Source organism: Maledivibacter halophilus (genome assembly GCF_900167445.1).
Classification (GTDB): Bacteria; Bacillota; Clostridia; order Peptostreptococcales; family Caminicellaceae; genus Maledivibacter; species Maledivibacter halophilus.
Window position 1 is genome coordinate 292,921 of sequence record NZ_FUZT01000005.1, and the last position, 57,671, is coordinate 350,591.

Annotated in this window: 55 protein-coding genes (2 of these 55 only partly in view); 12 read left to right on the forward strand and 43 right to left on the reverse strand. The window is 31.5% G+C overall.

The annotated features are described in order from the left end of the window. From B5X81_RS11655 to B5X81_RS11685, 7 genes are all read right to left on the reverse strand, one after another. Positions 1 to 448, reverse strand: the beginning of a protein-coding gene (locus B5X81_RS11655; RefSeq protein ID WP_079491921.1) for a DUF1177 domain-containing protein. 482 nt of this gene lie to the left of the window's left edge; only the first 448 of its 930 coding nucleotides appear in the window; the start codon lies at positions 446 to 448; its stop codon lies beyond the left edge, outside the window. A 17-nt stretch (positions 449 to 465) separates the two neighbouring features. Next, complete coding sequence (locus B5X81_RS11660; protein ID WP_208985043.1) at positions 466 to 1,557, reverse strand: S-methyl thiohydantoin desulfurase domain-containing protein; 1,092 nt, start codon at positions 1,555 to 1,557, stop codon at positions 466 to 468. After that, positions 1,554 to 2,228 carry an aspartate/glutamate racemase family protein gene (locus B5X81_RS11665; RefSeq protein ID WP_079491923.1) on the reverse strand — a complete coding sequence of 225 codons (675 nt, stop codon included), beginning with the start codon at positions 2,226 to 2,228 and terminating at the stop codon, positions 1,554 to 1,556. Before B5X81_RS11665 ends, B5X81_RS11660 begins: the two co-directional genes overlap by 4 nt. A gap of 577 nt (positions 2,229 to 2,805) precedes the next feature. Continuing rightward, positions 2,806 to 3,870, reverse strand: coding sequence for an aminopeptidase (locus tag B5X81_RS11670; RefSeq protein ID WP_079491924.1), 1,065 nt, complete (start codon positions 3,868 to 3,870; stop codon positions 2,806 to 2,808). Positions 3,871 to 3,896: 26 nt separating this feature from the next. Further along, positions 3,897 to 4,961 carry an aminopeptidase gene (locus tag B5X81_RS11675; RefSeq protein ID WP_079491926.1) on the reverse strand — a complete coding sequence of 355 codons (1,065 nt, stop codon included), beginning with the start codon at positions 4,959 to 4,961 and terminating at the stop codon, positions 3,897 to 3,899. Positions 4,962 to 5,040: 79 nt separating this feature from the next. After that, the gene (gene pepV / locus B5X81_RS11680; RefSeq protein ID WP_170917389.1) at positions 5,041 to 6,450 is read right to left on the reverse strand and encodes a dipeptidase PepV; all 1,410 of its coding nucleotides are present in this window, start codon (positions 6,448 to 6,450) and stop codon (positions 5,041 to 5,043) included. Positions 6,451 to 7,133: 683 nt separating this feature from the next. Further along, a complete protein-coding gene (locus tag B5X81_RS11685; protein ID WP_079491929.1) occupies positions 7,134 to 8,051 on the reverse strand; it encodes a LysR family transcriptional regulator in 918 nt (305 codons plus the stop codon). Between the two features lie 179 nt (positions 8,052 to 8,230). Here B5X81_RS11685 and B5X81_RS11690 point away from each other — a divergent pair, with 179 nt between their 5' ends. After that, positions 8,231 to 9,184: a (4Fe-4S)-binding protein gene (locus B5X81_RS11690; protein WP_079491930.1), complete on the forward strand. Its 954-nt coding sequence runs from the start codon at positions 8,231 to 8,233 to the stop codon at positions 9,182 to 9,184. A gap of 169 nt (positions 9,185 to 9,353) precedes the next feature. Here B5X81_RS11690 and B5X81_RS11695 read toward each other — a convergent pair whose 3' ends face one another. From B5X81_RS11695 to B5X81_RS11705, 3 genes are all read right to left on the reverse strand, one after another. Beyond that, the gene (locus B5X81_RS11695; protein ID WP_330397373.1) at positions 9,354 to 9,719 is read right to left on the reverse strand and encodes a VOC family protein; all 366 of its coding nucleotides are present in this window, start codon (positions 9,717 to 9,719) and stop codon (positions 9,354 to 9,356) included. Positions 9,720 to 10,106: 387 nt separating this feature from the next. Continuing rightward, positions 10,107 to 10,730: a sporulation membrane protein YtaF gene (ytaF, locus tag B5X81_RS11700; protein ID WP_170917390.1), complete on the reverse strand. Its 624-nt coding sequence runs from the start codon at positions 10,728 to 10,730 to the stop codon at positions 10,107 to 10,109. A 207-nt stretch (positions 10,731 to 10,937) separates the two neighbouring features. Then, positions 10,938 to 13,115: a DNA topoisomerase gene (locus B5X81_RS11705; RefSeq protein WP_079491935.1), complete on the reverse strand. Its 2,178-nt coding sequence runs from the start codon at positions 13,113 to 13,115 to the stop codon at positions 10,938 to 10,940. Between the two features lie 241 nt (positions 13,116 to 13,356). On the opposite strand from B5X81_RS11705, the gene B5X81_RS11710 reads away from it, so the two are divergent. Both B5X81_RS11710 and B5X81_RS11715 read left to right on the forward strand, forming a co-directional pair. Beyond that, positions 13,357 to 13,806, forward strand: coding sequence for a staygreen family protein (locus B5X81_RS11710; protein ID WP_079491936.1), 450 nt, complete (start codon positions 13,357 to 13,359; stop codon positions 13,804 to 13,806). A gap of 172 nt (positions 13,807 to 13,978) precedes the next feature. Then, the gene (locus tag B5X81_RS11715) at positions 13,979 to 14,245 is read left to right on the forward strand and encodes a hypothetical protein (protein ID WP_139380312.1); all 267 of its coding nucleotides are present in this window, start codon (positions 13,979 to 13,981) and stop codon (positions 14,243 to 14,245) included. A gap of 135 nt (positions 14,246 to 14,380) precedes the next feature. Here the strand turns inward: B5X81_RS11715 and B5X81_RS11720 are convergent, their stop codons facing one another. Continuing rightward, positions 14,381 to 14,575, reverse strand: coding sequence for a hypothetical protein (locus B5X81_RS11720; RefSeq protein WP_079491939.1), 195 nt, complete (start codon positions 14,573 to 14,575; stop codon positions 14,381 to 14,383). A 318-nt stretch (positions 14,576 to 14,893) separates the two neighbouring features. Between B5X81_RS11720 and B5X81_RS11725 the strand changes: the two genes are divergently transcribed. Next, positions 14,894 to 15,748 (forward strand): DUF4438 domain-containing protein, encoded by an 855-nt coding sequence (locus tag B5X81_RS11725; protein ID WP_079491941.1) that lies wholly within the window; start codon positions 14,894 to 14,896, stop codon positions 15,746 to 15,748. 89 nt (positions 15,749 to 15,837) lie between these two features. On the opposite strand, the gene B5X81_RS11730 is transcribed toward B5X81_RS11725, so the two are convergent. The 5 genes from B5X81_RS11730 to B5X81_RS11750 all read right to left on the reverse strand — a co-directional run bounded on the left by B5X81_RS11730 (position 15,838) and on the right by B5X81_RS11750 (position 22,172). Next, positions 15,838 to 16,392, reverse strand: a complete 555-nt coding sequence (locus B5X81_RS11730; protein ID WP_079491942.1) for a hypothetical protein — start codon at positions 16,390 to 16,392, stop codon at positions 15,838 to 15,840. Between the two features lie 369 nt (positions 16,393 to 16,761). Continuing rightward, the gene (locus tag B5X81_RS11735; RefSeq protein ID WP_079491944.1) at positions 16,762 to 18,138 is read right to left on the reverse strand and encodes a hypothetical protein; all 1,377 of its coding nucleotides are present in this window, start codon (positions 18,136 to 18,138) and stop codon (positions 16,762 to 16,764) included. 86 nt (positions 18,139 to 18,224) lie between these two features. Then, positions 18,225 to 18,932: a M48 family metallopeptidase gene (locus tag B5X81_RS11740; protein ID WP_244282072.1), complete on the reverse strand. Its 708-nt coding sequence runs from the start codon at positions 18,930 to 18,932 to the stop codon at positions 18,225 to 18,227. A 131-nt stretch (positions 18,933 to 19,063) separates the two neighbouring features. Continuing rightward, a complete protein-coding gene (locus B5X81_RS11745) occupies positions 19,064 to 21,733 on the reverse strand; it encodes a leucine-rich repeat domain-containing protein (RefSeq protein ID WP_079491947.1) in 2,670 nt (889 codons plus the stop codon). Between the two features lie 160 nt (positions 21,734 to 21,893). Continuing rightward, on the reverse strand, positions 21,894 to 22,172 hold the full coding sequence (locus tag B5X81_RS11750) for a hypothetical protein (protein ID WP_079491948.1): 279 nt from the start codon (positions 22,170 to 22,172) through the stop codon (positions 21,894 to 21,896). Positions 22,173 to 22,646: 474 nt separating this feature from the next. Here B5X81_RS11750 and B5X81_RS11755 point away from each other — a divergent pair, with 474 nt between their 5' ends. Next, complete coding sequence (locus B5X81_RS11755) at positions 22,647 to 24,146, forward strand: hypothetical protein (protein ID WP_079491950.1); 1,500 nt, start codon at positions 22,647 to 22,649, stop codon at positions 24,144 to 24,146. A gap of 279 nt (positions 24,147 to 24,425) precedes the next feature. On the opposite strand, the gene B5X81_RS11760 is transcribed toward B5X81_RS11755, so the two are convergent. Beyond that, complete coding sequence (locus B5X81_RS11760; protein ID WP_079491951.1) at positions 24,426 to 25,238, reverse strand: AraC family transcriptional regulator; 813 nt, start codon at positions 25,236 to 25,238, stop codon at positions 24,426 to 24,428. Between the two features lie 337 nt (positions 25,239 to 25,575). On the opposite strand from B5X81_RS11760, the gene B5X81_RS11765 reads away from it, so the two are divergent. The 4 genes from B5X81_RS11765 to gltS all read left to right on the forward strand — a co-directional run bounded on the left by B5X81_RS11765 (position 25,576) and on the right by gltS (position 30,641). Beyond that, a complete protein-coding gene (locus B5X81_RS11765; protein WP_079491953.1) occupies positions 25,576 to 27,171 on the forward strand; it encodes an FAD-binding oxidoreductase in 1,596 nt (531 codons plus the stop codon). Continuing rightward, positions 27,162 to 27,941: an electron transfer flavoprotein subunit beta/FixA family protein gene (locus tag B5X81_RS11770; protein WP_079491954.1), complete on the forward strand. Its 780-nt coding sequence runs from the start codon at positions 27,162 to 27,164 to the stop codon at positions 27,939 to 27,941. The genes B5X81_RS11765 and B5X81_RS11770 overlap by 10 nt, the downstream gene beginning before the upstream one ends. 1 nt (position 27,942) lies before the next feature. Then, positions 27,943 to 29,121: an electron transfer flavoprotein subunit alpha gene (locus B5X81_RS11775; RefSeq protein ID WP_079491956.1), complete on the forward strand. Its 1,179-nt coding sequence runs from the start codon at positions 27,943 to 27,945 to the stop codon at positions 29,119 to 29,121. 311 nt (positions 29,122 to 29,432) lie between these two features. Then, positions 29,433 to 30,641 carry a sodium/glutamate symporter gene (gene gltS / locus B5X81_RS11780; protein WP_079491957.1) on the forward strand — a complete coding sequence of 403 codons (1,209 nt, stop codon included), beginning with the start codon at positions 29,433 to 29,435 and terminating at the stop codon, positions 30,639 to 30,641. A gap of 278 nt (positions 30,642 to 30,919) precedes the next feature. On the opposite strand, the gene B5X81_RS11785 is transcribed toward gltS, so the two are convergent. The 12 genes from B5X81_RS11785 to cysK all read right to left on the reverse strand — a co-directional run bounded on the left by B5X81_RS11785 (position 30,920) and on the right by cysK (position 41,955). Continuing rightward, positions 30,920 to 31,645 (reverse strand): YebC/PmpR family DNA-binding transcriptional regulator, encoded by a 726-nt coding sequence (locus tag B5X81_RS11785; RefSeq protein WP_079491959.1) that lies wholly within the window; start codon positions 31,643 to 31,645, stop codon positions 30,920 to 30,922. A gap of 55 nt (positions 31,646 to 31,700) precedes the next feature. Beyond that, positions 31,701 to 32,453 (reverse strand): NAD(+) synthase, encoded by a 753-nt coding sequence (nadE, locus tag B5X81_RS11790; RefSeq protein WP_079491960.1) that lies wholly within the window; start codon positions 32,451 to 32,453, stop codon positions 31,701 to 31,703. A gap of 253 nt (positions 32,454 to 32,706) precedes the next feature. Beyond that, a complete protein-coding gene (locus B5X81_RS11795) occupies positions 32,707 to 33,048 on the reverse strand; it encodes a hypothetical protein (RefSeq protein ID WP_079491962.1) in 342 nt (113 codons plus the stop codon). Then, a complete protein-coding gene (locus B5X81_RS28435; RefSeq protein WP_280175268.1) occupies positions 33,038 to 33,166 on the reverse strand; it encodes a hypothetical protein in 129 nt (42 codons plus the stop codon). The genes B5X81_RS11795 and B5X81_RS28435 overlap by 11 nt, the downstream gene beginning before the upstream one ends. A 1,044-nt stretch (positions 33,167 to 34,210) precedes the next feature. Continuing rightward, positions 34,211 to 34,957, reverse strand: a complete 747-nt coding sequence (gene uppS, locus B5X81_RS11800) for a polyprenyl diphosphate synthase (protein WP_079491963.1) — start codon at positions 34,955 to 34,957, stop codon at positions 34,211 to 34,213. Further along, a complete protein-coding gene (locus B5X81_RS27825; protein WP_208985044.1) occupies positions 34,914 to 35,063 on the reverse strand; it encodes a hypothetical protein in 150 nt (49 codons plus the stop codon). Before B5X81_RS27825 ends, uppS begins: the two co-directional genes overlap by 44 nt. A gap of 716 nt (positions 35,064 to 35,779) precedes the next feature. Continuing rightward, positions 35,780 to 36,058 (reverse strand): hypothetical protein, encoded by a 279-nt coding sequence (locus B5X81_RS11805; protein WP_079491965.1) that lies wholly within the window; start codon positions 36,056 to 36,058, stop codon positions 35,780 to 35,782. 284 nt (positions 36,059 to 36,342) lie between these two features. Next, the gene (locus B5X81_RS11810) at positions 36,343 to 36,663 is read right to left on the reverse strand and encodes a helix-turn-helix domain-containing protein (protein ID WP_079491966.1); all 321 of its coding nucleotides are present in this window, start codon (positions 36,661 to 36,663) and stop codon (positions 36,343 to 36,345) included. A 14-nt stretch (positions 36,664 to 36,677) separates the two neighbouring features. Continuing rightward, positions 36,678 to 37,025, reverse strand: a complete 348-nt coding sequence (locus B5X81_RS11815) for a type II toxin-antitoxin system RelE/ParE family toxin (RefSeq protein WP_079491968.1) — start codon at positions 37,023 to 37,025, stop codon at positions 36,678 to 36,680. Positions 37,026 to 37,190: 165 nt separating this feature from the next. Further along, positions 37,191 to 39,665, reverse strand: coding sequence for an Athe_2463 domain-containing protein (locus tag B5X81_RS11820; RefSeq protein ID WP_079491969.1), 2,475 nt, complete (start codon positions 39,663 to 39,665; stop codon positions 37,191 to 37,193). Then, on the reverse strand, positions 39,658 to 40,572 hold the full coding sequence (locus tag B5X81_RS11825; RefSeq protein ID WP_079491971.1) for a copper amine oxidase N-terminal domain-containing protein: 915 nt from the start codon (positions 40,570 to 40,572) through the stop codon (positions 39,658 to 39,660). Before B5X81_RS11825 ends, B5X81_RS11820 begins: the two co-directional genes overlap by 8 nt. A gap of 459 nt (positions 40,573 to 41,031) precedes the next feature. After that, positions 41,032 to 41,955 carry a cysteine synthase A gene (gene cysK, locus B5X81_RS11830; protein WP_079491972.1) on the reverse strand — a complete coding sequence of 308 codons (924 nt, stop codon included), beginning with the start codon at positions 41,953 to 41,955 and terminating at the stop codon, positions 41,032 to 41,034. A gap of 233 nt (positions 41,956 to 42,188) precedes the next feature. Here cysK and B5X81_RS11835 point away from each other — a divergent pair, with 233 nt between their 5' ends. Then, positions 42,189 to 42,545, forward strand: a complete 357-nt coding sequence (locus tag B5X81_RS11835; protein WP_079491974.1) for a sulfite exporter TauE/SafE family protein — start codon at positions 42,189 to 42,191, stop codon at positions 42,543 to 42,545. Further along, a complete protein-coding gene (locus B5X81_RS11840; protein WP_079491975.1) occupies positions 42,545 to 42,907 on the forward strand; it encodes a sulfite exporter TauE/SafE family protein in 363 nt (120 codons plus the stop codon). The genes B5X81_RS11835 and B5X81_RS11840 overlap by 1 nt, the downstream gene beginning before the upstream one ends. A 14-nt stretch (positions 42,908 to 42,921) precedes the next feature. Here B5X81_RS11840 and B5X81_RS11845 read toward each other — a convergent pair whose 3' ends face one another. Both B5X81_RS11845 and B5X81_RS11850 read right to left on the reverse strand, forming a co-directional pair. Next, entirely contained in the window at positions 42,922 to 43,317 is a 396-nt protein-coding gene (locus B5X81_RS11845; protein WP_079491977.1) for a CoA-binding protein, read from the reverse strand. Positions 43,318 to 43,397: 80 nt separating this feature from the next. Continuing rightward, positions 43,398 to 44,048, reverse strand: coding sequence for a YigZ family protein (locus B5X81_RS11850; RefSeq protein ID WP_079491978.1), 651 nt, complete (start codon positions 44,046 to 44,048; stop codon positions 43,398 to 43,400). Between the two features lie 95 nt (positions 44,049 to 44,143). Here B5X81_RS11850 and B5X81_RS11855 point away from each other — a divergent pair, with 95 nt between their 5' ends. After that, positions 44,144 to 44,599 (forward strand): DUF3189 family protein, encoded by a 456-nt coding sequence (locus tag B5X81_RS11855; protein ID WP_079491980.1) that lies wholly within the window; start codon positions 44,144 to 44,146, stop codon positions 44,597 to 44,599. A 4-nt stretch (positions 44,600 to 44,603) separates the two neighbouring features. On the opposite strand, the gene B5X81_RS11860 is transcribed toward B5X81_RS11855, so the two are convergent. From B5X81_RS11860 to B5X81_RS11915, 12 genes are all read right to left on the reverse strand, one after another. After that, entirely contained in the window at positions 44,604 to 45,272 is a 669-nt protein-coding gene (locus B5X81_RS11860; RefSeq protein ID WP_079491981.1) for a HEAT repeat domain-containing protein, read from the reverse strand. 30 nt (positions 45,273 to 45,302) lie between these two features. Beyond that, complete coding sequence (gene hflX / locus B5X81_RS11865) at positions 45,303 to 46,601, reverse strand: GTPase HflX (protein WP_208985045.1); 1,299 nt, start codon at positions 46,599 to 46,601, stop codon at positions 45,303 to 45,305. Positions 46,602 to 46,959: 358 nt separating this feature from the next. Next, a complete protein-coding gene (locus B5X81_RS27435) occupies positions 46,960 to 47,118 on the reverse strand; it encodes a hypothetical protein (RefSeq protein ID WP_170917391.1) in 159 nt (52 codons plus the stop codon). Between the two features lie 317 nt (positions 47,119 to 47,435). After that, positions 47,436 to 48,836 carry a sigma-54 interaction domain-containing protein gene (locus B5X81_RS11875; RefSeq protein WP_079491984.1) on the reverse strand — a complete coding sequence of 467 codons (1,401 nt, stop codon included), beginning with the start codon at positions 48,834 to 48,836 and terminating at the stop codon, positions 47,436 to 47,438. Between the two features lie 519 nt (positions 48,837 to 49,355). Next, positions 49,356 to 50,930, reverse strand: coding sequence for a BCCT family transporter (locus tag B5X81_RS11880; protein ID WP_208985046.1), 1,575 nt, complete (start codon positions 50,928 to 50,930; stop codon positions 49,356 to 49,358). 62 nt (positions 50,931 to 50,992) lie between these two features. Further along, on the reverse strand, positions 50,993 to 52,420 hold the full coding sequence (locus B5X81_RS11885) for a trimethylamine methyltransferase family protein (RefSeq protein WP_079491987.1): 1,428 nt from the start codon (positions 52,418 to 52,420) through the stop codon (positions 50,993 to 50,995). Between the two features lie 119 nt (positions 52,421 to 52,539). Further along, on the reverse strand, positions 52,540 to 53,925 hold the full coding sequence (locus B5X81_RS11890) for a sigma-54 interaction domain-containing protein (protein ID WP_244282073.1): 1,386 nt from the start codon (positions 53,923 to 53,925) through the stop codon (positions 52,540 to 52,542). Positions 53,926 to 54,045: 120 nt separating this feature from the next. Beyond that, positions 54,046 to 54,429, reverse strand: coding sequence for an iron-sulfur cluster assembly scaffold protein (locus tag B5X81_RS11895; protein WP_079491989.1), 384 nt, complete (start codon positions 54,427 to 54,429; stop codon positions 54,046 to 54,048). 605 nt (positions 54,430 to 55,034) lie between these two features. After that, positions 55,035 to 55,376 carry a cupin domain-containing protein gene (locus B5X81_RS11900; RefSeq protein WP_079491990.1) on the reverse strand — a complete coding sequence of 114 codons (342 nt, stop codon included), beginning with the start codon at positions 55,374 to 55,376 and terminating at the stop codon, positions 55,035 to 55,037. A 32-nt stretch (positions 55,377 to 55,408) separates the two neighbouring features. Then, a complete protein-coding gene (locus tag B5X81_RS11905; protein WP_079491992.1) occupies positions 55,409 to 56,107 on the reverse strand; it encodes a DUF2848 family protein in 699 nt (232 codons plus the stop codon). A 20-nt stretch (positions 56,108 to 56,127) separates the two neighbouring features. Then, a complete protein-coding gene (locus B5X81_RS11910; protein ID WP_079491993.1) occupies positions 56,128 to 56,901 on the reverse strand; it encodes a carbon-nitrogen family hydrolase in 774 nt (257 codons plus the stop codon). 91 nt (positions 56,902 to 56,992) lie between these two features. Next, positions 56,993 to 57,671, reverse strand: partial view of a tRNA-dihydrouridine synthase gene (locus tag B5X81_RS11915; protein WP_079491995.1) — the 3' portion only. 542 nt of this gene lie beyond the right edge of the window; 679 of the gene's 1,221 nt are visible here — the last part of the coding sequence; the start codon falls outside the window, past its right edge; the stop codon is at positions 56,993 to 56,995.

Consider the following 57,671-nt stretch of genomic DNA (forward strand, 5'->3'; position numbering starts at 1 on the left):
GTCTATTCATGGTTTCCATATCCACTGGAGAATCCATAAAAGCCACAGGCCTATGAGGTCTGGTAGGAGCATTAGGACAAATATGGGTTGTTACTATTACATCTCCCTTTAATACATCTGAGTGACTATGCATTTTAACTAATTTTAAAGCAGTGGATAATGCCGTTAAAGCTCCATCTCCATCGGATACAAAGCCAGTCATTTCTGGTCTTGCTCCTAATCCACCTAGTCTTCCTATAATTCCAAGAGTAGGAACATTTCCTCCTTTCCTTTTACCAGCACTACCTTCAATAACTACCTTTATAAAGTCAGTACTTCCCTTTTCACCCTTTACCTGCTCCACTATCACTTCCTTTGCTCCTTCATTTCTTAAAAAGTCAGCAACCTCTTCTCCACTAGCATTTGGTTTATCAAGGAGCTCATACATATCTACCACTTGTTTTAACATATAATATTCCTCCTAAACTAAAAAATATATTTAATCATTGGTTTATTAATAATCTTTTCAACATCTCTAAATAAATCTATGTCATACATACCTTTTCCAAGGATTAGATTGGATCTAGGTACCTTAATTAAAATAATATTGTCACCTTCTTTTATTTGGGCACTTGTCTTAACCTTTCCAGTATCAGCATCCATGGTCGCAATCAAATCGGGAAATGTGGCTAATCTTTGACCAGAGCTTTCAATAGTCATATACTCATTCCAAAAAGTAAGGGAAACCAGTTTTTCATTGGCTCTGATATTTACATTGCCAACATCAAATCCACCCTTTATTTTCAAATGGCAAGAATCAACATATCCTTTAGCAATTACTTCAATTTCTAATACTTCAGACAATTTATTTAATATTTTATCTACTTTTCCTTCATTTTTAACAAATACATTACCTATATCTATAGCCTGCATCAGTCCTCCTATTGCTGCATTTTTCTTTACAAAACCAGCATTTACACAGTTCCTCAATACAGTTACTAATCCACCGGCCTGAGCAGCTGATTCCCTGACTAATTTCGATGTAAATTTAAGTCCACCATATGCAGCTATCTCCAGATTTTTTTCTGTTTCTTTTTTGCCTCCAGCTGCTATCTGCCATGTTTTGTATCCTAGTTTAGTACTAAGTCCCATACTTCCCATGGCTCCAGTAGGATGGGCTCTTCCATTACAAGGAGCATCAATAATCGGTTTTCCAGTAATTGCAGATAAAATCCAACCATTTGTAGTAGAGTGCCCACCATTTTCATTGGTTATAATTCCTTGAATTATTTCTCCAGATACTTTTTCATATAATTCATAAACCCTTTTACAGTGTTCTAGAGATACATATCCTTCTTTAGAAGCTGGAGAGCCTACAGCTGAAGCAGTGATAATCTTCCCATTATCAGGTAATTTATCTATGGATATAATCTTTACCTTTCCTAATTCTAACGCTTCATCTACTGCTTTAAGACCATTTTCCAAGGATCCACCACCACCACCGCCCAAGAAGACTCCACCATATACTGCAGCTCTACCTATCTCTTTAGTAAGCTCTATTGTATATGTTTCTTTCATAGATTATCACCTCCAAAAACTTTTCTGTATCTACACATTCCAATCATCATTAGCCCTTCAGCAAACACAGCGTCTATAACTTGTATACTGATATGTTCCTTTAATAATAATGAGGCCTTAGCAGTCGATAAACCAGTACAAGCAAAAGCTATTACTTGCCCGCCCTTTTCTTCTAATTTTTGGGCTGATCTAATTATTTCTTTCTTTCCTTCTTTTGTTTGAAGATCATTGGTGTTCTTTACATTATGGGGTTTTTCGTATCCAATCAAATTATTTCCCAATACCTCAATATAGCTCTGTGGAGCTTTTTTTCCTATGCCTATAACCCCTACCTTTTTCCCTATATTAAGACTGTAGGCTGCAGTTGGGGTTCCAGCTCCAGTTACTGGTATAGAAAGAATCCCTTTTAATTCCTCTACAGCAGGGTCCCCTGCACAGCTAATAATTAGACCATCTAAACTTTCTTGCCATCTTTTTGCTAAAGATATTATTTTAGGTACTGCAATTTTATGGGATTCATCGTCATATATTCCATTTGGCTGGTCAGGTATACATTTTGTTTCTGTTTTTACTTCGGGGAAGTATTTTTCTAACAATTCCCCATGGATATTCAGTATATTCTCATCATCGGTTGTCAAGACTCTCAATACACCTAGCTTTAATTTATCCATTGATTTCACCTCCTTGGTACAGTTTGATATATTGGGAATATTTTGAATATTCCAGGTATTGTTATAGTTTATATGTTATTGCAAATTGAAGTCTAATTAGATAGTGAAACAATATTGTCATTTAAAATAAATTTGGGAAAACATAATATTCGATATTTATTTTCAAATATCTTTGGTAGGTCAGTAATTTTTAAGGAAAATTATATGCCATATTGGACTCTAAGAATATCAATTATCTCAATCTATAAAATTTACGAATTTAGAAGGGTCATTTTATAAAAATTTCCATTTATATAGATATACGCCAATAAAACTTAAGAAGGGAAGTGGCCTCTGAGGTTTCCTTTTGAGCGATTTTTATAAACCTGTTTATCCTTTTTATTATTTATCTAAAACAGGTTTATTACATGAGCCAAAAGGATTCTCAGTGGCCAAGACCGTAAATTAAACTTTTAAGGGCATACATCTATATAGATTTCCCACAGCAAAACTTAATTTATCCCTATGAAAATATCCAATGGTTCTGAGGATTTTTATATATATAAATTAATTGTTTTACTGGAATATCTATATAATACTAATAACCAAAAACTTTTAATGCCTTGCAATATTTTACAGCTTCTGGATCTACATATACTCCATTTTTCTCTAATAATTTCCCATCTAATTTAATTGTTGGTTTTGATACAACTCCATCAGTATGGGCTGCTGCATCCCAGAAGGCCCCCATAAGACTTTCTCCTTGACTGCCAATTCCAAATTCTATACAGCCAAATATTCTCTCATCTTCTACTATTCTACCAGTGGCCTTTATAACTCCAGGGTTAAATCCTAATGAGTAGTGGGCTAACCTGAACATGTTTGGATCATTGAAACCCTTAAGCCAGCTTTCAAATGTTTTTGCATCGTCTCCTCCCTCTATTTTTGTAACTATTCCTTTTTCAAGGGTTAAGACAATATTATTGTTTAGAATTCCAAGTTCTGAAGGAGGAAATGCTGCAGCATCAAATACTATAGTTCCATTAATAGTTTCTTCTACTGGACACCAGCTTACCTGACCAGCTAACATAATAGGATATCCTTTTTTTGTGGCCAACTGCCCTGAATGCTTGACTTTTCTGCCTTTATTATAGGCATGTAAATTTGTACCATTTTCATCCTCAATTATTACCTCATTTGAATCCTGAACAAGCTGTGTTAAGTATTCTCCAAACTCTACCACAAGGTTGTAATCGATTTTACCTATTGTGTTAACAAGCATAGTAACGTCCATACCTGTTAAACATGTGTATCTTGCACCATTTGCCAAGGCCTTTTGAAAACACGGACTATGCATAACACAATAATAAGCTAATTCAATCCATACATCTGCATATTCCACTGCACTTGCAACAGGCTTTGGTGGTTCTTCGAAGGATTTATAGGTAGTTGGATAATAAACTACTACCGGCTTTCCTCCAAAGGCATTTGCTGCCCTAGCTATTGCTTCAACAACCCTTCTATCTGTGGATGTATCTGCAGTTATTACTACAGTTTCTCCTTCCTTAACCAGCATAACGTCCTTTACAAGTTTTAATGCTGCCTTTGAGACTTCATATGATAAATAGTCCTGAGTCATTTCAATGCCTAAGGGATATTCCATGAAAACACCTCCAGTTAATATAAAATTTAATATCCTTGAACTCCTAATTTTTTACATAACCCTACTACTTCTGGGTGTAAATATACTCCATCCTTTTCTAAAATTTCACCATCTAATATGATAGTAGGAGAGGATACAACACCATCGGTATGGGATGCCGCTGACCAGCACTCACCCATTATCATTGCACCCTGAGAGCCCATTCCAAATTCCATACAGCCGAATATTCTCTCATCCTCAACTATTCTTCCCGTTGCCTTAGTTACCCCTGGATTAAATCCAAGTGAATAGTGGGCCAATCTATACATATTAGTATCATCTAAATCTTCAAGCCATCTCTTAAATTTCTCAGCATCCTTACCACCTTCAATTTTTACTGCTATACCATCTTTAAACTCAATTTTCACATCATCTTGTAATATTCCTAAATCATAGGGAGGCCATAGTGCTGCGTCAAAAACAAGAGTCCCATTAATGGTTGTTTCAATTGGACACCAGCTTATTTGTCCACCAACCATTATTGGATATCCCTTTTGGGTTGCCAATTGTCCAGAATGTCTCACCTTTCTTCCCTCATTTTTAGCTACTAAATGAGTTCCATTGTCAGACTTTATCACTATCTCATTTGCATTTTCTACTATTCTCTTTAAGCATTCTCCAAGTTCAACTAAAATTGGATAGTTTACTTTACCTACTGTATTAACAATCATTTGTACATCCATTCCAGTAGCACATATATACCTGCAGCCATTTTTTAAAGCCTTTTTCCAGGAAGGTGTATGCATTAAATTGGCATATGCGTATTCAATCCAAACCTCTGCATTGGAAACTGCTCCCCCTACAATACCATTGGGTTCCTGACAAGCATTTGGAGCTGTAGGATAATAAACCACCACAGGATTTCCATTTATTGCATATACAGCATTTGCTGTAGCCTCAACTACCCTCATATCAGTAGATGAGTCAGCAGATATGAGTACATTTTCCCCTTCCTTAACAAGCATTACATCCTTTACCAGCTTATAAGCTGCACGATTTGTTTCAAAGGACAAATAATCCTTTGTATTTTCAATACCTAAAGCAAGTTCCATATTAAGACCTCCTAAATGTTTTGTGATTTATTTTTTAGCCCTAAATTAAATATAAATAGAGCTTTAATTATTGATGATACTATTTGATCAATTCATAAATTGCTTGGGCATATATCTTGGAAATCAATATTAAATCTGAAAGTGATATATATTCATCGGGCTCGTGGGCCAATTCCCTTTGCCCGGGAAATACTGGGCCGAAGGCAACGAAATTATCAAGATATCTACAATAGGTTCCACCACCTATTGCAATCAGCTCAGGATTCTGATCCATCATTTCCTTATATACCTTTTGTAAAGTTTTAATGAGCTTGGATTTTGGATCAACATACAATGGTTTTTTATCTTGGATTTCCAAAAGTTTTATACTATCATCATTACATAAGCTGCAAATTTTTTGCCATATTTCATCCTTCTGGGCCATAACCGGATATCTAATATCAAAAACTGCCCTTCCCTTTACATCATCTATTTCAACAACACCTATATTCAAGGTCAAATCTCCTGAAATTTCGTCATTGCAATAAAATCCAGCCTTTTTGCCATTTACATCCTCAGTTAAAGCTCTTAGTACATCGATATATTTTTTAAACTTAATTGAGGCAATATCCAATTTAGAAAGTATTTCTATGATAATACTGATAGCATTAATTCCTAGCTCAGGAGTACTAGCATGGGCAGATTGTCCCTTTACTTCAATAATTACAAAGTCATCTTCTTTATTAATGGTCACTAATTTTCTCTTTGTGTATTCTAAACTGTTTACAGCATTAGAAATATTCTTATCTCCACTTCCCTTAACCTTCATCTCAGCCTTTGCATAATCAGGAACTACATTTGCTCTGGTTCCCCCTGATACCCTCAAGAGCTTTAATTTTTTTCTATCATTCTTCTTCTCATTAAAGGTTCCTTGTATTTCAAATCTAAGAATGCCCTTTTCTGCATAAATAACAGGAAATTCAGCATCGGGAGAAAAACCACATTTAGGTTTCTCACATTTTTTAAGATAATATTTTATTCCCCTGCCAAGGGTTTCTTCATCAGTACCAATAATCAATCGGCATCTTTTGCTTATTGGTATCTTAGATTTTTCTATAGCCTTTAGAGCATACATACAGGCTATAAGTGGCCCTTTATCGTCTAAAGCTCCACGACCATAAAGCTTTCTATCCTCTATCATTCCTTCATATGGCGGATACGTCCATCCATTCCCTTCAGGCACTACATCAATATGAGCCAATACCCCGACCATGTCTTTACCATGACCTATTTCCACAAATCCTGCATATCCATCTATATTTTCACTCTTCATCTCCAATCCTTTTCCTAGATCCAAGGTATAATTTAAAGCCTTATCTATACCTTCACCAAAGGGTTTAGTTTTATCATTTCCTTCTTCAAGAACACTTTTTATTCTTACAGTTTCTATAGTTGAGTTAATTATATTTTCTGCCATACTATCGATTATGTCATTCAATACTTTTTCCATAAAAAATCTCATCTCCTTCTAAACATCATCTAAACCATATCACTTCCTATATAACTAAATTCATTTCTGATTGAGCAAATTCCATAATTCTAACTTGGTTAGATTGCATAATATATAGTAGTACTTTAAAAATTTTTAAACTTACATTTTTAACTTATTTATAATTTCTCGAAATTTGTCTTTTTTACCTTTATGCATTTATCCAATTATAATCCTGCTATTTTATACACAATGTACAATAGGTTTTTATATACGGTTAAGCTCTTAAAATAAAACTTTTTGCGATCCACCCACAATCCTCATCCCAGTTATACCCTTACATACATCATCAAGTGTTTTCTAATCAAATACTAAACATCGTAAAATATGATAATTTTATATTTTAAAAACTATTCGCAATATTAATTTATATTATGAATAAACATGCAATCATCATATTATTCATAATAATATCTAAAATTTTTCATCAATAAAAAAACTCCTTTACAACATATTCTTGTAAAGGAGTTTTTTAATCATGTAGTTTTTCCAGTACCATTTGTACCAATTAATCACTTTTTTCTTTATTGGCCTATTCTGTTACTACTTTCCTTAACTATTTATATCTTTTACTATATTAAACCTTAAACTTTACTTCCTGCTAGTTTGGCAATTCCTAAATTTATCTTCTATCTTTCCACCCACTAAATCAAAAAACTTCCATTATCCGACTCTATAAAAACAGGTTCTTTATAAGATTTCAATAACTGAGATAAAGCGGAAATCGATTTAGTAATAAATGTATCCTTGTGATAAACCATTTTAAAGGTTCTATTCCATTCACCACTACTATTACGGATCACATGAATTGTACCCGCCTTAATTTCATTTTCTAAAAGACGAACTGAAATAACCGCTAGACAATCATTAAATAAGATTGCATTTTTCATTGCCTCAGGAAAGGGAGCTTCCAATTTAATTTGTATAGATATTCCTCTTTGTTTAAGGAAATTTATAAATAACTCCCTGGTTCCACTTCCCTTCTCCCTCATGACAAAGGGAAAGGCTTCTAAATTCTTTGATGAAACTTCTTTTTTCAATGAAATAGGATGACCCGCTGGACAAGCAAGTACTAAATAATCGTCTACCATAGGTATGGTAACTAAATGGCTATTCTTTATCTCTCCTTCAACAATTCCCACGTCAAGTTCATTTTTAAGTATCTTTTTCTCAATGGTTGCAGTATTTGCTGTAAGGGAAAAGCATTCTGTCTGAGGACATTTTGCTTCCAACTCATTAAGCAGTCGAGGAAGTATACAAGAAGCTACGGTAATAGTTGTTCCAAGACGCAAATGCTCTATCTGACTGTCTTTTTTCATGAAAAATTCCAGTTCATCAAACTTAGCCACAACAGAACGTGCATATGCAAGAAGATGCTTACCAGCTACTGTAATATGAAGGCGTTTCGAAAGTCTTGAAAATAGCAGAACATCATAATGCTCTTCTAGCTCTCGAATTGCTTGACTAACAGTAGACTGGGCCAGATAAAGCTGTGAAGCTGCCAAGGTCATATTCTCTGTCTCTGCTACTTTTATAAATATTTTTAAATGTCTAATAGTCATAAATTACCCTCTCTTTCAATCGAATTAACCGATTATATATATCAAATATTATCGCTTTTAATAGCAATAATCAAGCTATATAATGTTAATATATCATCATTATTAAGTGAAAATTTTTTTGTATTATAAAGGTCCTAGTTCTAGGCGAGATTACTATAACGGTTAAAGGAGAGATATTTATGGCTACATTAACAATTAGTTCTGAAGATGAAAAACGAGTTAAAGCTCTAGGCTTTTTAAGTAATAAAGGAACAGATAATTTTTCAGGTCGTGTTATCACAGTAAATGGAATGATTACTGCAGCTCAACAAAAATGTATCGCAGAAGCATCTGAACTTTTTGGAAACGGAAATGTATGCTTTACTACACGCCTAACCATTGAGGTACCAGGGATTCCCTTTGATAAGATTGAGGATTTTAGGGCATACATTGCAAAGGAAGGCTTGGTTACTGGGGGAACAGGGTCTAAGGTAAGACCAGTTGTTTCCTGCAAGGGAACCACTTGTCAATATGGATTAATTGATACCTTTGACCTAGCTAAAAAAATTCACAAGCGTTTTTATAATGGTTACAATGAGGTAAAGCTGCCCCATAAATTTAAAATTGCAGTAGGGGGATGTCCTAATAATTGTGTGAAACCAGATTTAAACGATATTGGCATTATTGGCCAAAGAATTCCTAATTTTGATGAAAATAGATGCAAAGGATGTAAAAAATGTTCTATAGAAACCCTATGTCCAATGTCTGCCGCCAAAATGACCGATGGTATACTCTACATTGATCCTCAGATTTGCAACAATTGTGGGCTTTGTATTGGAAAATGTCATTTTAATGCCATTGAAGGAGGATCACAGGGATATCAAATCTATATTGGAGGAAGATGGGGAAAAAAAGTTGCTCGTGGTAAGGCTTTAAGTAAAGTTTTTACATCTGAGGCTGAAGTACTAGATATTATTGAAAAAGCCATTCTTCTATATCGAGAGAAAGGGAAGACCGGAGAGCGATTTGTCCAGATGATCCAACGCTTGGGATTTGAAGATATAGAAAATGAATTATTATCAGATAATATCTTGGATAGAAAGCATGATATTCTAGATACACAGCTTCATATAAAAGGAGGAGCTACGTGCTAAGCTAATCTATTATGAAAACCAGTAGATCTTGTAAAAATATAAAAATAACGCTTTTTAACAAATTGTTAAAAGCGTTATTTTTATTTGTGTAAATACCCATCCTTAAACACATGTATAAAAGCTTGTTTATATGTAATCAAATGATTCTATATTTGCTAATTATAAGTACTTAAATATTTTCTACAAATTGAATTTTCAAGCCATTTGGATCCATTACAAAAAAGAACTTTGTATGTGGATTTGGCTGAAAAGGTCCACTATGTATGTCTATGCCCTTTTCCTTTAGAAATTTCATCATCTTATCAACAGAATCAACCTCAAAACCTAGGGAAATATCTTCCCCAAGATTTACGTTCTTACTATTTTCATCACATATTAATTCAACCTTTGTTTCTCCATCTCCTAAAAATCCAATCTCAACCCCTGGTCCAGCTTCAAATCTTCTACTTATATTAAGTCCAACTATTTCCTGATAAAACTTCAATGACTCCTCCATATCATTAACCCTTATTGTACTCCAACAAAATTTCATCATACCACTCTCCTTATTTTTTAGTTTTATCTATGTCAACTTCTCCATTTAGTTCCTCAATATATCCGATGTTTCTTGAGAGTTTTGATATATATTAATATTATAAACCTGTTTTTTCCTTAAAAATCATATAAAAAAACAGGTTTATAGCATGAACGAAAAGGAAATATTAAAACTCCTAATATAGGAACTAGCACAACGAGTTAATTTTAAATAATTATATACTATCAAATATTTAAAAGCTTATTTAAATTCAGTTATTTGCACTAAATGAAATTACGAAGTCTTATTATTTCAATGATCATTCTAACACTTCTTTTCTATATCATTATTATATGGTATATTGAAAAATTATAAAAGTGTGAAATTGTTAAAATCTCCCTCTGATTTCTATTGGACTAATCTTAAAACACCAAGAATCATCAATATAAGTCCTGGCAGTAGAGAAAATCTTTGTCCTATTTGATTTACCCCACTATGTCTAGCAATAACATTGCCAATACCTATAAGCACGAAGTGGCTCAAACCAAAGAGAAATGGTGTTGTATATGGGTTAATGCCCATTAAGGATACTGTAAATCCTGCAATTGCTGCATCCATAGCTACTGCAAGACCTAAAATAGTCCCCTCCATAGGCTTGATATCATTTTGTTTGTCTACGTCTGATAAGAGAGGGTTATAAAGAACTTTTACTAAATCTCCAAGCTTAAAGTTTATTAAATTTCTGCTATTATTTGAAAGAGCTCTTTCCTTCTTATAACTTTCTCTTAATGTTAGCAGTCCCAGTAAAATAAGAAGCCCTGCTCCAATATATTTTGCTATTTCCAATGGTATAATATCCTTTAAATTATACCCTATTAGCATAGTAATCATAGTACAGATAACAGACATAGACGAAATAATAATTAATGAGAAAAATTTAATCCTAATTTTTCTCAATCCAAAGGCAAATCCTCCCCAAAAACCATCAATACTAACTGCAGTGGCTATTAAAATCAAGCTTATTAAACTCATGTTGTCACCCCTATATTTCATTTGTATTAGATTATTCATCAGGGGCTGTGTTTGACACATCTAATCATTTAATATAAAACGCAGGTCAAATGGCATACAGCCACAGCCTGCATTTTAATCTGTGTAAAAACAATTCTACTTTTTAATTCCCGTTAACTATATACCCTTACGCAGCGTTAATGTCAACAGTTATATTAATATTTCTATTTATTTTTCAAACTCCATTTTCCAACTATAATAATCATTTTCCTTATTCTTTTCATAGGATAAAATAGCATCAAATTTATTACCTTTTTTACTTGTTAATCCCTTTACCTTAACCTTCTTATCTTTTAACAATTTTTTCACCATTGTCTTTGTGGCCTTTTTCTTCATAGAAGCTAGGTATTTATCATTTTTCCACACAACAAACTTACATCCATTTCTCCAATTGCTGCATCCAAAGCCCTTTTTCCCTTCTATAATATCATGTCCACACTGGGGGCATTTTCCAAGAACTTCTATATCCTGTTTTGTACTTCCCCTTGACGATTTCTTCCCACCCTTAATTATTATATCTTTATCATTAGAAATCACCTTTACTCCCTTTATAGTAAAATCAAAAATATGATTTAAAAATTCATCCTTGTTAAATTTCCCCTTTTCTATATCTGATAAGGCTTTTTCAAGTCGTCCAGTATAATCAAGATCAAATAATTCTTTAATAGGAAAGGTCTCTACCAGTTTTACGCCCTTCTCTGTGGCATACAAAGATTTTCCCCTTGCTCCTATATATCCTATTCTCTTCAATCTTTTTATAGTATCAGCCCGTGTGGCAGGAGTGCCAATTGAATATCCACTTAAAATAGCTTGAAGAATTTCTTCACTATCTTCCTTCTCTTCCTTTGAAACGTGCTTTCCACAATTCTCCATAACCTTTAGCAATGTTTTTTCCGTATGTTTTTTAGGGGGTTTTGTTTTCTTTGACTCAACCTTTGTACCATTTACCATCACCAATTGCCCCTTTCCTACATTTGGCAATAGCTCATCTTTAGCATTTGAACCTTCTATTTTCAGCCATCCTTCCTTGACTAATATCTTACCCTTTGACATAAATAACCTATTTCCGCCTTCAGTTTCTACCTTAGTAATAATTTCTGTATGATCAAACTGAGCGGCAGCCATGAATTGAGCTATAAATCTATTTTTAATAGCTTCATAAACCTTTTTTTCATCCTCAGTTAATCTCTTAGGAATAACATAAGTAGGAATAATTGCACTATGGCTCTCTACCTTTTTATTATTAAAAATCCTTGAAGATGTAGTAAACTTTATTTCATTTTCATAGGGTAATCCCTTTTTTAAAATATTTAATACTTTTTTAGCCCTATCCTTAAGGCTTTCTTCTAGTGCAATACTTGCTGTTCTTGGATAAGTTATAAGTTTTTTTTCATATAAGGATTGAGCCACCTTCAATACCTTATCGGAGGTCCAGCCATTATATTTGCTTGTTACAAATCCTTGAAGATTTGAAAGATTGAATAAATAGGGTGGATACTGCTTTTTTCTTTCTACTTTCTTTTTAATAATTTCACCCTGCTTATTTTTAACTTCCTTCGATATTTCCTTTAATTTTTCTTTATCATCAAATTTATCTGTCTTCCCTTCAAAATATATTCCATCATACTGGGCACTGTCATTTATAAACTTTGCCCTTAGCTTAAAATAATCCTGTGGCACAAATTTCTCAATCTCCTTATCCCTATCGTAAATTATTTTAAGAGTAGGAAGTAATACACGACCAATATTTAAAATGTTTCCCTTTCCCTGTGCAAACTTCAATGTGGCAGCAGAAGTGAAATTTATACCAATAACCCAGTCGGCCAATTGTCTACTTACTCCTGCATCCTGAAGCTTTTTCATTTCTTCATTTGTTTTCAGCTCCTTCATTCCTCTATGAATCTCTTCCTTTGTCCATTCATTTATAAGCATTCTGTAGATGGGCTTTTTAACCTTTAAATAATCCCATATTAAAGTACTAATCAGTTCACCTTCTCTGTCATAATCTACCGCTGAAACAATTTCTGTAACATCTTTTCTTTTTACAAGACTGTCTATGACCTTTAATTGCTTATATGCACCTGCATCTCGCTTGTTTTTATTTTTAGGACTTGTTTTCACTTTATATTTGAATTTTTCAGGTATATAGGGAAAATACTCCATTCTCCATGATCTCATTTTAGGGTCATAGTCTTTGCAGTCATAAAGCTCAAGCAAATGTCCAAAGGCCCATGTTATAAAATATCCATTTCCTTCAATATATCCATCTCTTTTAATTTTACTACCTACAGCCGAGGCAATATTTCTAGCCACTGATGGCTTTTCTGCTAATATTAATTTACTCATTTAAATCCCCTTCATATTACAAATATAAATTTTTTATATTAATATTATTCTACTATGTTCGTTTCTATTTTATCATTCACAGTCCATTAGTAAAGTCAATATTTTTATGTAGCAATACTTTTATAGAAGTATAGTAAAACAAATTTAAATTAAACTATTAGTCCTTAGTTAATCTATCACTAATCCCCTTTTTAAATCATATTATAGATAATATCTTTTGTTTTATAAGGGGATGATTTGAATGATAAGGTTAAATCCTGAAAAACTAAGTGTTCAGTTCCATCAAGGGGTTACTAAAACAAGTCCTATTTTAGGCAGACATTATACAATGACCCATTCCGATATTACTGCTGAGCTTTTTTTAACTATAGGATTACAATATGCCTACGATAAAATCAGTTCAATTAGGGATGATGTCTTGGCTAAATGGACTATTCTAAATAACAGCTGTATCCTTTCAGCATATGTTTTAATAGATAATGGACAATTCGATTTATCTAAAATTTTAAAGCGAAATGAAATCTTCATAAGAGAATTACCACTGGCTTTGGAAACTCTTCGTTATGGCGACAGGGTTTTATTCCAGACATATCCCTTTTTAGATAAATGCCCTATATTCATACATTTTCAATCTACCTACCCCTATTTAAATCGTACAGAAAATTGGGGCACCCCTTCTGATTATAAATGAAGGTATTTATATATGATAAACTTTAGAATGATCTCTAAAACCTTTATAATTTTAATGAAATGATTTATAGTTTGAATATAAACCTAATAAAAACTTTGACACTTCTGAAATTTTTTATTAGGTTTATTTTTGATGTGAAACCATATTTTCCAAGATATTAAAATTCATTATAGTGCAAACAATATTAATGGGTGATGATATGACATACGAGCTATCTATTAAGGAAAATAACAATGTTAAAAGTTTTACTATCGAAGAAGATGAACCGGAACTTGCTCTTTATGAGGCTATAGACACTTTACAACTGTGGAAGGGTAAAAAATGGATGCAAAATGCAAGTGAAAGATTAAAAAAATCCTTTAGTAATTTTGAAAACGAATTAGAGACAAAGGGGAAAACTGAATTAGGATATAATATTATTTTGAAAAAAAAGAAATAATCCCATTATTATACTAATATCCTTTCTAAAAGAATATTTCCTGGATAAAGTTTAATTGCATCTCTTCTATATATTTCTAAGGGCTTGGAAATATTAGAATTTTTTTAATATTTTCCAAGCCACTGATAAAAGAAATTATTCTCTCTCTTCTACTATTTTTTTTATAATATCTTTTTGTACAAATTCACTTTTACTTATTCCTTTTTTAAAATTGAAATATCTTATTTGCTTATAGTCTATATTGTCAATTTTAAAATCCAATACATCTATTCTGTCACCTTTATAAATCAAAGGCTCTTTTTTACCCTTAATATACACTTTAACTTCCACAGCTACAACTCCTTTATAAAATTATAATATATGATTTAAACTAAAAAAATATATAGGGATTTAGGTAAAGACTTTAGCTATTAATTCTCTCAATATTATATACTATATATGAAAATATATTAAGAAAGCCTTGAATTGCAAGATCATGAATATTACTAATTCATAATTTTATTAAATTCCAAATTCAGTGAGACCAGAAGATATCAACAGTATTTTTACATAGTCTATAAAACTTCAAATTATAATAATACCCTTAATTATGGTATAATTACTTGTATAGTCTTGAGTTAAAATCAGTATAAAGGGAGGTCTTTTTTTATGATTAAAACAAATAAAGACAAATTAGTTATACAATCGGTACAAGGTAAAATTCACCATCCTCTTGGCAAAAATTATAGAATATCCACCGATGGAGAACCTAGAATATTGCCAGCCACTGGAGGAATAACCTATAATGTTCACGTTGGAGATTCTGCCTTTGGTTTTGAGTGGGATCATGTTGAACCAAGTGTTTCTATCAGAAATGAAACTAAAGCAGAAAACGATGCTATGATGAATCTTGCATGTCCAGGAAATACAGCAAAGGTTGTTTCTGGTGATGCTAAGGGAGCTATAGGCTATGTTCTTGGTGGCCATGGTGGTATAGAACATACTATAATAGAATTTAGTGACGAAGCCATGGATAAAATGGCAATTGAAGATAAAATTCTCATAAAAACCCATGGACAAGGACTTAAGCTAATAGACTATCCTGAAATACATATGACAGGAATTGATCCCAAGGTTTTTTCAAGAATTCAAATTGAAGAAAAAAACGGAAAAATTATATTTCCAGTAGTTTGCAAGGTACCTGCGGTACTTATGGGCTCTGGTATAGGAAGTGCAAATGGTCACTCAGGTGATTATGATATAATGACACAGGATAAGGACACAATTAAAAAACTGGGAATTGATAAACTAAAATTTGGTGATTTCGTTTTACTTGAAGATTGTGATAATACCTTTGGAAGAGGATACCTTAAGGGTGCTGTAACAATCGGTCTTGTTATACATAGTGACTGCATAAAAGCAGGTCATGGACCTGGAGTAGCTACATTTATGTCCTGTAAGAAACCATTGATTGAAGCTAAAATTGATAGTAGTTCTAATATTAAAAATTATGTAAATATATAAAATTAGCTAGTGGAGTCCACCTCAACTCCACTAGTTTACAATTTTCTATGAATAATCTGGATTTAATATATTTATTATTATTTATCTCATTAATAAAGTACCTGTGCCTTAAAGTCCTTATTACTCTCATTATATGTAAAATTGATTTCTAAACTATTAGTATAGGGAATATTTAATTTAGGCTCTATTTTACCAGAATTATCATCACTTGAAAATTCAATATTACATCTAATAGTATTATTATTTACTTTTTTCCAACTACTATAATCAATATTTGCTCCATAGGACTCAATATACATTTTCCCAGTATTTATATTAAATAGAGGCTTTATAAATGCCTTTGTTTCTTCATCATCAATTTTAACATAAACTTTTTTAGATATATCACTACTATAATTCATATAATTTCCTTTATTTAAGTTTAATTCCTTAGGTGATATTTTTCCAATTCTCCTATATCGATTTTTATAATCCATTTCCTCTAAAAACATATCAAGCTCATATATTATTTTATTTGTATCAAAGACCTTTAAATCAATCTGTCTTAGGGGTAAAGTTACTCTGATATTTCTTTCATCTCCAGGCAATAGATCTAAATTATCATATTCTCCTTTAAACATATAATTATCTTTACTATATTCCATAATTAATTCTTCTTTTTCAGTTTTATTCTCACTAAAACCTAAAAAAATACTACTATCTTTTATTGTATATTGACTTTTGTTAGATAACTTTAAATCTAACTCAATATACTCTTTATTGATGTTAGATTCAATTATTTCTAAATCTATTTTTTTAAGTTCCTCATCTATTATTGTTCGTTGTGCTTGATTTTGATTAAAATTATTAGATGCTGGGGAAAGTGTATTAATTAATACACTTCAAGAATATCAACATGTTGATACATATTATTTATATTTAATGATTATTACAGATGTACTTTTTCGAAGCTGCGAAGCACGTGCACGTAAACAAAATGTTAAAATGCTATTTTACCTAAATTCTTATACGGTTTACTTATTTATCTTTTTTATATCTTCTTCTCCTGTTTCGACATTAACATAAATATAATATTCTTCCCCATCATACCTTGTAGCAAATCTCCAATAAAAATCTAATGATTGTTCTCTTGTTCCTTCTCCTACAAGGTTTTCTTCGGTAACAGTTATTTTAGAGCCTAATACTTTTTTTGCTTTATCATAGCCCGTTAGAGCCTGATCATATCTAGAATCATCAAAGGCCAAGCCTTGCCAATAATCTTCTAATGATAGCTCCAACAACCTTCCCTTCCTAGTCAAATCTACTATACACTCAATCTCTGCAGCCATATTAAGATATCTTCCAGTATCTTTTACAAATCTAACCTTTAATTCTGGACCATATTCATCTACTTCAATTACTTCTAAATCTTTAATATTTCTTTCATCAAGAAATTTAATTAATTTATTTATTGATTCTTCCTTTGAAATATTAATTTGAGACTCATCAAAGCTTTTTCCTTGCTCCTCAAGTAAATCATCCCACTCTTTGTCAAAAATTCTATTTATTTTTCCCCCTAAAACACTAATTTCAACCTCATATTCTTTAATTGTATCAAAATCTATATGTTCAAACATTTTATCATCATCATAACGACTTTCTCCACTACCAGTTCTTCTTTTTACTGTATCAAAATCTCCAAGAAACTCTTGTGCTACTTCTCTTGCTTCATTTTCTGAAAAAACCTTCTCACCAAAGATATCTTCGGGTTTAAGGTTTTTAAGCTTTTTTTCCTCCCTATCTTCCCTTTCATACTCTAATTTCTTAAACCAGTTTATATCTATGCATCTATCCATCTCATTAATAGAATTAGCAAAATTCTCACTATAAAATAAGTTTTCATATTCTTGTCTTATGCTAAATTCATACTTATCAACAATTGAATTTAATTCTTTAGTCTTACTATGTAAATTTTTTATATATTGTAGGTTCTTGTCTGTAAGCTTTATATTATTGTCATATATTTCTTCAAAAAAATCATTTGTTTCATGGATAAATCGATTGAGTAAATTGTCACTGATTTTATTCTTTAAGTCTCCATATAAATAATTTTTAGGCTGATAGTATTCCTTATGAATTTTAAGTTCTAAATATCTTTTATTTAAATATTTTATATCATTTAACGTTTTTTTTGAAATTCTATTACTTATAATAATTTCCGCAGCTATTTCTTCAATAGTTTCTAAGCATTGATTCTGATGCCAGTAACGGTTAGCCATATCACCATTTTTTTCTTCAATCATATCTCGTAAAAATTTCCACTGATTATACATAAATATTCCTAATAACAAAAATATTCCAATTAGTAATATTAAAGCCACTCTTTTTTTAACCACTTTTTCAGGTTTCAATCCGATAGCCTCCAGTCAAATATCTTTTATTTAAATATATTTATAACCTTTGCTGTAACTGTAATATCTATCGTATTTTAGTTTTCTCACAAATCCATCCTCACTCCATATTTCCTAAGCCACTGTTTTTTTTCTCTATATTCGGGCATTATTTTTTCAACTAAGCTCCAAAAATCCTTAGAGTGATTCATATATATCATATGGCACATTTCATGTACTACAATATAATCTAATACACCGGCAGGTGCCATTACACAACGCCAGTTAAATAATAAATCCCTATTAGATGTACAGCTTGCCCATCTTTTCTTTTGTTCCTTAACTTTAATTAAATTAGGCCGAACATTAAAATAGAACTGATAATAATTTACCCTTTCTATAACCTTTTCCAAGGTTTTTTCTCTATACCACTTCTCCACTGCCTTTTTAAGTATCTCTTCTTCCTTTGTATTAGTATATATACAAAACTTTCCTTGATAAAGCTTAAGCTTAGGTTTTTTGACCTCTTGATTGATAAGAATATTTAAAGAATAGTTCCTACCTAAGTACATAAAGGATTCACCATTTACATATTCTTTTTTTCTTTTTCTATATTCCATGTCTTTAAGTTCAATGAGTTTTTCAGTTATCCATTTGCCTTTAGACTTTACAACCCTTAATATATCCTCCTCTTTAGCAATTATGGGAGCTCTAACCCTAACATTATTAGGAGGTTCTATTCGTATTTCTAGTGTTTTCCTTTTCCTGTATTCGACTTCAAATTCTATTGTTTTTGTCCCGTATTGAAATTTCAAAGATATTTACCTCCTTATTATGCTATTTATATTATACTAAAATCTATAAAAAGAGGAAATAACCCTCTGCTTTTACAGAGGGTAAGTTCTAATTTATTTTAGCATATCAAAAGATCCAATAGCAGCGTGGTCTACTTCTCTTTCTTTATATTTTCTAATCTAACATCCCCATACAATGTACATCTACCAATATTTTCAACCGATTGATCAAATTCCATTTTTTCTAGCTTTAGCTCTCCATCTACATAAATATCAGCTTGCTGATTTTCAATATCAGCTATAATTGTAACTTTAATAGGCATTTTTTCAGTGCTGTATTCAGTAAATAATTTTAGACCAAATCCATCATCTCCAGGTGTTTTATAGCCTAAAGCACTTCTCCACTTACCACTAGGTAAACCTAAAACAGGTGCAATTAGTAAAGCTGTATTCTCTCCCGTTTCATCCAACAATTCAAAACCACAATAATCTAATAAAAAGCTGTTAAATTCTAATTCTACTGTAATAATATCTGTCTGGGTATTAAAATCTTTCATTCTTGTTTTTACCCCTTCAAAGTGCCTAGAATTCCTTGATTTGTTCATCTCTCCTAAAATGTCTTTCACCATTATTTCATTTAAGTTTAAACTTTTCAAATTAGTAAGACTAAAAATTGGATTTATATCATTTATTTCATTTTCTCCTATATTAAGACACTCTAAATTTGTTAGGTTCGTTAAGGGATAAACATCTTCAATTTTATTATGATTTAGAGAAAGAATCTTTAAATTAACCATGCCTGATAGAAACTCTACATTTGATATATTATTTCCATCCAAATCTAATTCCTGTACATTCCATATATTTTCAATTCCCTTAATGGTTTTTAAACTATTACGCGATAAATTCAATTTTTTCAGCTTAAGCATTTTTTCATTAAAAGCGACATTGTTTATATCATTTCCTTCCCACTCCAACACCTCAAGATTAGGTAGATAAAAACCTGTTGGAATTATTACTCTATCATTATGAGATACATTTAATCTTCTTAATTTTTTATTATTAATTATAGGGGAAATATCTCTTATCCGATTATATTCTAAATTGATTTCTTCAATATTAATTAAATTTGTCATTGATGATATATCCGTTATGTTATTGTTTGCTAAGTTAATTGTTTTTAAGTTTTTTAACTCCCCAATCCACGAAATGTCATCAACTTTACATCCTGTAAGCTCAATATTTTCTAACACATGTAGATTTGCTAAAGAAGAAATATTTAGGGGTTTATTTGCATCTATACCTTCAGCAAAAGACAATTTTAATGTTTTAAGACTTTGAAAGCTTCCTAAAATTTTCAAATCATCTATCTCTTTTCTATTATTTAATATATACAGCTCCCTTAACTGAGACATATCTTTAAAATAATCTAATTTTTCTATAGGCTGATTATTTAAATAAAGTTTTTCTAAATGACTTAATTCTTTTAAAGGTGAAGCATTGTCTCCAATCCACAAACTCCTTGAATCTATCTTTAACTCTTTAAGATTCTTTAAATATCCTACACCCTTTATACTTCTCACTGCTATTCTATTTTCGCCTTCTTTTTTTTCATATATACTTAATTTAGTTACATTAGTAAACTCCTTTAAATTAGTTAGATTACTAACATCTTCATTTAGATCATTATAATTATAGCTATAATTATCTCTAACATTTAAAAGCAGTTCAAAATCATCTAAAAAATCTATTTCTTTAATTCCTAAATATTTATCACTTACTAAATCTAAAGGTGTGACATACAACCTTAGTTTTTTCAGATTATCTAATTCCAATAGAACCTTACCTATATCTGGTCTTTTTTTGCCTAGCTCTGGACTTCCACTACTATATGAATCAAGTGTCAATTCCGTTAGATTTTTTAACTTTGATAATGGACTAATATCATGAGCTTCCGTTCTAAGTGATAGTTTTCTAAGATTCGTTAGTTCTCCTATTGTTCTTACTGTAAATGAAATCTCAACATCTAAATCTTCAAGGAATTTTAATTCTTTTAAAAACTCAAGACCATATCCCGATTCGCTCCCTAATTTAAGTTTTTTCAGATTTGACAACTTTTCTAATATTTCTCTATCTTCTGAGTCAATACCTGATTTTAGTTCTAACTCCTTAAGATTCGTTAGATGTTCAATTCCTTTTAAACTTTCTATTTGTCCTATTTCTTCTTCTGATATACTTTCTATTCCCATTAAAGATCTTTTGAATAGTCTTCCATAAGGCTGATTTAATTTTCGCCTTATTATTTGCTGTAATTGTTTATCCTTAAATTTCACTATCTTCGGATTATTAAGTGTTTCATTATTTATTGTTATATTAATAGCCTCTCCCTTTTCAATTTTGCCAAAATCAGTTAAATCCTTAATTTTTACTAAAGAATACTCACCAGTCGAATATCCTTTTATTCTATCCCCATCTAAATAAATCTTCACATCTGTTGACACTATACTATTTCCATTTATTTTTGGCTTGATTATTTTATTTGAATCATTGCTTTTTTTAATTTCTGTATATTCAAAGGTGCTTTCCCTATGTACCGAATCCCAGTTGCTATTAAAACCACAATATTTTAAGTCTTCAATACAAATAGCCACTTCATTTTCTACAGTATATCCTTGTACCCTCTGTCCATTAATATATATGGGTTCATCGGTTATCTTAAATATACCAATTTCAGTTCCTAATGGCACTTCATCCGCCATAGCACCTGTATATGTGAATATAAAAATAACTAAGGTAAGTAAAATAATTTTTAATGCTTTCATAAATATCCCCCTCTTAATTCCAAATCTATACTACACATTATAATATATTTGTTAATTATTGTGAATAATTAGAGAAAATCATAGAGACAAGCACATTGATTTATGTATACGATGTAATCAATTCACCTGTCCCCATGATTCTATATGGCTTGTAACAGATTTACATGAATATAAATCGAGATATTACTCCAATAATAAATCCAGCAAGTCCTAAATATGCTGCATACTTTTTTGCATCTATATTTAATGTCGGTTTAAAAGCAAATAAATATATTATAATACCCAATGGTATCGGCAGTGCTCCTAAGTTCAAATGGAACCCTCCAAGTAAATAATACCCAACAAGTTTAAGTCCTAACATATCTTCTTCATCTGTTTTATAACTGTTATAGATATAAATTAATCCTAATGCAATAACTACTAACCACAATATCCCCATAATAAACTTCTCCTTCTTTTATTTTTTCTGTATAAATACTAGCTTCATATAATTAAGGAAATTGCATAATTCTAACTTAGCATAATTTTCCCTTAGGCTTCTAGAATTTGCTTATAAATATCTTGTTCAAGCGTTTTTTAGTCTTTTTACATGGAAAAAACTTCTTACTTATAGTACATATATCTCCATAATAAAACATTTGTGATAAAAATTTTGTTATAATAAGTCGAAAATCTGTTATGTATTTTCTTAAATATCTCCTTAATTTAAATCTGCACTCCATATTATGTGAATTTTTAACAAAATATGATAAAGGATTTTTAATAAAATTGTCTAATAGTATTATTATAGTTGAATAATATTATATATATCTTATTTGTTGAATTTTAAAATACTTTTAATGAGTTTATCATTTTAAAAATCAACATTTAAATCTATAGAAATATTATATAATAAATTTTGAGGTGATAAAATATGGAATCTAAGTCAAAAAAATTAACAGCTTTTATTGTAATTGTATGTATAAGCATGACGTTCTCCATTTCATATGCAGAAGAAGGTGAAGATAAAGCACAAATTAATAAAGCATTATGGAATCAAGCAGTTATGAATGTTGAAACAGCTGAAAGAGAAGAAGAACTTGCAAAATGGGATCTTTTATCTCAAGAAGAAAAATATAATAAATTATATAAAGATTATATTGAATTATTAATGACTTATTATAATGAAACCATAATGTTAAAGAAAAGTCTTTCTGATTCCTTAGGAGAAAGCATTTCAAGTAAATCTGGTAGTCTTATGAGTAAAATTAATTCAATGTCAATTAAGGTATCTAGCCTTACTACTGAAAGCAAATATGCATATAGCAAAGAGTACTTAGTAAATAGCTTTAGTGGCCTAGAAAAAGTAGTGCATCATCTTGATATGTATGACTTGTATATTGTTACTAATGATATCGAATCTGCAAATAAAGCAGCTTCAAATATTGATAAAGATTTAAAAGTATTTATTGAAAACTTTACCAAGGCATATAATTATTATGTAATAACTAAAACTGGAGAAGTTATTTCCAATTCCCTTAATCAAACGGAAGATATATTTTATAAGGAATTAAGTACAAATTATAATCTTATTAAAAATTCCTATGATATGCTTGAAAAATCCCATGGACTTATAAAGGAAAAGAAAAATGGATCTGATCTAATTAAAAAAGTTAAAGAAAATAATACTAGTGTAAGCTTTTTGAATGTTAAAACCTTAGAAAATAGGCAAACAATAGTAAAAATCAACAATGTCGTTGAACTGTTAAAAAAAGCAACAGAAGAATTAGAAAATTACTCCTTTGATGTTATGACTGAAGGAAAAGGAAATGATAGCAAATATACTTCCATTTCAAAAAAAATAAAAACTCAAATATCTGATATTAATAAAGATCTTGAAACTATTGGATCTAAGGTAAATACTATAGCAGGTAATGTATCAGAAAAAGTAGCAGAAATAGAAAGTGAAGAATTAAAAAGAGCTCGTGAAAACGGCTATTCTTCAGTTGAAGAATATAAATCTGCATTTAAAAAACAAAAAGAACTTGAGCGTTTAGATAAGATTCTAAAAGAATACGAAAGATTATGTGAGGAAAAAGAACGAGTACAAAGAGAATACCAAGAAATGCTAAAAGCTATTCATGAACAATGGCTTGAGGAAAGGATTGATTTCAGCAAAGGACAATATAACCAAAATCATGATAAAAATTTCTACATGGAAAAAGCTAAAGAAGATTTGTCAAGCACTTATGAAGTTGACGATTACACTGCATCACTTATATATAAATATCAATCTGAAGCATATGATGAAATGTGGAAAATAGCCAATAAACCAAAGGCTAATTTACAATTATTACAGGAGCTATATGACGAATATCCCAATGATTTTATGACTATAGTATTGCTTTATGAAGTGCAAAATTCATTTAAATAATAATGAGTTTAAAATTCCCTCGAACACAAACGAGGGAATTTATTCTACCAATTGTTTAAAGTAATAGATTTATGTCCCGAAAAATTATGTGGAAAATGCTTCTGAAGATACGGGATGAATATAAAATAACTATTTTCCTTACAACCCATTATTCTGAGGAAGTTGACCAGTTAAGTTATACAATTTGTATCATGAAAAAGGGAAAGTTAACATTATATATAAGTGTCAATCCCCCCACATTTTAAAAAAGAAATAGAAATGTGTCTTTTTTGTTGTTTTTTAATTTTTCCTCTCATATTTTTTCTTATAGCGTCCAGGAGAAATACCAGATACATTTCCAAAGGTACGTATGAAATGTGCATAATTACGAAAGCCAGCCATTTCACCTGCTGCTTGTACACTATAGCCTTTTCTGAGCAGCTCTCTAGCCTTAAAAATACGATATTTGATTATATAATCAACTACTGTAAAGCCAGTAGCTTCCTTAAAGATATGACAAAGATGATATTTACTCATGAAAAAATGATTAGCTATGATATCTAGGCTTAGATTTTTATCAATATTGCATTTTATATAATCTAGTATAGGAATTATACGAATAAAATTATTTGTAGTGAAGGTATTAATGTAATCCTTATCCTCAAGAAAAGTGCAAATTTTCAATAGAAGTTCAATAAATAGTATATCTCTTTTTAGGTCATCTCCAAAATTGGAAGATTGAGGTTTATAACATTTTTCAAATAAAGAAGTTAATAATAACAGTTCATTCTCGTCTAACTGAATACAATGATTTGCTTTATTGAATCTTAATAAAAGGTTAGTTTGAGCTGTAGATATGGCTGAAAGTGTTTCTTCAGTAAAGTGTAATACATAGCGTTCATAAACAACTTGGGGGTCTGCAATACTGTGATGAAGAGCTGTATTTTTAATCACTAATAATGTTCCTCGTCTTAAAGGATAAAGATTATTTTCTACAAAGAAACTTCCTGCATTAGATAAAGAAAGAAGAACTTCATAGCCTTCGTGGAAATGATCACTATGCATATGCCACTTACTATCACGATTAAAGTTTATTTCATATTGAAAATTCATCAAATCACCCTTCTGTCGGAAATTATCATAATTATTAGATAATAGCAAGATATGCAATAAAAATCTCAAATTACCGATAGATATTGCTTATAAATTAATATATACTTTTTAATAAGAAAGGTCAATGCTTTAAATTGTAAATCAGTTTAAATTAACATTTTAAAGATATTTCTAAAATAACAACTCAAGAAATCCACAAAATTCATTTGGTTAATTCTTTAAAGCAATATATGAAATTTTAAAGCTTTGAAAAATCTATTTATTGAATATAAATAATATATATTGTGTAAATTCTTAAGCTAAATGAATTTATATAATATGAAAGGAATGTTAATAAATGAAAAAGAATATTATAAAACCTATGAATGAAGAGTTCAATGAGTATTTACGGGATGAGTCTCGAACCATAGGAAATGCTCAAAGTATTTCTTTTCCGAAAAATGAGGAGGAAGTAATTGAGATTTTAACAGATTTATATTCAAAGGGAATTCAAATTACTATACAAGGTGGAAGAACAGGTTTAGCTGCTGGAGCTGTTCCAGACGGTGGTCATATAATGAATCTATCTAAAATGAATAAGGTCTTGGGTATGGATATTGATAAAGATGGATATTTTTATTTAACATTACAGCCAGGAACTATTCTTTCTAAGCTGAGAAAACAGATAGAAAGTAAAAAGTTTGATAGGGCTAATTGGAATGATGAATCAATGAAAACCTTTACAAGATTTTGTGAAGCTCCCGAACAATTTTTTACTCCAGACCCTACCGAAGCTTCAGCTACTATTGGAGGTATGGTTGCTTGTAATGCATCAGGAGCACGAAGCTATTTATATGGCCCTACAAGGAAACATATTACGGCATTAAAGGTTGTCTTATGTAATGGACAAACATTGTCTGTTCGTAGGGGGGAGACCTTTGCAAATAGACGCTTGTTAAAACTTACAACAGATCAAGGAGATGATCTTAGTATAAACTTACCTTCTTTTAACATGCCAAAAACCAAAAATGCATCTGGATATTACATCAAAGATAATATGGATGCAATAGATTTATTTATTGGTTCAGATGGTACTCTTGGAGTTGTGACAGAAATTGAAGTTAAGCTATTACCTCTGCCAGAAGCAATTTGGGGTGTAAGCTGCTTCTTTACTAATGAAAACAATGCTATTGAGTTTGTAATGGCAATACGAGAGCAGCTTAAAAATGTAGCGTCAATTGAATTCTTTGATGGAGATGCCTTGACCATATTACGAAATCAAAAGGAACAAAATCCAGCATTTTCCCGGTTGCCTGTAGTAGATGAAAAAATGAATACAGCAATATACGTTGAGATACATTGTGAAAATGAAGAAAAAGTAATTCAGGAGTTAATTAGTATTGGTGGTTTAATGAAGGAAATAGGTGGAGATGAAACAGACACTTGGGTTGCTCGTAATGATGCAGACCGCAGTTTATTACTTTTCTTTAGACATGCAGTTCCTGAGAGTGTTAACATGCTAATTGATGAACGAAAAAAAACAGAGCCAATTATTACAAAGCTTGGTACAGATATGTCTGTCCCCGATAAGAGCCTAAAGCATATTATGCAAGTTTATCGCCACTCCCTTGATGAATATGAATTACAATCAGCAATTTGGGGGCATATTGGAGATAACCATTTACATGTAAATATTCTCCCAAGAAATGAGGAAGATTTTAAGAAGGGTAAGGAGCTCTATGCTAAGTGGGCTAATGAAGTAACAAAATTAGGAGGAGCTGTTTCAGCTGAGCATGGCGTTGGTAAGCTCAAAGCAAGCTTTTTAACAGTTATGTATGGACAAGAACATATTGATGAAATGGCTAAATTAAAATCAATATTTGATCCAAAGGCATTATTAGGTGCAGGTAATATGTTTGTTCCAAAGAAGGGAGATGAGCTTACATGCGCATAATTGTTTGTATAAAACAAGTTCCATCAACTAATGAGGTACGTCTTCATCCAGTTCACAACACAATAATGAGGGATGGCCGACAGTCAGTAATTAATCCATTTGATACCTATGCAATAGAAGAAGCGCTGCAGATTAAGGAACAGCATGAAGGAGAAGTAATTGCAGTAAGTATGGGTATTCCAGCTACTGAAAGATTATTAAGGGATGCAGAGAGCCGAGGAGTTGATCGTGCAGTCCTTTTATCAGATCGAAGCTTTGCAGGTGCCGATACATTAGCAACAGCATACACTTTATCCCTTGGAATTAAGGAAATAGATAACTTTGATTTAATTTTATGTGGAAAGATGGCAGTGGATGGTGATACCGCTCAGATTGGACCTGAGTTAGCTGAAAATTTGGGGATTCCCCACGTTACTGATGTTTGTGAGCTTATAAAGGTTTCTAAATCCCAAATTGTTTGTAAAAAAATCACAGACTACGGACATCAAATACTTAAAGTAAAGCTGCCTGCTCTTATTACAGTTGTAAAAGATATCAATATGCCTCGTCTTCCATCTATACAAGGTGTAATTTTCGGATTAACAGCTCCCTTTGAAATAAAGGATGCAGCAGCATTAAACGCAGACGAAAATCGCATCGGACTTAAAGGTTCGCCAACACAAGTAGTTAAAACATATATACCCAAAAGACAAAATGAAGCAATTGAACTTAAGGGTGATGCTGAAACTCAGGCAGAATTAATTAAAGATTTACTAAAAGAGGTGTTATAACATGTCAGGATTAAAAATAGACTATGAAAAATGTGTTGGTTGTGGACTTTGTGTTAAAAGCTGTACATCAAATGCATTAGAAATCAAAGATAAAAAAGCTTTAGTTAATGAAAAGTGTGTACTCTGCGGAATTTGTGTTGATACTTGTCCTTTTAATGCTATTTCTATTGAAAAGGAGCAAGCCATAGATAATGACCTATCTGAGTATAGTAATATATGGGTATTCGCTGAGCAACATATGGGTAAGGTTTTACCAGTTGCATATGAATTATTAAGCAAAGGAAAGGAGCTTTCTAGGAAAAAAGACTGTAAGCTTGCAGCAATATTATTTGGAAAAGATATGAAATCAGAGGCTGAGAAACTAATAGCTCAGGGGGCAGATAAGGTTTTTCTTTGTGAAGATGGCCGTCTAAAGCACAATCTTGATGAAATTTATGTAGAGCTGTTTGATATGCTTATTAAAAAGCATAAACCAGAAATTTTTCTATTTGGAGCAACAGGCTTTGGACGTTCTGTTGCACCAAGAATTGCAGCTAGAATACGAACAGGATTAACAGCAGATTGTACAGTTTTAGAGATTGACAAGGACACAGGCTTGTTAAAGCAAACTAGACCAGCATTTGGAGGAAATCTGATGGCCACAATTATTTGTCCAAATCATAGACCACAGATGGCTACAGTTCGTCCAGGTATAATGCCTATTCAAGAGCCTGACCCTTCACGAAGTGGTGAAATTATTAATGTTTCTTTAAATGAGAACAAAAATTCTAATATAGATATAGTTGAAGAAATTTTAGCTGAAAAAGCAGAAACAATTGCAGATGCAAAAATAATTGTATCTGCAGGACGTGGAATTGGTTCACAGAAGAATTTAGCTCTAGTTAATAGATTAGCAGAATCAATTGGTGGGAATGTAGGTGTTAGTCGTCCATTAGTAGATATGGGATGGAGCGAGTATAAACACCAAATAGGACAGACCGGCTTTACAGTAGCCCCCGATTTGCTTATTACTTTTGGCATATCCGGTGCTATTCAGCATCTTGCAGGTATTAGCGGTGCAAAAAAAATCATAGCAGTCAACTCTGACCCAGATGCACCAATATTTTCAATAGCTCATTACAAAATAGTTGGTGATTGTGTAGAAATTATTAAGAAATTAATTACTATTCTAGAAAAATAAGATTATAGTGCTGTTTATCTATATAAATCAGTTCTTTTCTTAAGTTATTTTATTGTAGGTCATTTCCCCAAGAAAAATCTGACCAAAACTTAGGGACTTGATGTCCCTAAGTTTTGATTTAGAGAATCACATTATTACAATATAAAATATGTAATTTCCTTATATTACATTCCATTATTGGTATTAAAATCAATTACTATTTAGCTTTCTAAATTTCTGAATATTTATAAAGATTAACAATTTTAGGTTTAATAAATTTTAGCGTTATATATCTATAACTGAATTAAAAATCTTATTAAGAGGGTGTTTAAATGGAAGCTATAAAGTTTGATATGACTCAAACACTTTTTATTGCAGTGCTATTGTTGATTTTTGGTAATTACATAAGGAGTAAAGTTCCTTTTTTAATAAAATACTGTATTCCTGGTCCTGTAGTTGGAGGATTAATATTTGCAGTATTGGCACTTATATTAAAGCAAACTGGAATTATTACATTTAGTTTTGATACTACCTTGCAAAAATTCTTTATGAATTTATTTTTTACAGCCACTGGATTTGGGGCAAGTATGGCTCTTTTAAAAAAAGGTGGAAAAATGGTTGTGATTTTCTTGATTTTAGCTGCAGCTTTAGCATTTTTACAAAATACCGTTGCAGTATTATTAGCGGGAATTTTACATGTAAACCCAATGATAGCTTTGATGACAGGTTCTATTCCTTTGACAGGGGGACATGGTAATGCAGCTGCCTTTGCACCAATAGCAGAAGAAATGGGTTATCAAGGTGCTGTTACTGTTGCTGTTGCTGCGGCAACATTTGGATTGGTGGCTGGTTCAATTATGGGTGGCCCTATTGCAAACAATCTAATACAAAAAAAAGGACTTTTTAATATCAAATTACAAGAGAGCTATCAAGAAAAAGAATCTAGTGACCAAGGAAAGCTTCAAGGGTATGGTTTTGATTCCAAAAAATTATCCAAAGGGTTCTATTTAATTTTTATTGGTTTAGGTATAGGTTCTATTTTTCATATTATATTTAAAATTCTGTTACCAAGTGTTACGCTGCCTATCCATGTAATGGGAATGCTAGGCGGTGTCATAATGAGGATTGTAATGGATATAAAGAAAATTGAGGTTCCTGATAAAGAAATAGATACAATTGGAGGTGTAAGCTTAGGAGTTTTTGTTTCAATGGCAGTATATACAATGAGATTATGGGAGCTTGCGGAATTGGCATTACCCCTAATTATACTTCTATTTACCCAATTAATTTTAATCTTCTTATTTGTACGTTTTATTACTTTTAACGTTATGGGTAGGGACTATAATGCTGCAGTAATTACAGCTGGCCACGTTGGCTTTGGCTTAGGAGCAGTACCTGTGTCTATGGCAAATATGACAACATTAAGTGAAAAATATGCATATTCAAAAATTGCATTTTTTGTAGTACCAATTATTGGTGGACTATTTAGTAACTTCACCAATGCTGCTATTATTACATTCTTTATGAATTTAGCAGGATAACGTTATCAAAAATTTTTCAATTTATAATTTTTAATGTATCATAGGATTTGATATATATATGAGAAGGTTATATGTAATTGAAGAGAAATAATTGAAGAAAAACTTAAGAATTTAAGAACTGAAAAGAATCATACATATTTAAAAACTACTGAGTACTCAGTAGTTTTTTAAATAATACATAAATTTTACATTTCAATAATACACATAAAAGTGTGTATGTTGTATAAGTTATAAATAGATGTTCATCATATTTTAGGACTTTAATAATTGAACATGCACTATTCCTCAGGCTCATCCCAATTGTGATACACGTTTTGAACATCATCACAGTCCTCAAGAAGGTCTATAAGTCTTCTCATTTTCTTGATTTGATCTTCATCAGTAAGACTGGTCATAGTTTGTGGTAGATATCTAAGCTCTGCCATTGAAAACTCATAGCCGGCCTTACTAAGTTCATTTCTTACAGCTGCAAAGTCAGCTACTTCAGTATAAATCTCAAAATGTGTTTCCTCAGCAGTAAAATCCTCTGCCCCTGCTTCAAGGGCCTCCATCATCATTTCTTCTTCGTCCATTTCATCGGTTCTATCTATTACAAGAACGCCTTTACGATCAAACATAAAGGATACACATCCGTTGGCTCCAAGATTTCCATCACATTTTGAAAAATAACTTCTAACATCGGCTGCTGCTCTATTTTTATTATCAGTTAGTATTTCAACTAATACTGCAATTCCACCTGGACCATAGCCTTCGTAGGTGAACTCTTCAAAGATAACACCTTCAAGCTCTCCTGCACCTTTTTTTATTGCTCTATCAATATTATCATTTGGCATATTTTCAGCCTTTGCCTTTTCTATGGCTGTCTGAAGTGATGCATTATATTCTGGATCGGATCCACCTTCCCTTGCAGCAACCATTATATATCTTCCAAGCTTTGTGAATATTTTTGCCTTCTTGGCATCCTGTTTGTTTTTCCTATTTACTATAGTACCTATTCTACCCATATTTACCTCCTATATTAAATTTACTTGAGTTTTTATAGTATATACAGTAATAAAACTAATCATATTTAGGTGGCGATGGGGGCATCTCCCTTTTATGTTGTGTGTTTTTATGAAGTCTCTCAATTATTTTTCTATGCTCCTGTGGTATTTCCTTACCTTCCAGTAAATCATCAATCATATTATAGGTAGTTCCCATTTCATTTTCATCGGTTTGACCTTCCCAAAGTCCAGCTGAAGGTGGTCTATCTAATACTGCTTGAGGTACACCAAGATGTCTTGCCCACTCATAGACTTCTCTTTTAGATAAATTTGCTATTGGAATAATATCTACTCCACCATCTCCATATTTAGTAAAATATCCAGTGTAAAGCTCCGCAGCATTATCTGTTCCTACAACTAAATAATTCAATGAATTTGCCACAGTATATAATGTACTCATTCTAATTCTTGCTCTTAAATTTGCATCGGCTAATTTTTTGTTTTTATTATTATATTTATATTTTATAAGTTCATTAGATACCTTGTTTAGTAAATTATCTTGCTCATCTGACAAATCTATAACAATATGTTTTAATCCAGCAGCTTTAGCAACTTCAACAGCATCCTTCTTATCATTTTCATTACTTTTACAAGGCATTATAACCCCCATAGAATTTTCAGGAAATGCTTTTTTAATAAGAAAACCAACAACTGATGAATCAATCCCTCCAGAAAGTCCTACGACCAATCCATTTGTTCCAGACTCCTCAACTTTTTTTCTTAACCAATTAATCACATAATTGATTTTTTCATCTTTTGTCCTACCCATTTTACCACCTCATATTTTTAAAAATATTATACAATTTTTAGTAAAACCCAAAGTATCCATGGAGTAAAGTTTCTATTTAAATTGGATGTCTATAATAAATTATTATAACATAATTCATAAACTATTCCATAAAAAAGTATAAATCTCTCTTTATATCATATTATTATCAAATTTGATTTTGTTATTTGCCAAATCATATTCCTACAATTTCCATAATATAAGCTCTGCCATATGGCAGAGCTTATATTACCCTTTACACAAACATAATCATTTTCATAGCTGCCTTAGCTTCAGCACTGGGAGCTACAGGCAAAGCTGCCTCTTTAACAAATCCAAATATAGTTACTAGTACAGTTTCTGTTACATTTGAATATGTTAAATTAACATCCCTGTAAACTACTCCATAAGCACTTGAATCATTTACTTTCTTTCCTTCTTTACTTAAAATAGTTCCAGCCTTGAGTATTCTTTTACCATTTTCTATAGGTACATCTGAGGCTTTCACCTTTACAGTAGTATTTTGAAATAGTTCTTCAGCTAATTCCAATATTGTTTTTTCCTTACCAAATATAGTTGTTGACCTTTCATAACTCATTAATAATTCCCCCTATTTTTAAAAATTTATTTTGGTTTTCTGTAGCTTTTAAAGCTTTTACTCTTTCTTTATCTCCTCTTTCACCTAAACTCATTTCTCCAATAGCTTTTGTCTCCAACAATACCTAAATCACATTCTCTTATGTTTCTAGTACCTCTTGTAGTCTCCTTATCAAGTCAATATCCATCACTTTCTTTTAATTTTTTCTCAAAGCTATTTTACTTTATTTTTAAATATTCTAATAATCCCATATTCATTTACCTCCTATCTTTTATTACATAAAAAAACATCCTAATTAGGACGTTAATCAATCTTGTTCATTTGGAATATACTAAGCTGTTTTAAATTTCATTATATTTTTTTAGCTTCTTCAATAATTAAATTAATTTCATTATCTTTTGTTCCTTCTAGCTCATGGATTATATTATTGTCCTGAATATCTAATAGTATCAACTTTTCTTTATTTATAAACTTATGTTAATCCCTATAAATTTGATTTGGTTTCTTAGAATATTCTTCATCTATATCTAGGTAGTCATTCGACTTTATATTAGACAACTTATCTTTAATATTTGTCTTTATTATACCACTTTTATCCTTTTACATGTCAGATATAACAGTATTTATTGTATTATTTTCTCCTTAAATCCAATTTCTTAATTATATACTTATTTTATCCATAGATTTAGATGTTTGGGAACATAATCATTAAGGTATCAAATTGCATAATTACCTTCTCAAAAAACTACCCACTACATGTTGTTTTGAAATCTTCTAACCATTTTAACTGCTATACAAATGATAAGACTAGGTTCCTTTAAGAAATTTCATATAATAATTATTATATTGATTGCTCTTAATCTAATTTTAATGATATTTCTGCCCTCTATCTTGAGTAATTTATTTCTAAAAATACTACATATGTAAAATAGTCTTAAAGATAGGAAAAATTGGTGATATAATGAAACTAAATAGGACTAATCAATCGGTATTCTTAATCTAGTATTAGAACTGACAGGGGACGGTTCTTTGTCATGCTAAGTCTTAATAGACTAAATTCGGGTGGGACACGGTACCTTTTATTTCTTATCATTTAACATATGCAAAACTTCATTATCCCTTTAGTAAATTTAAAGGTTTTTTTGCTGAAACAAATAGATATTTAGGATTCTCTTGAGAACTCTCTCTTACTCTTATTATCATAATAACCTTGAAAAGATTTCCATAAATGTTTTCGACGAAAATCTGGCCATAAAATTGGTAACGAACATAGTAAAGCATTCGAAGACTGCCAAAGAAGAAAATTACTTATTCTATTCTCATTTCCAGTCCTAATCAGGATATCCAAATCTGGCTGATTTGCCGTAAATAAACTAGAACTAAATACCTGATTATCAATATCATTGATATCCATAGTCCCTTCTTTTAATTGCTTAGCAATATCCCTCGCCGCAGCAATAATTTCAGTTCTACCACTATAATTTAATGCTACATTAAAAACTATATTCGAATTATTAAGTGTTTCAACTTGGGTTAGTTTTATCTCTTTTTTCAGTTCTTCTGATAATCCATCAAGAAGACCAATATGATTGACTCGAATCCCTTTTTTTATAGCTTCTTGACGCCATTCTCTAAAAAACCTAACAAATAATTTCATTAAAAAGTTTACTTCATCTTTAGATCTTTTCCAATTTTCAGTAGAAAATGCAAACATTGTAACAAACTTAACGCCCACTTCCGCACATGCATAAGTAATATCTTTAGCAACTCTCATACCAATCTCATGACCTGCTGTACGTGGTAATCCACGTTTTTTACCCCATCGCCCATTTCCATCACAAATTATTCCAACGTGTTTTGGAGGATTAGATAAAATTTCTTTTGGAATTTTGGTTTCGAAAATGACCATATTTAACCATCTCCTTTGAGTTTGGAAAGTACCGGATACCGTCGGCCATTGTACTTTCTTCTATAATTGTTCCATCTTCAAACTTTGTAGGGTGTTTATCATTCATATTTGATTTGGCCACAAGCTCAAGGGTATCTCTTTTGTATTAAAGACCTAAAGGAAGGACAAACTAACATCAATGTTAAAATATCAACATTAGAAAAAGTCAAGATAACCTTAGTAAAAAAATAACAACTTTAGAAAAAGGTCAACAATCCATCAAAAATCTTGTCTTAAATGTTGAAGCTAAAAACGCTGAAAGACACCAGACGTGCCGAAAGTGAGGACATCAAAAGAATTCTGGCTGTCTACTTTGAAGAATACACCCATAAACTGAAGAATGATTTAGTAGAGCCAAATAAGGCTTACTAAGGTGTTTGCTCATAATGAACAACCCATTAGGGATTTAGCATATTAACCTTTCCGGTCAAAACGTCTATCTTATCTGACAGATAATTACTCACATTTACAAAATCTTTCATAATCCGATTGTTTTGGTTTGCTACATAGATAAGCAAGACAATAATAACAAGTAATAGAATACAAATAATTACAAATTGCTTTTTGTTCATAATAAGTTTTGCCTCCTTCGCAAAATATAAATTCACCCTACAGTGCATTTTTTCCCCTACTACCTTTTCAAAAATATTATCTTCGGCAGATATATAGAATAATTTACCATAAACAGCCTACGAAATCAACCAACACATTAATGAAGGTACCGGGTACCACCCGAATCCAATCTTGTCGAAAAAAGAATAAAAGGTTAAAGTTATGATTTATTTAATAGGTATTATCATCCTCATACATATCTCCCTTTATTTCTATTATTACATCCTCACATATATTCAGTATTCCACCAGGGGTAGATGCTCCACCCAATACTACTGTGATTTTATAATCTCCATCGGGGGTATGTACCGGTATGTAATGAACTCTACTTTTTACTACACTTTCAGGATTTACCGGAAGCTCAAATCTTCCATTGGACCCTTCCATTTCTATTATTTCACTTGGGGTGTATATAAAGGAATGAATACTAAAATATTTAAACTTATTCATCTGCTTCTTTTTCTAAAGCCGTAGTATAGTATAATGCATCTAATTTATATAATAAGTTACGCTTAAAATAAGCAAATTAAAAATATGATTATAAAAAATCGCATTAAAATTAAGTTATATCATAGGTTATATATTTTTAACTCACTGCAACATAATTGTTATTGTGCTGCACTAAGAAAGAGTTGTTTTAAAAAACAATATTTTTGAATGAGACAATATATAGAAATTAATCTAACACTTCCTATAAAAAAAAGAGCCTCTATATTTGGCTCTTGGTTATATGGCTATATGGATACAGATTTTTGGGTATCATTAATGCTTTTTTTTTCTATTTTTATCTCTAGGCCTGCTCCATCTAAATATCTTATGAAGTTTACTAGAGATGGAGAATTGCCCAACTTTTCCATCCTTGAAATCATCTGTTGAGTCATCCCAGATATTTCTGCTATTTCAGGCTGAGTTACACCAAGTTCTTTTCTCAACTTTTTTGCCTGCCTTATTAGTTCAGCCTCTTTTTTTACTGCATCATATGCTTCTGCAAATTTAGGATCAGCTTTCTTCATCTGATTAATTTCCTCTTTAACATTCACTTTAACAAATGGCATTGTATTCAACTCCTCTACACAAATTTTTTACCTAGTTGTTTTCCTAACTCTTTTGCTCTTCTAATTGCTTTATTAAGTTCAAATTGTTCAGCTTTTCCTTTTTGTTTTTTGCAAGCATGTAAAATATAAAAATTATCCTCATCTGCTATAACATACATCATTCTATCCTTGTAATTAAATTTAATTTCCCATAACTTCTTTTTAAGTTGCCTAGTATCTAACTCATCTAATAACGTCAAACCTTCTTCTTCGAGGGCCTCCATGATTTCATATCCTTGTGCTCGTTCTCTTAATGGTAATTCATCTAAATATTTGGTTATTAAATCTTTTCCTCCTCTTGTCGTGTATCTATATACATTCATAGTATTCTCCTGGTGCTATATTATATACATCAAATCTGGTGTTTGTTAACTTAATTATACACCATATTCGATGTATTTTAAAGACCTAAAATACCCGAATGATATTGACCGGGTACCACTCGAATCTTGTCGAAAAAAGAATAAAAAGTTAAAGTTATGATTTATTTAATAGGTATTATCATCCTCATACATATCTCCCTTTATCTTTATTGTTACATCCTCACATATATTCAGTATTCCACCGGGGGTAGATGCTCCACCCAATACTACTGTTATTTTATAGTCTCCATCGGGGGTATGTACCGGTATGTAATGAACCTTGCTTTTTACTACACTTTCCGGATTTACTGGAAGCTCAAATCTTCCATTGGACCCTTCCATTTCTATTATTTCACTTGGGGTGTATAAATAGGCCCTTTGTATATTCTTTATTTGGCTCTGCTTATCATAATTTGATACTATATCAGCCTTCGCCTTTACTTCTATACCATAGCCAGATTTTATAAAGCCCTGATCCTTGTTTCTCCAGTCAACCTCCACCTTAACATTTCTAAGCTTTGCATAAAATCTAACTGTATAGCCATCAACAATGGTTACTGTTTCGCACTTTCTATTTTCTCCAGAGCCACTGCAACGCTCCTCGGTATGGGTCCAGGTTTTTATTCTGTCCCCTGTTTTATAACTTCCCTTGGATCTGTATTCTGTCCATGTAACATATAAAGGACTGCATATTTTCTCCTGCTTTCTTATAGTTCTTGAATTTATAGTTTTTGTATTATTCTTTTCATTAGTTTCCTTAATTTTATTGTTATAATCAACCTTTGCTGTTATTTTAAATCTAGTTTCTACATTTGGAGTTTGAAGTCCAAATGTTACATTTCCTGTTTTACCTGCCGGTATAAAAACCTTATCCCTGGTTATGGTGTTCCCTTCTACATCTAGCTTTAAATTTGTTACTAAATTAGTTGAGCCATTATTTCTAACCGTAACTATAACCGGTGAATAGGAACCTGCCATATATTCCTTATATTTAATATCCACTACCTCAAGGTCGAAGGATTCCTTATCCTTTATTGGTATAAGAATCGATACTTCATTGTCGGCCATTGTACTTTCCTCTATGATTGTTCCATCTGCAAACTTTGCGGGGTGTTTATCATTCATATTTAATTTGGCCACAAGCTCAAAGGTATCTCTTTTGTAGTCTTCGGGGATATTATAATTTAGTCCTCCAATTGACTTCCCTAGAGCAGCCACTTCATTGCCAGCATCAGTAAACATATATTTTAGCTCATTAGGATACTGTAAATAGTAATCTACTGTGACATCATAGGCATCCCGAAGACACATGTTATATACATCGAATTTCAAATCATACATCTCGTCATACTCTATCTCGCTTGTTTCATTTCTAATATCCTTTATAGCTAGATTGTCGGTTTTTGCTTCTACCCAGTATTCGATTATTAGGGGGACAAATACTATGTAGGCTTCAACTTCTGCTATTTCAATCTTTTTCTTTGGGGGAATACTAAAGGTTTGATATAAAACTTGTCCATTGTAGTCATGCCAACCTATAAAACTACCTTGCGTATAGTCTGTTTGTGGTGATTGGATTCTAAAATAATTAATAAGTTTTTCCCCTGTCCAGCTATTTTTCCCCGCCCAATCTAGTTTATTAAGCCAAGCTATAGCTTCTTCTCTAAGAGATTTTTTGTAGTTATATTCAGACATTTGAGGTCTTTTCCTATTCTCTACATTCGCATACCAGGGCTCATATATCCAATCTTTTTCCCAAACCTCAAGTTCTATATTAACATCAGGAGGAAAAGCTTCATTTGTAAAAGTCTCACCGTTGAGGTCATAACCTAAATATCTTGGAATAGCTCCTTTATCGTCTTTAGAAACTTTTTCATTGTATTTATTTTTATAATCATTGTTAGATACATTTTCATGAGTTCCATATACCGCAAGACCCTTGCTTTCAAGTATATTCATATTTAATTTATAACCCTTTGGGTTTTCTTTTGGAACTGGAAGCTCTGACGCTTCACTTGATGTTGGTTGAAGCTTCCTAATAGCTTCTAAATCTGTTTTGGTCTTAGGATTGGGATTGTTAGGGTCTTGCCCCAATAGTATGTATATATCCTTATCAGTATAATCAGATACTTTTAAAGGCTTAACTTGGGGAGTAAGTTCTGCGTTGTATTTAAGCTTAACAACTCCATCGGTTAAATATTTTTCATTCACTTCAATTTTATCGCTTCCATGGTTATAGTAGTTCTTTATAAAATCATCTTTAGTCTGGGAAAACTTATTTGTTTCTCTTGTGAAGTTTTCTGTAGAAAACATAAAGCCTAAATTATAGGAGTAAGCTATTACATTTAAAATTTTATCAATAGTTTCCTGCTCCTCAAACTTCTTAAGGTCTATTTTCTGTTCTATATCAATTTTTTTCCCTAGTTCTCCATTGATCCAATTTCCATCTTGATCTTTATATATTAAAATTCCTTTTTGTTCTAATCTATAGTGGGTCACATAAGCTACAAGGTCTTTATCTTCTGCATTTGCTGTCATTGGAAATACCAAAGATGATATTAGAATAAGTATTATTAAAATCTTTGATATGGCTTTATTCATTAGCTTTGCCCCCTATGTAAATACTCACTGCACTTTCACCTTTTGCACATGCAAAACTTCTACCATCATATATAAATTCTTCCGCTTTTTCTCCTGTTGGTTTTTCATTATCTATTACATTACTTACATAGGCATAAACAGTTTCAAATTTCGTTGGGTAGTAAACTTTAAGCATATCTTTAAGAACTGAATAATCTTTATCATAGAATCTAGGAAACACCGTTATCAAGCTGTTTTTATGATAATTGCTATGAGAAACAATAGCACCTATAGAATCTAAATCTTCCTCTCCATCAATGCCATAAAAAACTACTTTATTCTCTACATAATTGTTAGAAGATGTTTTTACAATCTCTTTCAACTCCTCATCATCAAGCTCTGCAATCATTTCTTCAACATTCTTCGGTACTTCTACTTGTTCTTCTTTGCTTTTCGTATCAATAGTAACTGTCCTTGTTTCTCCATTCCACCCTACAGTAGCCCCTAGTGCTTCAGAAACAAAGCGTAACGGAACAAAAGTCCTATCGAAGTATATTTGTGCTTTCGTATCAAATTTAACTGTTTCTGAATTAACTATAGCTTCCATAGCCCCAATTGCTAATTCAATATGCTTTTGATCTTGATCTATAATTACCGTTCTTGTTTCTCCGTTCCAGTCAACCTTTGCTCCTAAAGCTTCTGCTATGAATCTTACTGGTACAACTGTCCTGTTTTGTTTATTTATAAAGGGTTTAGCATCCTTGAATTTAATTTTAACTCCATCAACCTCTACATCTACGGTATTATCAAAGTTTTCATCAACCTTTATAAGTTTTCCTTCTTCGTCAAATTTGTAATTACCTTCTGCAAATACATTTAAGCTTAATACTAAAACCAAAACTAATGATAAAATAATTATCTTTTTCATTTTAACATCCTCCCAGATTTTGTTTTAAAATACAAATATAAACATATTATAACAAATATAGTTCGTGAATTAATTTTAAATTCCTTCATTTTTTGTAAATAAATTCACTTTCTTATAATAAATAGACTCTCGGAATAAAAATTATTTAAATATTCTTATGTTGCAAATATTATTTATAGTTTTATTTCTATTTTACCAAAGCTAAAAACCATCGAATGAATGTCAAATAATATAGTATACTATAAATAAGATAAATCTTTTATTATAAGACAACTTTGTCACAAAAAGAAAGCAGGTAGTGGATCTACCTGCTTTCTTTCACTTTACCGCATTAATTAGTGCTGCAATTGCTGTTATTAGTGCTGAAAAAGCTACAATTAATTCAACTATATATTTTCTTCTTTCGTTAGAAGACATTACTTTGTCATTAGTCTGAGGGTAGAAAAAACTACCCTCTTTTTACTCTGGAAAAAAGTTGGGAACCGATAGATATCGTTCACCATAACTAGGAATAATCACTACTATCTTCTTCCCTTTTCCTAATTCTTTAGCCTTTTCAATAGCTGTGTAAACTGCTGCTCCAGAAGAAATTCCAACTAAAATTCCCTCTTCCAATGCTATTCTTCTTGCCATTTCAAGGGCATCTTCATCCTTTACTTTAAAAACTTCATCTATTATGTCAACATTTAGTATTTCAGGTACAAACCCTGCTCCAATTCCTTGTATTTTATGGGGTCCAGGTTTATTGCCTGATAATACTGCTGAAGCTTCAGGCTCAACTGCAACAATCTTAGCTTTATTCAATTTGCTTTTTATAACTTCTGAAACCCCTGTAATTGTTCCTCCTGTGCCTACACCTGCAATGAACATATCAAGATCATTGTCCATTTGATCTAGAATTTCCAAAGCTGTACTTTTTCTATGGGCCTCTGGATTGGCTTTATTTAAAAACTGTTGTGGCATAAAATAGGACGGGTTTTCTTTAACTAATTCTTCTGCCTTTTCAATGGCTCCTTTCATTCCCTTTGCACCATCAGTTAAAATCACCTTGGCTCCAAATGCCTTTAAAAGCTTTCTCCTTTCTATACTCATGGTATCGGGCATAACCAATATAACATTATAACCCTTTGCTGCCCCTATCATGGCAAGACCGATTCCAGTGTTTCCACTTGTAGGCTCTACTATCGTTCCTCCTTTTTCTAATCTATTGTCCTTTTCAGCGGCTTCAATCATACTAAGGGCAATTCTATCCTTGATACTGCTTCCTGGATTGTAAAACTCTAACTTTAAATAAATGTCTGCTCCATTTTCAGGCTTGAGCTTATTGAGTTTAACCATAGGTGTATTTCCTATTAATTCAGTAATATTATTAGCAATTTTCATATTTTCCTCCTTAATTCATAGTATTCTTATCGGTTTTTATGGTTTTATTTTATTGTATTTTATCTTTGATGTCAATAGATTATAAAAAAATCATATGAACCCTATATATAGTTTATAATTATTGATCATTATTAATGTATCTAATTTTAGTTAAAGGGTTAAATTAATATAGAAAAGCTATTTATATAGATTTACTTAAATCTCTATAATACTATTATCATAGGAAGGTAATAATGAAAAAAAATATTATTAAAGTTGGCCTTTTAGGAGTATTCACTGGATTTGTAAATGGTTTATTTGGATCTGGCGGAGGTACCTTATTGGTGCCCGGCATGATATTCCTATTAAAAATTGAAGAGCATAAATCCCATGCTACAGCTATTTCCATAATTCTACCATTGACAATTATTAGTACTTATGTATATTTCAGGTCTGGAATAATCTCCTATGGTATAACATTTAAAGTTGCAATTGGAGGAGTATTAGGTGGCTATGTAGGGGCCAAATTTTTAAACAAAATCCCAAGCTCTATTTTGAGAAAAATATTTGCTATATTTATGATAATAGCAGCCTTTAGGATGGTGTTTTAATGCTTTTTTCTATAATAGGCTTTTTTTCGGGAATTATAAGCGGTATGGGAATAGGTGGCGGAACAATACTTATTCCTGCATTGATATTATTTACAGATTTGAGTCAGCAACAAGCCCAAAGTGTCAATCTCTTTACCTTTATTCCAATAGCCTTAGTTGCTGTTATAACCCATATTAGGAATAAAAATATAGAAAAAAGTGTCTGGATACCTTTAACTCTAACGGGAATTAGCGGTGCTTTTTTTGGTGCCAAATTAGCTATGAAACTTCCCTCTAATTTATTGAGAAAGGTCTTTGGAATTTTTCTATTTGCTATGGGCATATATCAATTTTTTTACAAAGAAAAAAGACCACATAAATAATGTGATCTTTTTTTCTATTCGCCTAAAGCCACCAATACACAATCATAGTAAACAAATTTCAGATTTTTTTCTTCAGCTAGATCAATTGTTTCTCCATCGAAGGACCCAGGTTGAAACCATACATATTCTATTCCACTGTCGGCAATTTCTTCAATTATTGGATTTGTTCTCTTTGGAGAAACGACCATATTTACACAATCGGGTTTAACGGGTAAGTCTTTAATGCTTTTATATAACTTTTCTCCTTCAATCTCCTCATATACTGGATTTACTCCATATACTTCATATCCCTTTTCTTTAAGCTTTTTAAATATTTTATATCCAAACTTAGATTCCTTAGGATTAGCTCCAACAACGGCCCAAACCTTTTTATCCAACATTTCCTTTTTAATTTTTTCTATATCATCCATGGGCTTCTCTCCTTTTTTAGTTATTAAATTAATATCTTATTCTGGATTATACCCATTTAAAAATTAAAATATCAGACATTTTATGCATCAATAACCTTTCCATCAAGAATAGTAAGATAAACCTCATCTTTTTCTTGAATATCAGCTTTCCCACTGCTTATGTCAGTTATTTTACTAACAAGCCTATGGCTTTCATGGGGTTTGCAATAAACGTATATATTAACTTTATCATCATAAATCGTATCTTTAATTATATATTCTCCATTAATTAATTCATTTTGAATTTTACCATGTAAAGTATAGTCTATTCTGATTAAATATTGATTATTTATGACCTTTTCAACTACCTTAGCTTCTTTAATTGCTAATTTGGCAGCACTGGTATATGCTCTTACTAAACCACCGGTTCCCAGCTTAATTCCACCATAATATCTTGTAACAACTATTACAACATTCTTAATTTCTTCTTTCTTAAGCATTTCTAAAATAGGAACACCTGCAGTTCCCGAGGGTTCACCATCATCACTATATCGTTGAATTTCATTATTATCACCAACTAAATAAACTGGCACATTATGAGTCGCATTCCAGTGCTTCTTTTTCACTTCTTCAATAAATTGAACAGCTTCTTCTTCTGATGTTACAGGCTTAGCATATCCAATAAATTTTGATTTGTTAATTATTTCCTCTGCCTCTCCATATTCAAGTACCGTTTTGTAATCTTTAGTCATATAATCACCTGCCAATTTAAAAATTTATTTTAATTTATATTTAATTTAATTTTATCAAATACTATATAAAAGCAATATACAGGAGGTTGATTAATTTGCATATTATTTATCATTGTGTTACAGGATGTCATTCTTCATCTACTGCTGCTGCTATTCATTTAGGTTTATTACCAGAAGAATATAAACCAAGTTATCATGATTTAGTAAATGTTCCCTTTTATGATGAATTAGAAGAAAAGGATCGTGGAAAAATAATCCTTAGAGGTACAGACAAAAAAGGTAATAAAGTTTATACCCTTAGTAGAAAATATATACCTCATCTTATTTTACCATTGGTTTTAGATACTTGGAATGTTTTAAATCAAGCTGAAAAAGATTTAATACTGATAAATACACAGCCATGTGTCAATGGTTCTATGAAATTTGGAGGATATCTATCCCGTAAATTAAAAATGATCAAAACAGGAAGACCTATAGTTGCTAAGGGCACATTATACACCTATAAAAACATAGCTAATATAGTTAAAAACACAAAAAAACAACTAAGTTAATCTTTTATTTTCTAAGCTTTATATTTATATTTTTTATAGTTTCTAAACAAGCTCTTTTTACATAGTCCTTTTCAAAACTTTTATTAACAATTTCATTAAGAATCTTTAAAGAGTTTTCATTGCCAATATCTTTTAAGGCCTTAGCAGCATATTGCCTTACTTGAGGCTTATGATCCCCTAGGGCCTTATGCAGAATTGATATAGCCTCTTCATTTCCTATTTTACCAAGGGCAGAGCACACCATTCTTCTAACATTACCATTTTTATGTAAAATATCCTTACCAATTAAGCCTATCAGACTATCTTCCTTTAGCTCTCCCACAAGCCAAATCAGTGAAGCTTTATCCTCTGGATTTTGTATACACTTATAACTCTTTTTTACTTCTTCAATTAACATATTAATTTTCTCGTCAGATGACTTCTTCATAAATTTTAAGCGCTCTTCCTTAGATAATTCCAATATCCTATCTAATAATTTTTTTTCATTTTTAGCTAATTTAATACTCCTGAGCTTTATTTTAGCCTCAATAATGTCTTTTTCTATCTTTTCCTCTGGACAATTTCTAATCTTACTTATCACTTCTATTGTTTTACCTTCTTTATATAGTAAATAAGTTATTATACAATCATCATACTTGTCTACATTATTCCATGATATTTTCAAAAAGCCCATGGTATTTATCACCCTTTTTTTGTATCTAAACTAATCTTCAATTATATATTGTTTATACCTATTGAAGTCAGCTTCATTTAATTCGGCCTCAAGATAAGTTCCATCACCTTGATACTTAATATTATAAATATTGGTTTTTTCATGCAAATAGGAATATATATCCCCCTTTTCATATGGAATAAGCATCTTGCATTTCTTCATATCTTTAAATATATGATTTTGTATAGATTGTATAAGCTTTTCAATACCGTATCCAGTTATAGCAGATGTGAAAATTACATCCTTAAATTTAGGAATTATATCTTTTATTCCCTTATCAAATTTATTAAAGGCATAAATCATTGGTTTATTGGATATCCCTAATTCTCTTAAAACTTCATTTGTAACTTTAATTTGCATTTCATAGTTTTTATTTGATGAGTCTACAACATGAATTAAAGTATCAGCTTCTATAACTTCTTCAAGGGTAGATTTAAAAGCCTTAACAAGGTGATGAGGTAATTTGCTCACAAAGCCAACAGTATCGGTTAAAATAAACTCCTTTTTATCCTGTAAAACTATTCTTCTATGGAATGTATCAAGGGTTGCAAATAATAAATCTTCAGAATAAACCTTCTTATCATCTGAATTATTCCCACTTAAATCTAATAATTTATTCATAAGGGTAGATTTACCTGCATTGGTATAGCCAACTAAAGAAACAACAGGTACTTTACTTTTGTTTCTTTTGGATCTTTGAACCTCCCTAGTCCTTTTAACTTCACTGATCTGCTTCTTTATATCACTGATTCTATCAAGAATTCTCCTTCTATCCAGCTCAAGCTTTTGTTCACCAGGGCCCCTTGTACCAATTCCTGCTCCAGTTCTAGATAAGGATTTTCCAAGTCCAACTAATCTTGGCAGTCTGTATCTTAGCTGCGCTATTTCCACCTGAAGTTTTGCTTCCCTAGTTTTAGCCCTTCGTGCAAATATATCAAGTATTAATGCAGTTCTATCTATAATAGTAACTTCTAAAATTTCCTCAAGATTTCTAATTTGTGAAGCAGACAATTCATCATTAAATATAACTGTATTGGCATCAAAGGCCACGCACATCATTTTTATTTCTTCAGCTTTACCTTTACCAATAAAATATGCAGGGTCTATTTTTGACTTGTTTTGTATTACTGCATCAATTACTTCAGCACCGGCAGCTCTAGTCAGTTCCTTAAGTTCTTCTATAGATTCTTCAATTGGGATATCATCTTTTTTGCCTAAATCTATTCCAACCAATATTACTTTTTGCTCAATTTCCTGAATAATTTCATTTTCATCATTAAATAACATCATTTCACCATTCCCATTTATATTTTATTATAAGTAAATCAAGGATAATATTACCATATGAGTTTTCCTCAATATATATTATAAACATACTCTTCATTGAAGGTCTAAAAATTTTTAAAATGTCTTTTCATTTTCCAAATTTAATAATGAATTTCTATTTTATGAATATTTGGTACTAATTCCCTAATATATTTTATCCATAATGTATTATAATAATAGTAAGAGGGGATATTTTACCACATGTGTAATTAATTTACACTGAGCGATTTTATTTGTTTCTAGGAGGTGATAACCATGGGGCTTAAAGCTTCTTTATACAGCAAAAAATGCCAAGCTTATTTCCTATGGAAAGGAGGTTAATTTAAATGTCAATTATATCCATTGAAACTCTAGCTATTGGTATTTTGCTTAGTTGTATTACACTGTATGTGGTAAAATATATAGACGTAATTGCAGTCAGCATACTTAAAAACAAAAAATTATCAAAAACATTGATATCAATTGACATTCTAATATTCATTATTACCTCATTACTTATAATCGACTGGATTTTTTGCAAGCTTCAACAGATAAACACTTTATTGAAACTACAATAGAAGAATACTCTAATAGCAAATCTCTTATATATTCCCCTCTCTTTTTCATACGTCATCTTATTAAAAGATACAATATCATTTATCTTTTAAAAACCTAATGTTATTATATCATAATTTGGTAATAAACATTTGTAGTTGTATTTTAATATATTTTTTTGCCATAGATCTCTTTTAATCTCTGTCGAGACTATCTTTAATTCTTTCCTACTACAACTATTTTAATACTATGGAACAGCTATAATTATAATCTATACTCTTTAATTTTGTTATATAGACTACGCAAAGAAATTCCTAAAGCATCAGCTGCTTTCTTCTTACCTTCTACTGAAATCCCAAATTTATCAAGTGCACACTTTATCATTTCTCTCTCTACAACTTTTAAAGGAACTAAACTTTTAAAATCTATTTCTTTTTTATTTTCTGGTCTAATAAAATACAAATCCTGGGCTGTTAATATATCATCATCAGCCATTGCAACTGATCTCTCTATAGCATTTCTAAGTTCCCGTATGTTTCCAGGCCAATGATAAAATTCTAAAATTTCTTTAGCATCCTTTGAAAAACCACTAATCTTCTTTCCAAGTTTACGATTAGCTTTTTTTAAAAACACTTCTGCCAATAGTAAAATATCATCTTTTCTTTCTTTAAGCACAGGTATTTCAATATTGAGAACACTTATTCGATAATAAAGATCTTCTCTAAACTTACCTTGCTTAACCAGTTTGAAAAGATTCCGATTTGTGGCTGCTATTACTCTTACATCTATATTTATGGGATTTATTCCTCCAACCCTATACATATCACCTTCTTCTAGTATCCGAAGCAGCTTAGCCTGTAAATTAAAACTCATATCTCCTATTTCATCTAAAAATATAGTACCTTCATTGGCCAATTCAAACATTCCCATTTTCTGTTGATTTGCTCCAGTAAAAGCACCTTTTTCATATCCAAAAAATTCGCTTTCTAAAAGATTAGATGGGATAGCTGCACAGTTAACCCTTACAAAAGGTTTATCATTTCTATAACTGGCCTGATGAATAGCATGGGCAAAAAGCTCTTTACCTGTACCACTTTCTCCCAATATAAGAACTGTAGATTCGGTTTTAGCAATTTGATTAGCCATTTGAATACATTTCATAAACTTAGGGCTTGAACCTACTATATCTCCAAATCCATATTTGGCCTTTGCTACATGGGCAAATTTATTGCTTAATGTCTTTATAGTTTTTTTACTTCCTTCAAGCTTTTTTAGTAATATTTCTATCTCATTTGCATCCTGAATAACAGATATAACGCCAATTATCTTACCATTTATAATTATTGGATCGTTATAAGTAATTAATTCTACTGAAGAATCATACATTTGATACTTTTCATTATAAATTGATTTTCCTGTTGCAAGAACCCTTGATATAGGTCCTCCAGGTGCTATTTTCAATAAATTTTTTCCCAGTCTATGTAATGGTTTTAATCCAGTAATTTTTTCAAAAGATGGATTTACATAAACCACCCATCCTTTACTATCAACAACTATGACACCATGTTCCATAGAATCTAGTATTGGTACTAACCCTTCCTTTGAATCTAAAGATATTATAGTTTGCCAAAACGCTGCTTTTTTTTTAAATAAATCGGTTTTCATTGGTAACCCCTTTCTGTATAACTTATTATGTCAATATAAAAGAAAAATAAAAGCCCATAAATCCTTTTAAGATACTTTGTCTAATATATCTTATAAAATGAGCTTTTACATTATTTATATTATAACAAAATAATACATTCCAAATATAATTTATAATATTTCCCCGAATTTTACAGATCACGTTTCAAACTCTAAATAGAGGAAATTGCATAGTTACTTTCTGTGAAAACCAAATACTACATATAGTTCTAACTTTTCAAAAACAATAAGATATAGATATACGCCAATAAAATTTAATAAAGGAAGGAGCCTCTGAGGTTTCCTTTTGAGCGATTTTTATAAACCTGTTTATCCTTTTTGATTATTCCATCTAAAACTTATTTTTACATGAGCCAAAAGGATTCTCAGTGGCTGCGACCATAAATTAAATTTTAGAAGTGTACATCCATATATTGTGCACTTATTTAATTTATTATTTTTGCTATAAAAAAGTAGACAATATTTTACGCTATTATATATTTAAACTTTAGACCCAAGTGTATCTTCTTTTAAACTAGGAGAAGTATCATTTTCAAGTTTTTGTTTTTTATACATTTTCATTGCTGTCATAGGACCAGCCCAAATCATTGGTATCAATACAATGGCCACAGGCACGGCACTAAATACAATCCATCTTTGCAGTGCGCTTACTCCACCTATTTTCAATAATATTGCCGCAACAATATCCATCATAATAGCCCAAAAAACCCGAACAAAATTTGAAGGGGTTTCATCGCCACTAATAACCATAGCTATTGTATAAGTCATTCCAGTTCCTGTAGTTGCTATAAAAGAAACAACAAGAAGTAGAAAAACCGGTGCTAAAATGGAATTTAACGGAATTTGTCTGATTATAGTAAATAAAGCTGCTTGCTCCCCAGTAGCCTTCAACGCATTTGATATAATACCAGGATTTTGTAATTCATAAAACATACCGCTACCACCTAATACAGTAAACCAGATATTTGTTGCAATTGGAACAATAATTGCTACTGCTATAATAAGCTCTCTTATAGTCCTTCCCTTTGAAATACGAGCTATAAATACTGCCATTAGTGGACCATAACCAATAAACCAGCCCCAGTAGAATAATGTCCAACTTCCTATCCAATTATTATCTCCTCTAAAGAGACTAATGCGAACAAAATCCTGTGTATATAAACCAAAACCATTCATAAGTGAATCAATAACAAATCCACCAGGTCCAAGGACCAATACACATGCCCCTAACAAAATTGACAGTTTTATATTAAAATTACTCAACACCTGTATTCCTTTTTCAAGACTAGAAATAGCTGCCAAGAAGTGAATTACAGCTACGCCCATAATAATCATCACTTGTGTAGAATAACCATCAGAAATCCCAAATAATTCTTTCAATCCAAAACTCATTTGTAATGCCAAAAAACCAATAGGGCCAATAGTTCCAGCAGCCACAGCTAGAATAGAAAACGCATCAGTAATTTTTCCCAAAGGTCCATAAACACCTTTTTCCCCTAAAACTGGATATAGTAAAGTTCTTGGCTTTAAAGGTAAACCTTTTTCATATGCAGCATGCATTAATACAATTGAAGAAACAGTTCCAAAAATACCCCATGCAAGATACCCCCAATGTAGATAACTAATAGCCAAAGCTGGAGCCACTGCCGCTTCAGTGCCACCTTTTATCCCTGCATAAGCAGGAGGGGTATTTAAAAAGTGAAGCATAGGTTCAGCTGCCGACCAAAAAACTGCTCCTCCTGATAAAAGTGCACACATAATCATTGCAACCCATTTGAAATTGCTAAATTCAGGTTTAGTTTTTACTAGACGTACCGAACCATATTTAGAAAATGCCAATACTAAAGCCACAACAAAAGTTATAAACATTAATAACTGCCATAATGATCCAAACCATTTAACACTCCAAGCAAATGAAACATTAACAAAAGTTGAAACAGCATCTATATTAATAAGTGAAGAAAGTACAAATAAAAGGATGGCCCCACCTGAAATACCAAAAATCAACCAATCTATTTTTTTAGCTTGTTTCTTACCAGCATCTACTTTGTCCACTATCTTCCCCCCTATAAGCATTTAAAAAACTCCTCTATAATCCTAGATCAAAAAAATTTACCCTATTTATATTTTAAAGAAGCTTCATAAGCTATTTGATCAATTTTCTTTTGGGTTTCTTCATCTAAAAGCTCCATATCTTTACTTTCTTCAACCATTTTACGCACCAATTTTAGAGACTTATCTTTTATATCTAAAGAACCAGATTTTTCCCAATCCCCCCACATGCCACGTTCTGCCAATTTAGGCATAAATATTTCCTTTCTAAAGTTAGATACTGTATGGGTATGAGAAAGGAAATTCCCTCCATGTCCTATTTCAAAGAGAACATCTAAAGCTAACCTGCTATCTGTTATATCCACCCCCCTCATCACTCTCTTAATCTGAGCCATACACTCATTACAATATGGTAAATCAGCATAGTCCACTACCATATCCATATCAAACTGCATTCCTTCAATAATATCTGAAGCCATGGCACCAATTGTACCAACCATTCCTGTTTCAAAGCCTGCCTGTGCATCTAAAACCTTTGCATCCCTTAACATAGCCGGCATTCTAGTAGGAAGATTCAAAAAACGACCTAGTTCTCCCATACAACTCTTCATAATAGCAAACTCTGGACTGGACATTGAAACATTAGATGTCCTCATATCCATACTGCGTACAAAACTCGTATAAACAACTGGTGTTCCTGGGTTAATTATTTGAGATAATGCTATACAAGCAAGAATTTCTGCATGGGTATGAGCTAATGCACTTTCAATAGTTATAGGCGAAGTAAGTCCAAGTATTCCTCCAGAACTAATAATAGAAGGAACTTTATACCTGCTAGCTTCTATAAGAACTTCTAGAGTTAAATTATCAATCTTCATAGGTGGCATAGTTAAAACCCAAAAGGATATAAATGGTCTTTCAAGAAATGCTTCTTCGCTCCCTACTGCTAGGGAAGCCATTCGTATTGCATCTCTTACACCTTCCTTTCCAACAGCTCCACCAGTAATATGTTTAGTAGTATTTTTTATACTTGTGGCCCAAGTATACCAATCACATGCTCTTTGAGGAACATCTTGGGGTGTTACAAGTGCACTAGCTATTGAAACATTCTCTAATTTTTCACAAACTCTAGTTAAATGAACTAAATCTTCATCAGTTGCAGGTCGTTTTTCCCTAGTTTCTAAATCAATAACTTGAGTTGCCATAGTCATAGCTGCCAATACCGGAGCACTTTCATTTATCCTGATATCGTTTTCCTCATTCCTACCATAAAGCACAAATTCATCTCTTTTAGGAGCTGTTTTAATAGCTTTTGCCACCAATTCACGAGGAATTTTCACAATATTTCCTTCGACTTTTGCTCCCCCTTCTTTTAATATATCTCTTGCTTCTTCTAAAAGCAGTTCAATACCCATATCTTCTAAAAGGTCTAAAGCCACATTATGTATATATAACAATTCTTTTTTAGAAAGAAATTTTAATTCAGGTTTCATAATTATACACACCCCTTTATTATAATTCTCAATTTTATATAAGCAGTATTTCAAAAGAACTTCTTATTTTATTAAATAAGCAATTTTCATAATTACCAAAGTTTAAAAATATAAATATTCTATCTAATTTTGTTATACAAACTACGCAAAGAAATTCCTAAAGCATCAGCTGCTTTCTTCTTACCTTCTACTGAAACTCCAAATTTATCAAGTGCACATTTTATCATTTCTCTCTCTGCAACCTTTAGAGGAACTAAATTTTTAAAATCTATTTCTTTTTTACTTTCCGCTCTAATAAAATATAAATCCTGGGCTGTTAATATATCATCATCAGCCATTGCAACTGATCTCTCTATAGCATTTCTAAGCTCCCGTATATTTCCAGGCCAATGATAAAATTCTAAAATTTCTTTAGCATCCTTTGAAAAACCACTAACCTTCTTTCCTAGTTTACGATTAGCTTTTTTTAAAAACACTTCTGCCAATAGTAAAATATCATCTTTTCTTTCTTTAAGCGAAGGTATTTCAATATTAAGAACGCTTATTCGATAATAAAGATCTTCTCTAAACTTCCCCTGCTTAACCAGTTTGAAAAGATTCCGATTTGTAGCTGCTATTACTCTTACATCTACATTTATAGGATTTATTCCTCCAACTCGATACATCTCACCTTCTTCTAGTATTCGAAGCAGCTTAGCCTGTAAATTAAAACTCATATCTCCTATTTCATCTAAAAATATAGTACCTTCATTGGCCAATTCAAACATTCCCATTTTCTGTTGATTTGCTCCAGTAAAAGCACCTTTTTCATATCCAAAAAATTCGCTCTCCAAAAGATTAGATGGGATAGCTGCACAGTTAACCCTTACAAAGGGTTTATCATTTCTATAACCGGCCTGATGAATAGCATGGGCAAAAAGCTCTTTACCTGTACCACTTTCTCCCAATATAAGAACTGTGGATTCGGTTTTAGCAATTTGATTAGCCATTTGAATACATTTCATAAACTTAGGGCTTGAACCTACTATATCTCCAAATCCATATTTAGCCTTTGCTACATGGGCGAATTTATTGCTTAATGTCTTTATGGTTTTCTTACTTCCTTCAAGCTCTTTTAATATTGTTCTTACCTTACTTGCATTTTGAAACACAGATATGACACCAACTATTTTATCTTTTATAGTTATTGGATTAGTATTTGCAACCAATTCATTATCTATATCAAACAGCTTAAAGTTTTCATTTGGAATGGATTTACCTGTTTTAAGTGACCTTGAAAGAGGACAATCTGGTGCAATTTTTAAAATATTCTTACCCATCCTTTCTGTCATTTTTAATCCAGTAACTTTTTGATAAACTGGGTTTACATAAACTACCCATCCATCTTTATCAGCAATTATAACGCCATTTTTCATACAGCCAAGAACTGGTATCATTATTTTATTGAGATTGGAAGAATCTAGATCATTACATAAATACTTATTCTCTTCTATTTCTTTGATCATTAGCATCCTCCCTATAATAGAAAATATTATTAACACTAATATCTCTGGCTTCAACTTCCTTTTATTTCTACATTATAAGTTTGTAGAATCTATACTCTCCTATAGTTTTTAACAATTTCTTTATTCCTTTTTATTTCTACCTATTTGTCTAGAATAATCTATAATCGCTTTTTTCAAGGCTAAAGCTCCTAACAATGAACAATGCTCTTTACCCTGTGGCAGTCCACCCAATGCTTCTAGAATATCCTTTTCTGAAATAGCATAGGCAGCCAAAGTAGATTTGCCCTTTGCTAAAACTGTAGTTATACTACTAGAAGCAATAGCACCGCAACAACCTTGAACCTTAAATTTAATATCTTTTATAAAATTATTTTCTACTTTAATGTATATTTTTAAATGATCACCACAATTTGGATCTCCTGCAAAACCTACTCCATCAGGGGATTCAATAATGCCTACATTCTGTGGATTTTTAAAGTGCTCAATGGCAATATCCGTATACATTTTTCACTCTCCTTTACTATAGATCTGTCACTGAGAAACTAAAGAAACAGAAGTAGACTCTGAAATAAACTTACTAATTCTTCAAATAAATATAATTTTCGTTATGGCTTTCAAAAAAGTCTACATTTAAAAGCTTATAAGAAACTTTTTATAAACCTGTTTAACCTCTTAATTATTTAATCCAAAACAAGTTTATAGTATGAGGCAAAAAATTCTCAGTGGCTACTGGAGTTAATTAAATTTCTTAATCACATATCTATATAGATAACCAATAGAAAAACTATCTATATGTATCTACAGCTGAATTATCTATTGTTATTAAGCTATTTCTTCTTTTTCACCATTAATATAAATATAAATTTAATAATAGATTTTCAAAATTAAGAGTTCTTAATATAGATGCTCCAACTATTCCAAATAGAAATATACTTAATACTGAAGGGATTCTTTTTAATATATTTGTAAAAACCCAACACCCTATAATTCCTATTACAGATAACATTTGTAGATTAGTCAGTTATATGTAATCGAAATCTGTTAATTCCCACTATTTATTACAGATTTCGATTACAATTTAATTAGAAGAAAATATATTTAATATTAAATTACTTTTCAAATGTACGTATTTCCATTGTCATACAACCATTTGGAATTTTATATGGCCCATGTACCATTCCTGGAGGTCTACAAGCGTAATAACCTTTTAGATAAGTTTCTTTTTTATTCTTATCATATAAACTTCCATCAATAATATAAACTTCTTCCCAAAAATCATGTACTAATACTTGATCTGTCTCCATTGGAGGAAATTTTAATATTCGAGTATAAGATCCTGTCTCTGGATCACGACTCACAATTTTCTCCATTATTCCTTCTTGAGCATCTTCAACCTGTTTCCATGGTACTTTAAGATCAACATCAAAAAACTCTAGTTCTGGCTTAGCCATTATTCATACTCCCTTTCTTTTTATATTTTTAATTATTCTTTAATCCAATCAATAATTTTGATTTGATAACAGCAGCTTAAAGTTTCATTACGTTTTTCATCCTTTAATTCCACATCAAAAGTATTACTAAAGGGCATACCTTCAATAAGTGCCCCCACCGTACCGGAAAAGATAACTGTACCTTCTTCCAATTTCCCACCTAAAAGAGCTTTAACTCTTTTTAAAAGTTCTTCTGGTCTCATAAACGCATCTAAAGTTGTATCCTGGTAAATCTTAGCTCTATCCTTTCCTATCCAAGAACGCATTTTTAAATCATCCCAGTTTTCCTTAATATCATCAAACTTCCATACTCCCCGGGAAATAAAATTTGGACACATTTGTTTTGCTTTAGGAATATTACCTACTTCTAATTTACGATCAGTGTGATCGCTTCCAACAGCAACATATATTTCATTATCTGCAACCAAAAGCACATATTCCGCCTCACCTGTGCTATCCTTGTCAATTACTTCACAGTAATTATCTGTAGTTAGTAAAGCTGCTGCTTTTGGAAAGTAAGTAGGTATTTTATCTGGTGCTGGCACTCCCACTTCCTTTAACTCTTCAATATGTTTCATTACTTCCTCTTGATTTCGTCCTGTATACCCTGCATTAATAATTTTTTTGACAGTGTAATATATAGGCCTTTGAGGATTTCCATTTATAAATAATTCTAGCGTATTTTCTCTCATTGCTTCATCTCCCTAATAGATTATTTAAGGATACGGTCTTTGAGAGGAGTAAATTCCTCTCTTATTTTTGGTACATTTTCCGGATATATTTCTGCTTTTAAAATAGTCTCCCTTTCTGACGCACTTGTCACTACGGTTCCCCAAGGGTCAACAACCATGCTTCTTCCAATAAAAGCCTTGCCTTTACTGGTTCCAGCACATCCACTAGCAAGATAATAGCATTGATTTTCAATTGCTCTTGCTTTATTTAAAACATCCCAGTTTTCTACCCTAGGATAAGGCCATGCAGCACAGCTAATTATTATTTCTGCACCCTTATCTGCCATCCGTCTATAGAGCTCTGGAAAACGCAGGTCATAGCAGATACTAAGCCCCACTTTTCCAAATTCAGTATCTATTACCTCTATCTTTTCTCCTGCTGATAGCAACTCTCTTTCTTTAGAACCATATCCAAAAAGATGTATTTTACTATAATCTCCAATAATCTGTCCCCTTCGATCCAATAAAACACAAGTATTATAAAACTTTCCATTTCTTTCTTCCACAAAGCTGCCAGTAAAGATATAGGAATTCTTTTTGCGGGCTTTTGCTGAAAGTCGTGAAACTAACTCTCCATCTAAAGTTTCGCTTTCTGTATGATACCTTTCATAGGAGAAGAACCCTATATTCCACAGCTCAGGTAAAATAATTAGATCTGAACCCTTTAATTTATCTATTATTCCTTCAACTCTTAAAAGTCTTTGTTCCTTAGTTTCTTCATCATTAATTCCCAGCTGAATAATTGCAATTTTCAATTTTTATCCTCCTTTCTCGATTAATTATTTTATATCCAGCATATTAGTTTTTCTTATTAATAAAGTATTTATATCAAGATAATCTCTAAATTTAACTAAAATCACCAAGGTAAATAGGCTTTGGCCCTTCCATATGTATAGCATTTTGTCCACAAAGTGAAGCACATAATCCGCATCCATCACATTTATTAGAATCTATCTGAGCTTTCTTTTTACCATCTATTTCTTTATAGGATATGGCTCCTCTAAAGCACCAATTTTCACAGATATTACAGCCGTTACATTTATCGGTGTCCACAACAGATACATTTTGTGTATCCCTATCAACCTTATCCCATGTTTTAATTTGAGGTATAGTAATTCCTCTTAACTCTTCAATGTTTTTGTAACCTTTCCTTGTCATGTATTCACCTAATTTATCAACATACTCTTGGATCATTCCAAATCCTTTAGGACTATACATAAGAGCAGTACATGTCTGAACAGTGGAAGCACCAACCATAATTGATTTTACTACATCCTTCCATCCCCAGATTCCATTTGTTGCAGATATTGGTAGGTCTATCTCACGTCCAATTTTAGCTACCCATTTAAGCATAATAGGTCTCATCCATGGCCCACCTACTCCTGCAAAGCTTGAATGAAGAAGTGGACGTCCTGTCTCTATATCTAATTCTAGTGCAGGAAAACGATTGACAACTGTCAATCCACGAGCACCAGCCTCTTGTACTTTTCTAGCTGTTTCCATTGGATTAACTGCTTCTGCTGTT

Excerpts from the sequence above, each read along its gene's own strand:
- cysK (WP_079491972.1), bottom strand. The coding sequence starts at position 41,955 with ATGAAAATTGCTAATAATATTACTGAATTAATAGGAAATACACCTATG.
- B5X81_RS11900 (WP_079491990.1), bottom strand. The coding sequence starts at position 55,376 with ATGGCTAAGCCAGAACTAGAGTTTTTTGATGTTGATCTTAAAGTACCA.
- B5X81_RS11690 (WP_079491930.1), top strand. The coding sequence starts at position 8,231 with ATGGCTACATTAACAATTAGTTCTGAAGATGAAAAACGAGTTAAAGCT.
- B5X81_RS11685 (WP_079491929.1), bottom strand. The coding sequence starts at position 8,051 with ATGACTATTAGACATTTAAAAATATTTATAAAAGTAGCAGAGACAGAG.
- B5X81_RS11795 (WP_079491962.1), bottom strand. The coding sequence starts at position 33,048 with ATGAGTTATGAAAGGTCAACAACTATATTTGGTAAGGAAAAAACAATA.
- B5X81_RS27435 (WP_170917391.1), bottom strand. The coding sequence starts at position 47,118 with ATGAATATTAGAATGTCAATTGATATCAATGTTTTTGATAATTTTTTG.
- B5X81_RS11835 (WP_079491974.1), top strand. The coding sequence starts at position 42,189 with ATGAAAAAAAATATTATTAAAGTTGGCCTTTTAGGAGTATTCACTGGA.
- uppS (WP_079491963.1), bottom strand. The coding sequence starts at position 34,957 with ATGGTCATTTTCGAAACCAAAATTCCAAAAGAAATTTTATCTAATCCT.
- B5X81_RS11850 (WP_079491978.1), bottom strand. The coding sequence starts at position 44,048 with ATGACTAAAGATTACAAAACGGTACTTGAATATGGAGAGGCAGAGGAA.
- B5X81_RS11765 (WP_079491953.1), top strand. The coding sequence starts at position 25,576 with ATGAAAAAGAATATTATAAAACCTATGAATGAAGAGTTCAATGAGTAT.
- B5X81_RS11710 (WP_079491936.1), top strand. The coding sequence starts at position 13,357 with ATGATAAGGTTAAATCCTGAAAAACTAAGTGTTCAGTTCCATCAAGGG.
- B5X81_RS11885 (WP_079491987.1), bottom strand. The coding sequence starts at position 52,420 with ATGAAACCTGAATTAAAATTTCTTTCTAAAAAAGAATTGTTATATATA.
- B5X81_RS11785 (WP_079491959.1), bottom strand. The coding sequence starts at position 31,645 with ATGGGTAGAATAGGTACTATAGTAAATAGGAAAAACAAACAGGATGCC.
- B5X81_RS11905 (WP_079491992.1), bottom strand. The coding sequence starts at position 56,107 with ATGAGAGAAAATACGCTAGAATTATTTATAAATGGAAATCCTCAAAGG.
- B5X81_RS11730 (WP_079491942.1), bottom strand. The coding sequence starts at position 16,392 with ATGGAATATAGTAAAGATAATTATATGTTTAAAGGAGAATATGATAAT.
- ytaF (WP_170917390.1), bottom strand. The coding sequence starts at position 10,730 with ATGAGTTTAATAAGCTTGATTTTAATAGCCACTGCAGTTAGTATTGAT.
- gltS (WP_079491957.1), top strand. The coding sequence starts at position 29,433 with ATGGAAGCTATAAAGTTTGATATGACTCAAACACTTTTTATTGCAGTG.
- B5X81_RS11750 (WP_079491948.1), bottom strand. The coding sequence starts at position 22,172 with ATGGGGATATTGTGGTTAGTAGTTATTGCATTAGGATTAATTTATATC.
- B5X81_RS11660 (WP_208985043.1), bottom strand. The coding sequence starts at position 1,557 with ATGAAAGAAACATATACAATAGAGCTTACTAAAGAGATAGGTAGAGCT.
- B5X81_RS11820 (WP_079491969.1), bottom strand. The coding sequence starts at position 39,665 with ATGAATAAAGCCATATCAAAGATTTTAATAATACTTATTCTAATATCA.
- B5X81_RS11675 (WP_079491926.1), bottom strand. The coding sequence starts at position 4,961 with ATGGAACTTGCTTTAGGTATTGAAAATACAAAGGATTATTTGTCCTTT.
- B5X81_RS11890 (WP_244282073.1), bottom strand. The coding sequence starts at position 53,925 with ATGATCAAAGAAATAGAAGAGAATAAGTATTTATGTAATGATCTAGAT.
- B5X81_RS11895 (WP_079491989.1), bottom strand. The coding sequence starts at position 54,429 with ATGTATACGGATATTGCCATTGAGCACTTTAAAAATCCACAGAATGTA.
- B5X81_RS11745 (WP_079491947.1), bottom strand. The coding sequence starts at position 21,733 with ATGAAAGCATTAAAAATTATTTTACTTACCTTAGTTATTTTTATATTC.
- B5X81_RS11810 (WP_079491966.1), bottom strand. The coding sequence starts at position 36,663 with ATGCCATTTGTTAAAGTGAATGTTAAAGAGGAAATTAATCAGATGAAG.
- hflX (WP_208985045.1), bottom strand. The coding sequence starts at position 46,601 with ATGATGTTATTTAATGATGAAAATGAAATTATTCAGGAAATTGAGCAA.
- B5X81_RS11670 (WP_079491924.1), bottom strand. The coding sequence starts at position 3,870 with ATGGAATATCCCTTAGGCATTGAAATGACTCAGGACTATTTATCATAT.
- nadE (WP_079491960.1), bottom strand. The coding sequence starts at position 32,453 with ATGGGTAGGACAAAAGATGAAAAAATCAATTATGTGATTAATTGGTTA.
- B5X81_RS11825 (WP_079491971.1), bottom strand. The coding sequence starts at position 40,572 with ATGAAAAAGATAATTATTTTATCATTAGTTTTGGTTTTAGTATTAAGC.
- B5X81_RS11755 (WP_079491950.1), top strand. The coding sequence starts at position 22,647 with ATGGAATCTAAGTCAAAAAAATTAACAGCTTTTATTGTAATTGTATGT.
- B5X81_RS11770 (WP_079491954.1), top strand. The coding sequence starts at position 27,162 with ATGCGCATAATTGTTTGTATAAAACAAGTTCCATCAACTAATGAGGTA.
- B5X81_RS11875 (WP_079491984.1), bottom strand. The coding sequence starts at position 48,836 with ATGAAAACCGATTTATTTAAAAAAAAAGCAGCGTTTTGGCAAACTATA.
- B5X81_RS11860 (WP_079491981.1), bottom strand. The coding sequence starts at position 45,272 with ATGGGCTTTTTGAAAATATCATGGAATAATGTAGACAAGTATGATGAT.
- B5X81_RS11805 (WP_079491965.1), bottom strand. The coding sequence starts at position 36,058 with ATGAATAAGTTTAAATATTTTAGTATTCATTCCTTTATATACACCCCA.
- B5X81_RS11725 (WP_079491941.1), top strand. The coding sequence starts at position 14,894 with ATGATTAAAACAAATAAAGACAAATTAGTTATACAATCGGTACAAGGT.
- B5X81_RS11705 (WP_079491935.1), bottom strand. The coding sequence starts at position 13,115 with ATGAGTAAATTAATATTAGCAGAAAAGCCATCAGTGGCTAGAAATATT.
- B5X81_RS11815 (WP_079491968.1), bottom strand. The coding sequence starts at position 37,025 with ATGAATGTATATAGATACACGACAAGAGGAGGAAAAGATTTAATAACC.
- pepV (WP_170917389.1), bottom strand. The coding sequence starts at position 6,450 with ATGGAAAAAGTATTGAATGACATAATCGATAGTATGGCAGAAAATATA.
- B5X81_RS11845 (WP_079491977.1), bottom strand. The coding sequence starts at position 43,317 with ATGGATGATATAGAAAAAATTAAAAAGGAAATGTTGGATAAAAAGGTT.
- B5X81_RS11760 (WP_079491951.1), bottom strand. The coding sequence starts at position 25,238 with ATGAATTTTCAATATGAAATAAACTTTAATCGTGATAGTAAGTGGCAT.
- B5X81_RS27825 (WP_208985044.1), bottom strand. The coding sequence starts at position 35,063 with ATGAATGATAAACACCCTACAAAGTTTGAAGATGGAACAATTATAGAA.
- B5X81_RS11695 (WP_330397373.1), bottom strand. The coding sequence starts at position 9,719 with ATGATGAAATTTTGTTGGAGTACAATAAGGGTTAATGATATGGAGGAG.
- B5X81_RS11840 (WP_079491975.1), top strand. The coding sequence starts at position 42,545 with ATGCTTTTTTCTATAATAGGCTTTTTTTCGGGAATTATAAGCGGTATG.
- B5X81_RS11775 (WP_079491956.1), top strand. The coding sequence starts at position 27,943 with ATGTCAGGATTAAAAATAGACTATGAAAAATGTGTTGGTTGTGGACTT.
- B5X81_RS11665 (WP_079491923.1), bottom strand. The coding sequence starts at position 2,228 with ATGGATAAATTAAAGCTAGGTGTATTGAGAGTCTTGACAACCGATGAT.